This window comes from Promicromonospora sp. Marseille-Q5078 (assembly GCF_050315395.1).
Taxonomy (GTDB): Bacteria; Actinomycetota; Actinomycetes; order Actinomycetales; family Cellulomonadaceae; genus Isoptericola.
Genome location: NZ_JBNPQG010000001.1, coordinates 1,131,149 through 1,186,902, shown reverse-complemented (window position 1 = coordinate 1,186,902; position 55,754 = coordinate 1,131,149). Strand labels below are relative to the sequence as shown.

Here is a 55,754-nt window from a genome sequence, read left to right as displayed (position 1 = left end):
TGGCCATCGCCGTCGCGTTCTCGGTGCTGCTGGGGCTGTGGTTCGCCACCACGATGAACCGCTCGGAGGAGCGGGCACGCCTGCTGCACGAGCTGCGGGCCACGCAGGCGGAGCTCGCCGAGTCGCACCGCGCCGAGGGCGTGACGGCCGAGCGGGAGCGGATCGCCCGGGAGATCCACGACACGCTGGCGCAGGGGTTCACGAGCGTGGTGACGCAGGCGCAGGCCGCGACCGTCGCGCTCGACCGGGGCGAGCAGGACCGGGCCCGCGAGCGCCTGCTGCTCGTGGAGCAGACGGCGCGGGACAACCTCGCCGAGGCCCGCGCCCTCGTGGCCGCGTTCTCCCCCGTGCCCCTGCAGGGCTCGACGCTCGCTCAGGCGCTGCGCCGGCTGGCCGAGCGGTTCACGGCCGAGACGGGCACCCGCGTGCTGCTCGACGTCGCGGGCTCCACCGGGCCCGTGGAGGCCGCCGGGACCACGGGCCACGCGGCGGCGGACGTCGTGCTGCTCCGCGCCGCCCAGGAGGCGCTGGCCAACGTGCGGCGGCACGCCGAGGCGGGGTCGGTGACCGTGCGGCTGGACCGCGACGGCGCGGACGGCGAGCTCCGCCTGCAGGTGGTCGACGACGGGCGGGGCCTGCCGCCCGGGCACGCCGACGGGCTCGGCCTGGCCGGCATGCGCGAGCGCGTGTCCGCGGTGGGCGGCACGCTCGACGTGGTGCCGGGCGAGCACGGCGGCACGCGCGTCGAGGTGCACGTCCCGTCGGGGGGCACGGCATGAGCGCGACGGTGCGGGTGCTCGTCGCCGACGACCACCCGGTGGTGCGCTCGGGGATCATCGGGATGCTGGACGGCGAGGCGGACGTCGAGGTCGTGGGCGAGGCGCCCGACGGCGAGGCGGCCGTGGCGCTGGCCGGCGAGCTGGCGCCGGACGTGGTCCTCATGGACCTGCGGATGCCCCGCCTCGACGGGGTGGGCGCGACGGCCCGGATCGTCGGGGCGTCGTCGGGGCGCGGCCCGGCCGTCGTCGTGCTCACGACCTACGACACGGACGCCGACATCCTGCGCGCCGTCGAGGCGGGCGCCACCGGGTACCTGCTCAAGGACACCCCGCGCGACCAGCTCGTGGCCGGCGTGCGGGCCGCCGCCCGCGGGGAGACGGTGCTGGCACCGGGCGTCGCGACGCGGCTCGTGACCAGCGTGCGCACCGCGTCCGAGCGGCCGACCGCCCGCGAGGCCCAGGTGCTCGCGCTCGTGGCACGCGGGCTGTCCAACGCCGCCGTCGGGCGGGAGCTGTTCATCGCGGAGGCCACGGTCAAGACGCACCTGCTGCGCGCGTTCGCCAAGCTGGGCGTGGACGACCGCACGGCCGCCGTCACCGTCGCCCGCGAGCGCGGCTGGCTGCCCTGACCGGCGCGGTCCCGACCGGTTCGGGGCAGACTGGCGCCGTGCGCGATCTGGCCCAGCTCCCCAAGGCTCACCTGCACCTGCACTTCACGGGGTCGATGCGGGTGCCGACCCTGCGTGACCTGGCGACCCGGCACGGGGTGCGGCTGCCGAGCGCCCTGACCGACGGCGACCCGCTGCGCGTGCCGGCCGACGAGCGCGGCTGGTTCCGGTTCCAGCGCCTGTACGACGCGGCCCGCGCGTGCGTGCGGTCGGAGTCCGACATGCGCCGGCTCGTGGACGAGGCCGCGGCCGACGACGCCGCCGAGGGCTCGCGGCGGCTCGAGATCCAGGTGGACCCGACGTCGTACGCGCCGTTCGTCGGCGGCATCACGCCCGCGGTCGAGATCGTGCTGGACGCCGCGCGGGCCGCGAGCGCCGCGCACGGCGTCGAGGTGGCGGTGATCGTGGCCGCGTCCCGCACGCGGCACCCGCTCGACGCGCGGGTGCTCGCGCGCCTCGCCGCCCGGTACGCCGGCGACGGGGCGGGCGAGGTGGTGGGCTTCGGGCTCAGCAACGACGAGCGGCGCGGCGACACCGCCGAGTTCGCCGCCGCCTTCCGGATCGCCCGGCGCGCCGGGCTGGCGTCGGTGCCGCACGGCGGCGAGCTGCTCGGCCCGGCGCACGTGCGCGACGTCGTCGACGCCCTGCACCCCGACCGGCTGGGCCACGGCGTGCGCGCCGGGGAGGACCGGGCCCTGCTGCACGAGCTCGTGGAGCGCGAGGTAGCGCTCGAGGTGTGCCCGGCGTCGAACGTCGGCCTCGGCGTGTACGCCGACACGTCCCGGGTGCCGCTGCGGCCCCTGGTCGAGGCGGGGGCGCGCGTGGCGCTCGGCGCCGACGACCCGCTGCTGTTCTCGTCGCGCCTGCTCGACCAGTACGTCGCGGCGCGCGAGGTGCACGGGTTCACCGACGCGGAGCTGGCCGGCCTCGCGCGGTCGTCGGTGCTGGCCAGCCGCGCGTCGGAGGGCACGAGGCGCCGCCTCCTGGCCGACGTCGACGCCTGGCTCGCCGCGCCCGACCCGGCGGCGGGCGGGCCGCACGCCGCCGCCCCGCTCTCATCTGCGTCTCATCCGCCCGCGGGATGATCGCGGCATGGCAGAACGGTCGGGACGTCGGTGGCGCGCCGCGGTCCCCTGGGTGCTCGGGATCGCCCTCGTCGCGGTGATCGCGGGCATCGTCGCCACCGCCACCACCTCGGAGCCCGAGGACCGCGACGTCGGCGGCGTGGTGGTCGTCTCCCCCACCCCCGACCCGGCGTCGCCCACGCCGTCGTCGCCGTCGTCGCCGTCGTCGCCGTCGTCCGCACCGTCACCGACGTCGTCCGCCCCGCCGCCGAGCCCGACACCGAGCCCGACACCGACCCGCACGTCCGACGACGGCGGGGTGGCGCCCGTCCCGCCCACGGACGACGACGATGACGACGGGCCCGACGACGATGACGACGGCACCCCCGACACCGACGAGGACGACTGATGGCGCGAGCCCCGGGGCCCCGCGGCGGGCCCACCGTCCGCACGCGCATCCTCACGGCCCTGCTCGCGCTCACCGCCCTCGCGCTCGGGTTCGCCGGGGCCACCGCGTACCTGCTCACCCACGAGCAGGTGGACGACCGCATCGACGCCGACCTCGTGGAGAGCGCCGACGAGCTGCGCACCCTGGCCGCGTCGGGCGTCGATCCCGTCACGGGCGACCCGTTCTCCTCCGCCGAGGAGGTGGTCGTCACCGCCATCCAGCTCGACGTCCCCGCCCGGCACGAGGGCGTCGTCGGGCTGCGCGCCGGCCAGCGGCCGCTGGTGTCCCAGCAGGCCGTGGAGGTGCACCTCCAGGACGACCCGGAGTTCGTCGCCGCGGTGACCCCGCTGCTGCACTCCGACCAGGTGGTGCTGCGCACCGTCCGCACCGCGACCACCGACTACCGGGCGCTCGTCGCCCCCGTCGCCGCGCTGCCGGAGGCGGCCGGTGCCGCGTCCGCGTCCGGCGAGCCGGCGGCCCTCGTCCTCGCGTACGACCGCGCGGCGGAGCACGCCGAGACCCGCGCGGTCTTCCGCAGCTACGTGCTGGTGGCGCTCGCCGCGCTGGTCGTGACGGGCGTGGTCGGGTGGCTCCTCGCCGGGCGGCTGCTCCGCCCGATCCGGATGCTCGCCCGCACCGCGCAGCAGATCGGCGAGTCCGACCTGTCGGCCCGGATCCCCGAGTCGGGCAACGACGACCTCACGCACCTCTCCCGCGCCTTCAACGGCATGCTCGACCGCCTGGAGGGGTCGTTCGAGTCGCAGCGCCGCCTCCTCGACGACGTCGGGCACGAGCTGCGCACCCCGCTGACGATCGTGCGCGGCCACCTCGAGCTCATGGACAGCGCGGACCCGGCGGACGCCGCCGAGACGCGGAACCTCGCCCTCGACGAGCTCGACCGGATGAACCGGCTGGTCGACGACCTCGTGACCCTCGCGACCGTGGGCCAGCCGGACTTCGTGCGCCCCGTGCCCGTCGAGCTGGGCCGCCTCACCGACGACGTGCTCGACAAGGCCCGCACCCTGGGCGAGCGCACCTGGCTGGTCGACTCCCGCACCGACGCCCGCACCATGGCCGACGGCCAGCGCCTCACCCAGGCGTGGCTGCAGCTCGCGGCGAACGCCGTGAAGTTCTCCGACCCCGGCAGCGTCGTGGCGATCGGGTCGCGCACCAACCACGACGGCTCGCGCGTGCGCCTGTGGGTGCGCGACGAGGGCGTCGGCATCGCCCCCGACGACCTGGGGCGCATCTTCGAGCGGTTCGCGCGCGGCGAGCACGACGGCGGGCGGCGGGACGGCTCGGGCCTCGGCCTCGCCATCGTCGCGGCCATCGCCGAAGGCCACGGCGGGGAGGTCACCGTCGAGTCCGTCCCGGGCCGCGGCTCCACCTTCGCCGTCGTGGTCCCCGTGCTCCCCGTGCCCGACGCCGACCCCACGCCCGCCCCCGCCCCTGACGGAAGGACCGCCCCGTGAGCCAGATCCTCATCGCCGAGGACGAGACCCGCATCGCGTCGTTCGTCGCGAAGGGGCTGCGCGCCTCGGGCTACGCGAGCACCACGGTCGCCACCGCGCGCGAGGCGTTCGACCTCGCTTCCTCCGGCGACTTCGACCTGCTCGTCCTCGACCTGGGCCTGCCCGACCAGGACGGCTTCACCGTGCTGCGCCGGCTGCGCGAGGCGAAGGTGACGCTGCCCGTCATCATCCTCACCGCCCGCACGTCCGTGACGGACACCGTGGCCGGCCTCGAGGGCGGGGCGGACGACTACATGCCCAAGCCGTTCCGGTTCGAGGAGCTGCTGGCGCGCATCCGGCTGCGGCTGCGCGTCGAGCCGGCCGGCGAGGTGACGGTGCTCAGCCACGGCGACCTGAGCCTGGACCTGCGGACCCGGCGCGCCACCGCCGCCGGGGTGAAGGTGGACCTGTCCGCCCGCGAGTTCGCGCTCGCCGAGGCGTTCCTGCGCAACCCCGGGCAGGTGCTCAGCCGCGAGCAGCTGCTGTCCCGCGTGTGGGGGTACGACTTCGACCCCGGCTCCAACGTCGTGGACGTGTACGTGCGCTACCTGCGCAACAAGCTCGGCGCCGAGCGGTTCGTCACCGTGCGCGGCATGGGCTACCGGCTGGCCTGACCCGCGGACGCATCGAGCGTGCTGGCTGATCCTCGAACTGCCGGTGTGAGGATCAGCTCAGCACGCTCGATGCGGGCCGGGCGGGGGTCAGTCGGACGACGCCGCCGTGGGAGCGGTCTGCGCCGACCGCGGCGTCACCGGGCTCACCGCGGACGCCGCCGTCGCCGGGCTGGCGGACGTCGGGGCGGTCTGGGCCGACGGAGCCGTCCGGGCCGTCTGCGTCGTGGGCGCCGTCGACGGCGTCGCGACCGAGCCCGCCGTCACCGTGGTGATCGACGTGCCGTTCTGCACGTCCGTCGGCGAGGGCGTGGCCGGCGCCGGCGTGGCCGATGCCGTGGCGTCGCTCGCCGAACCGTCGTCGCCCACCTGCACGGCGGACGCGACGACCTCGTCGTCCGGCGTCCGGTCGAGCGTGCCCTGCGCGGCGGCGACGCCGGCCCCCAGGCCGACCGCGCCCAGCGCCCCCGTGACGATCCATGCGCTGCGTGACTTCATCGTTCTGCTCCTTCGTCGTGTCGGTCGTGCGTGCCGGTCGTGCTCCGGGGCGGTCTCCCGCCCGTCTGGTCCCAGCCTTCGCGGCGCGGGTGAGAGCGCCAGGAGCGGTGCGTGAGAGGTCTCTCAGACTTCGGCCGCCCCGGCGGCGAGCCGCTCGGCGACGGCGAGGAACGCGTCGACGACCGCGGCGTCGCCCGCCCCCGAGGCGAGGGAGACGACGACGGCCGCCGCGCGGGCGCGCAGGAGCGCGGGGTCGACCTCCGCGTCGAAGGCCGCGAGCCAGCGCTCCACGAGGCCCCCCGCCCCCGCGTACGCGCGGGGGTCGAGGACGGGCAGCACCGCCAGGTGCGCGACGGCGCACGCCAGGTCGTCCACGAGGTACCCCGGGCCCAGGGTGTCGACGTCGAGCACGGTGCCCACCCGCGCGGCGGACGCCGCCGGGTCGAGCAGCAGGTTCGCGGCGTGCAGGTCGCCGTGCGTCACGCCGGGCGGGCCGTGGTCCCCCGCCTCGACGGCGGCGCCGATCTCGCGCCCGAGCCGGTCGAGGCGGCCGGCGCCCACGCCGTGCACCTCGCGGAGGTCGGCGAGGTAGTGCCCCAGGCGGTCGGCCCACGCCGGCCGCCGCGGCAGCTCCCGGGCGGCGCGCGGCAGTCCCGTCGCGACCCGCAGGATCTCGGCCGGGTCGACGGACGTCGCCTGCCGCGCGGCGGGGGTCATCGCGACCCGGGCGGCGACGGAGACGCCGGGCGCCTCCGCGAGCAGGACGACGCCGTCCGCGGACCACGTGAGCACCCGCGGCGCGGCGACACCCCGACCCTCCGGCCGCTCCGCGAAGAGCGCGTGCCGCCGCACCAGGTCGCCCACCCGCGAGGGCCGGACCACCTTGACGTACACCGAGCCGGCCGCGGTGCGCGCCCGCAGCACGGCGCGCCGCAGCGGGCGGTAGGTGACCGTCTCGAGGGAGGCCACCGGCGCGTCGACGCCGGCCGCGCGCAGCCGGTCGGCGACCCGGGCGGGCGTGCTGCCGACCCCGAGCCCGGGCAGTGCCGGGTCGTGCGGGTGCCGCCACACGTGCACGGCGCGCTCGCCGTCGTCGAGCCGCACCAGGCCGGGACCCGGAGCGCGGTCGCCCCGGCCGCCGACGCCCCGACCTTCGATGCCCCGTGCGCCGATACCCCGTGCGCGGCGGAACGCGGACGCGGGGGCGCTCGTCGCGAACAGGTCCTCGTGCGCGCGGACAACGGCCCCACCGGACCCGCGCCGGGCGACGACGTCGTACGCCACCGTGACCTCGGCCCCCGGTCGTGCGTGCACCTGCCGCACGGACCAGGACTCGAGCGCCGCGCCGTCGGCGGCGAGCGCCGCCCCCAGCAGGTCGGCCGCGGTGTCGCCCGTCAGCAGGTCGAGCCAGGGGCGCGGCGGAACCGGGAGGGGCGCGGCCGGGGCGGCGGGTCGGCGGGCCCCGAGCCCGCCCGCGAGGGAGGTCATGACGGTCATCCGACCCGCACGGGGCGAGCGCGCGGTGAGAGCCCGATGAGAGCCCTCTCATCGGCGGCCGCGTGTCAGAGCGAGACGTCGGCCAGGCCGAGCCACCCCGCGAGCTCCTCGAGCTCGGCGCGCACCGCCCGCAACACCTCCGGGTCGAACGGCAGGTCCTCGTGGATCGCGTCCACGCGCAGCACGCCCGCCCGGCGGTCGGCCGTGGCGTCGACCTTGCCGACGAACCGGTCCCCGTGCAGCACCGGCAGCGCGAAGTACCCCCAGCGGCGGCTGGCGCGCGGCTTGTACATCTCGAGCACGTAGTCGAAGTCGAAGATCTCCAGCAGGCGGGCGCGGTCGTGCACGAGGGCGTCGAAGGGCGAGAGGACGGCGGTGCGGCCCTCGAACGGGTCGTCGACGGCGTCGAGCGCGGCCGGGTCGACGAGCCACGTCCGCTCCGTGCCCTCCACGGTGGCCGGCGTGCCGGCCAGGTCCACGTAGTCCGTGTCCCCCGGCAGGCCGGGCACCCGGGCCCGGGTGATGCCGCGGGCCCGCACCAGGCGCGCGACCCGCTCGCGCGCCGCCTCCTCGCGCGGCAGGGGCGCCACGTCCGGGTAGACGCGCCCGGCCAGGTCCCACAGCCGGTCGCGGCCGCGCCGCCCCGAGATCGCGACGTCGCCGTGCAGGGACGCGAGCTCCAGCATCTGCGTGACGTTGCGCTGCCCGGTCCACCCGGTGGACCGCCAGGGGCGCACGCTGGTGTCCGGGATGTCGCGCGCCGTCAGCGGGCCCGCCTGGTCCAGCAGGGCGAGCACGTCGGCGAGGAACGGCGCGTTGTCGTCGAACCAGCCCTGCCGCCACTCCCCGAACGGCCACCGGCTCATCTGCTCGAGGTAGAGGGGCAGGTCCTCCATGGAGCGCACCGTGCCGCCCAGCCGGAACAGCATCCGGTCGGCCAGCGCGTCCTCGACCGCGCCGGGCCACGTCGCGCGGCCGAGCCGGGACCACGGGACGAGGTCCACCGCCGGCGCCACCGCCGTGGTCGGGTCGACCGGCAGCACCAGCAGTCGCTCGACCGTGCCCACCAGGTCGCCCGGACGGTGCGCGTCGAGCAGCTGTGCCCGCACCGCGACGCGACGCGCCTGCGTGCGCGTGAGCCGGACGGGCTCGCCCGTCCCCGCACCCCTGTCGGTGACCACGGGACGACGGTAGCGCCGGGAGCCGACAGCCCGGACGACGCGGCCGCCGGGCGGGCTCGGACGGGTCAGCCGCCCGCCGCGGCGAGCAGGTGGTCGAGCACCGCGAGCGTCGCGGCGCCGGGAGCGCCGCCGGTCGTGCGGTGCCGGGCGACGATCTGCCGCGTCCCCAGCCCCAGGAGCGTGACGACCTGCACCGTGTCGGGCAGGAGGTCCGGCACGGCGAGGGCGGGGACGACCGCGACGCCGAGGTCCGCCGCCACGAGGGAGAGCGCCACGGTGTAGTCGTCGTACCGGTGCGTGAGGGGCGTCGTCGCGCCCGAGGCGGCATGGGCTCGCTGCACGACCTGGTCGGCCGCGTGGCCGGGCTCCGCGCCGAGCCAGGTGGCGTGCCGCAGGTCGGTCAGCCGCTCGGGGGCGGGGTGGTGCGCCGGGAGCACCACCAGCCACGGCTCGTCGAGCACGGGGACGTCACGGGCCCCGGCGGGGGTCGCCCGCCCGATGGCGCTCTCGGTCTCGGTGAGGACGAGGTCGAGCGTGCCGCGGCGCAGCTCCCGCTGCGCGGCCTCGACGACCAGCCGCCCGGCGGGCGTGAGGACGACCCAGGCGGGCTGCCGGTCCACGAGCTGCTGGCCCGGCTCGGCCGCCTGGGGCGTCGTCCTCGCGCTGCTCTCCCTGCTGGAGCCCGTCGGGGCGACCGCGCTCGCCGTCCTCGTGCTCGGCGAGGACGTCAGGCCGGCCGCGACGGTCGGCATCGTCCTCGTGCTCGGCGCGGTGCTGCTCGCCCGCGACCGGCCGGGCGACCGGGCGACCGGGCGCCGCGGCGTCGTCCCTGGGGACGACGCCGGACGGCACCACGGTCGGACGCACGGCCCGCGGCCCCGGCGTAGCGTTCCGGGCATGGACCGCGGCCCCCTCGACCGATGGCGCCCCCGGCTGTTCCTCGCGCTCGCGCTGGCGGTGGTCGTGACGTTCGGGACGCTCGGGGCCTCGCACTGGCAGCCGGGCGCGCGCGACGTCGACGCCCTGGGGCTGCTGCTCGCGCTGGTCGGCCCCGTCGTGCTGCTGGCCCTGCCTCGCCGCCCCGTGCTCGCCGTCCTGCTGGCCGTGGGTGCGGTCGGCGCCTACCTCGCGCTCGGCTACGCCTGGGGCCCGGCCCTGGGCGGCACCGTCGGCGTGCTGATCATGGTGCTCCTGACCGGCCCGCCCGCCCGGGCCCGCGCGATCGCGTGGTCGGGGGCCGTGCTGATGTGGGGCACCGTGGTGGGCGCCGCCGCCCTGCGCGACGACGTGCCACGCGCCGCCGGGATCCTGGGCGGGGCCGCCTGGACCGCCGTCGCCCTCCTGGTCGCCACCGGCGTCCGCGAGCGGGTCGCGCGGGCCACCGCCCTGCGCGCGGCGCGCGCGGAGCGGGAGCGCACGGCAGTCGCCACCGAGCGGCTGCGCATCGCGCGCGAGCTGCACGACGTCCTCGCGCACTCCCTGTCCGCCATCAACGTGCAGGCGGGGGTCGGCCTGCACCTGCTGGACCGCGACGTCGAGCAGGCGCGCTCCGCGCTCTCCTCCATCAAGACCACCAGCCGCGACGCGCTCGACGAGGTGCGCGCGGTGCTCGGCGTCGTGCGCGGCGAGGACGCGGACGGCGGCCCGCCCGGGGCAGACGGAGTCCCCGAGCCGCGCACCCCCACCTGGGACCTCGCCGCCCTGCCGCGCCTGGCCGAGCCGCTGCGCGCCCGCGGCGTGGCGGTGCGCTTCGACGTCGACCCCGCGCTGCTGCCCGCGGGCGTCGTGCCCGCACACCTCGCGGGCGTCGCGTACCGCGTGGTGCAGGAGGCACTGACCAACGTGGGCCGGCATGCTCCGGGCGCGCGGTCCGTCGTGGTGCACCTGGGCCGGGAGGGCCGGCGGCTGCGGGTCGCCGTGGCCGACGACGGCGGCCCGGGCGGCCCGCTCGACGAGAACCGCCCCGGCTACGGGCTGCGCGGCATGCGCGAGCGCGTGGAGGGCGCCGGCGGCACGCTGCGCACGGGCCACCAGGCGACGGGCGACGGCGTCGGCTTCGTCGTCGACGCCACGATCCCCCTGCCCGGCGAGGCCCCGCCGCCGCACGACGCCACCGCGACCGAGGAGGACCACGCATGATCCGCGCGCTGCTGGCCGACGACCAGGCGCTGGTGCGCGGCGGGTTCCGCGCGCTGCTGGACGCCGAGGACGACATGACCGTGGTGGGCGAGGCCGCGACCGGCGACGACGCGGTGCGCCTGGCCCTCGAGCTCCTGCCGGACGTCGTCCTCATGGACGTGCGGATGCCGGGCGCGGACGGGCTGGAGGCCACCCGCCGCATCGTCGGCGACCCGCGCGCGGGCGGCGTGCACGTGGTGGTCGTGACGACGTTCGAGCTGGACGAGTACGTGGCCGAGGCGATCCGCGGCGGGGCCACCGGCTTCCTGGTCAAGGACACCGAGCCCGCGGACCTCGTGCGCGCCGTGCGCGTGGCCGCCGCGGGCGACGCCCTCCTCTCCCCCGGCGTCACGCGCCGCCTGCTCGCCCGCGTGGCCGACGCGACCCGCGACGTGCCGCCCCCGCCCGGCCTCGACGACCTCACCGCCCGCGAGCGCGAGGTGCTCGTGGAGGTGGCGGGCGGCCTGTCGAACGACGACATCGCGCGCACGCTCTACCTCTCGGAGTCGACCGTCAAGACCCACGTCTCGCGCGTGATGGCGAAGCTGGGCGCCCGCGACCGCGCGCAGCTCGTGGTGGCGGCGTACGAGGGCGGCGTCGTGCGCCCCGGCTGGTCGGGCTGACCGTGCGGCTCGTGCGGCACGTGCGGCACGTGCGGCACGACGGGACGACGCAGGTCGGTACGGCGGGCTGACGACGCGGACCACCCCGCCGGGCGACGGTGGTGGTCGAGGGCCCGCACCGGGCGGACCCACCGTCACGAGGAGTCCACGATGCTCACCACTGCCACCGCGATCGCCGTCCCCGCGGCCGTCGCCGCGCACCCGTACGCCGGCGGCGGCGGGCCGGGCTGGTGGATCGTCTTCCCGATCCTGTGGTTCCTGCTCTTCGCCACCGTCGTCTTCCTCGTCGCCCGCCGCGCCCGCCGGTACGGCCCGCCGTGGGCCCGCGGCGGCGCCGGCGGGGTCGACGTCCTGGGCGAGCGGTACGCCCGCGGCGAGATCGACGAGGCCGAGTACCGGCAGCGGCTCGGCGTCCTCAAGGAGGACCGGCGCTGACCCGGCCGCCTTCCAGCACGCGATCCCTCGTGTCATCGGGTCCGATGACACGAGGGATCGCGTGCTGGAAGGCCCGTGGTGGCGGGTGCCGTCGATCGCCCCAACGATCCGGCGCCGTCGCGCGTCAGAGCAGGTGAACGGCACACGACAGGTCACGACACGGTGACGATCACGACACGACCGGAGTGCTGCGGTCGCGGTCCGGGGACGCGCGGGGCACGGTAGTACTTCCGCGGCGCCCCCGGCGCGCCGCCCACCGGCGCGGAAGGGGCACGATGCGTACGGTTCCCAGCCCACGGCGACGCCGAGCGGCGTCGCTCCTCGGCGTCCCGGTCGTGCTCGCGCTGGTGCTCACCGGCTGCGCCCCGCTGTCGGGCGACACCGAGCCGGAGCCCGGCGCCGCGCCGACCGCCACCTCGACGTCCCCCTCCGGCGACGACGGCGCGAGCCCGACGCCCGACGCCTCGGACGACGCGGCCGCGGAGCAGGAGCGCGCGGAGCAGGAGGCGCAGGAGAAGGCCGAGCAGGAGGCCGCGGACAAGAAGGCGGAGCAGGAAGCCGCCGACAAGAAGGCCGAGAAGAAGGCCGCGGAGAAGAAGGCGGAGGAGGAGGAGGAGGCCGAGAAACAGGCCGCCGAGGAGGCCGCGGCGAAGGAGGCGGCCGAGCAGGAGGCCGCCGAGAAGAAGGCCGCCGAGGAGCGCGACAAGATGCTCGAGTACGGCGACTCGGGCGACCGCGTGGTCGCGCTGCAGGAGCAGCTGCAGGACCTGGGCTACTTCCTCCAGGACGCCGACGGCAGCTTCGGCCCCGCCACGCAGCAGGCGGTGTGGGCGCTGCAGAAGGCGGCCGGCCAGTACCGCGACGGCGTCGTCGGGCCGAAGACGCAGGACGCGCTGGACGACGGCGTCCGCCCGTCCGCGCACTCGTCCTCGGGCAAGGCGGTCGAGATCGACCTCGACCGGCAGCTGCTGATGACCGTCGAGAACGGCGAGGTCACCCGGATCTTCAACGCGTCGTCGGGCAACGGGGAGACGTTCGAGGCCAAGGGCCGCAGCTATCACGCGTCGACGCCGCGCGGTTCCTACGCCGTGTACATGGAGCGCAACGGCATGCACGAGTCGACGCTCGAGCTCGGCTCGATGTACCGGCCGAAGTACTTCTCGGGCGGCTACGCCGTGCACGGCTCGCCGTCGATCCCGCCCTACCCCGCGTCGCACGGGTGCGTGCGCGTGTCCAACGCCGCGATCAGCTGGCTCTGGGACTCCTGGGGCATGCCGACGGGCACGCCCGTCATCCTTTACTGAGGGCTCCCCCGAGCGCCGCGGCCGGGCGCTACAGGGCGGTGCCCACCAGCACCGGCTCGGGCTCGAGCTCGACGCCGAAGGCGTCCCGGACGCCGTCGCGCACCGCGCGCGCGAGGGCGACCAGGTCGGCCGCCGTCGCGCCGCCACGGTTGGTCAGGGCGAGCGTGTGGCGCGTCGACAGGCGCGCCGGGCTGTGCTCGCCGGCGAGGCCGAACCCCTTGGTGAACCCGGCGTGCTCGATGAGCCACGCGGCGCTGGTCTTCACCAGGGTGGGGTCGACGACGCCGAGGCTGGGCCCGGTGGTCGTCTCCGGGGTCGCGGACCGCACCGGGAAGCGCGGGGCGTCCTCGGGCAGGTCCTCGGCCGCCTCGGCGGGCAGCACGGGGTTGGTGAAGAACGACCCGGCCGACCAGCGGTCGTGGTCGTGGTCGGGCGCGTGGTCGGGGGCCGCGACGCCCACGCCCTCGAGCAGCATGCCCTTGCCGCCGCGCAGCTCCAGCACGGCCTCGCGCACCGCGGCCGACGGGGCCCGCTCGCCCACCTCGACGTCGAGTCGGCGCGCCAGCTCGCCGTAGCCGACGGGCGCGGACAGGCTGCCGAGCCGCATCTGCAGGTTCACCTCGAGCACCACGTAGCGCGGCGTCGGGTACCAGGGGGCGCCCTCGCCGCCGCCGGCCCGCATGGTGCGCTTGAGCAGCGACGTCCGGTACCCGAAGCCGAGCTCGCTGAGCGTGAAGGTCTTCCGGCTGCCGGTGAGCCGGTCCCAGGTGCGGACCGACGCCACCACGCCGGACACCTCCTGGCCGTACGCGCCGATGTTCTGCACCGGGGCGGCGCCGACGGTGCCGGGGACGCCCGACAGCGCCTCGACGCCCACCCACTCGTTGGCCACGGCCTCGGCCACGAAGGCGTCCCAGTCCTGGCCGGCCGGCAGGGTGAGGCTCGCGCCGCCGCACGCGCCGTCCGTGCCGCAGGAGTCCGCGAGGTCGGCGTCGAGGCCCTGGCGCACGTCGCGCACGACGAGCCCCGCGAACCCCTCGTCGGCGACGAGCAGGTTGGACCCGCCGCCGATCACCAGCAGCGGCTGCCCGGCGTCGTCCGCGGCCCGCACGGCGTCGATCAGCTCCCTCTCCGACTCCGCCTCGACGTAGTCGTCCACCGGCCCGCCGACGCGCAGCGTCGTGAGCTCCGAGAGCACGGGGTTCGACGACCTGCGGTCGTCGGAAGAGGAGGTGCGGAGGGTCGACAGGCTCACGCGCCCAGCGTACGCGTCGCCTCCGGGGAGGCCGGCAGCGGCCGGGCGGCGCCCGCCACCAGGAGCCCCAGCGCGACGGGCACGGCCAGGACGAGCAGCGCGTCTCGGTAGCCGACGTGCTCGGCGAGGAAGCCGATGAGCGCGGGGCCCACGAAGAACGCCGAGTAGCCGATGGTCGAGACCACGGAGACGCGCAGGGCGGCCCGGCGCGGGTCGTCCGACGCGGCGGACATGCCGAGCGGGAAGCCGAGCGAGGCGCCCGCGCCCCAGATCGCGACGCCGACCAGCGCCACCCACAGCGACGGCACGAGGGCGAAGACGACCACGCCGACGAGGGCCGCGGCCCCGCACACGCGCAGCATGGTCACGCGGCCGTAGCGGTCGATGAGCGACGTGCCCGCCAGCCGGGCGAGCGTCATCGCGCAGAGGAAGACGGCGAGGGCGATCGCGCCGGTGGAGTCGGGGGTGCCGAACCCGTCGACGACGGCGAGGCTGACCCAGTCGTTCGCCGCGCCCTCGGTGAGCGCGGCGGCCAGCACGACGAGGCCCACGAGCAGCGTGCGCGACTCGCGCCAGGTCGCGAGGGTGTCGCGCAGCGAGTGACCGCCGCCCGCGTCGACGGCGGTGGACGGGTCCGCGTGGGCGTCGGTGTGCGCGCCGTCGACCGCGGCGCCCGCGCCGTGCGGCGTCGCCTCGAAGAAGCGCACGCAGGCCACGACCACCAGCAGGTCGAACACCACGACCGTGATGACGTGGGCCGGGAGGGACACCCCGGCGTGCGCCGCGAGCGCGCCGATGCCCGCGCCCGCGACGGTGCCGAGCGAGAACCCGGCGTGGAAGCGCGGCATGACCGACCGGCCCAGGCGCTGCTCGACGACGGCGCCCTCGAGGTTCATGGCGGCGTCCCAGATGCCCACGCCCATGCCGCCGAGGAACAGGCCGACCCGGACGAGGAGGGGGTGCTCGCCCTCGACGGCGAGGGTCGTGACGCTGAAGCCGACGGCCGCCAGCGCGGCGAACGACACGCAGGTGCGGGCGGCGCCGATGCGCGACGCGATCATCCCGGACAGCGGCAGCGCGACCAGCGAGCCGATCGCCCCCGTGAGCAGCAGCACGCCCATCTCGGACTCGGAGAAGCCGAGTCCGTCGCGCACCGCAGGGATGCGCGACGCCCACGTCGACATGCCGATCCCCGCGACGACGAAGACGACGAAGACGGCCCAGGCCGCGCGCACGGCGTGCCGCGGCGGCGCGGACGGGCGCTCGCGGGGAAGGTCGGTGTTCACGGTCCGACGCTTCCCGAATCCGCCACGCTGGTCAAATCGTTTCGAACGCTGCGGCCCCGCCGCGGGTAGGCTGACGCCCCGACACCGCCGGAAGGAGCTCCATGGGCCGCAGCCACGGCACCCGACCGACCCTCGCGCGGGTGGCCGATCTCGCGGGCGTCTCGGTCTCCACCGCGTCGCTGGCGTTCTCCGGCGCGGGCCCGATCACCGCCGAGACCCGCGACAAGGTGCTCGCCGCCGCCGCGGAGCTCGGCTACTCCGGCCCCAACCCGCTCGGCCGGCAGCTGCGGTCCGGCCGCTCCGGCATCGTGGGCGTCGTCCTCGGCGACCAGCCCGGCCGGGCGTTCCGCGACCCCGTCGCGGTCAAGGTGCTCGACGGCCTGGTCGACGTGCTCGGCGCCGAGGGCCTCGGGGTGCTGCTCATCCCCGGCGTGCGGAAGGCGGCCGCGCCGCCCGCCGCCGACGGCTCCCTCCCCGCGCCCGTGCCCGTCGTCGACCCTCTCCTCGAGTCCGCCGCCATGGACGTGGCCGTGCTCGTGTGGGGCGTGCTCACCGACGACGCGACGCTCGCCGCCCTGCAGCGCCGCGACGTGCCGGTCGTCGTGGGCGAGGGCGGGCGCGTGGACGGCGCGCCGCTGGTCGCGCTGGACGACCGGGCCGGCACCGCGCAGGCGGTCCGGCACCTCAAGGACCTGGGGCACACGCGGATCGCGGAGATCACGCTCCCCCTCGACGCCGACGAGCGCTCCGGCCCGATCGACGCGGCCCGGCTCGCGCGGGCCGACCGCACGTCGACGCGGCACCGCCTCGAGGGCGTGCGCGACGAGGTGGAGCCCGTCATCTCCTGGGAGACGCCCGCGTCCCTCGTCGAGCACGGGCGGGACGCCGCCACGGAGATCCTGGGCGCGTGGGTGCCGGAGACCGAGCGGCCGACGGCGATCGTCGCGCACTCCGACCTGCTCGCCGCGGGCGCCGTCATCGCCGCGCGCGAGCTCGGCCTGCGCGTGCCGGACGACGTGTCCATCGCCGGGTTCGACGGCATCGACCTGCCGTGGCTCTCCCCCGACGTGCTCACCAGCGTGCACCAGCCGCTGCAGGCCAAGGGCGCCGCGCTGGGCGGCGCCGTGCTCGGCGTGCTGGCCGGCGAGGAGCCCACCTGCACGACGCTCCCCGTCGACCTCGTGCCCGGCACCACCACCGGCCCCGTGCCGCCCGTCGTGCAGCCCGCCGACACGCAGGCCTGACCGCAGCCCGTTCTCTTCACTTCAGCACGAGACGCTCTTGTTGAAGTAAACTCTCCATCAGTTCAACGATCATCGGGTCGGTTGAAGGGAGACGGGGATGTCCACGACCGGACGGCAGGCTTGGCCTGCGCTCCGCCACGAGGACCGCGACTGGGTCTCGACCATCGAGCCGGGGCACCTGTCCGTCTTCGAACGCCGACGCATCGAGCGCCCCTACCGAGCGGCGATCGTCCCGGAGATCGCCGCTCTGGACGTCGACCTCCCTCCCGAGGTGCTCGAGACCGCCGAAGAAGCGACGCGCGACGTCGTGCGCTTCGACGAACAGATGTCGTCGCTCCCCGTGCCCATGCCCGCCATCCTTCTACGGAGCGAGTCGGCGTCGTCGTCCCAGATCGAGCACCTCACCACCAACGCACGCAACCTCGCCATGGCCAGCATCGGGATCGACGCGAAGCAGAACGCGGAGCTGGTCGCGGCGAACGTCCGCGCGATGTCCGTCGCCGCCGCGAGCGCCCACCAGGTCGACGCCGAGTCGATCCTCTCGGTCCATCGCGCACTGATGGCGGAGTCCGAGCCCGACGTCGCCGGGCGGTGGCGTACCGAGCAGGTGTGGATCGGTTCGCACGCCGCCTATCCCCACGGTGCGGACTTCATCCCGCCGCACCACGAACGGGTGGCCGCCGCCGTCGACGACCTCGTGCGGTTCGCGCGACGAACCGACGTTCCCGCTCTGGCGCAGGCGGCGCTGGTCCATGCGCAGTTCGAGACCATCCACCCGTTCACCGACGGCAACGGACGCACGGGCCGGGTGGTCCTCCAGGCGGTGCTCCGACAACGCGCCGTCGTCCGAGCCACGACCGTGCCCGTGTCAGCGGGGCTCCTGCGCGACCCGGATCGCTATTTTCGGGCGTTGACCACCTATCGCGAGGGTTCTCCGGAAGACATCGTCAGAGGTGTCGCCGAAGCCGCCTTCGCGGCCGCGGCGGACGGGCGCGAGCTGGCCGCGTCCGTCGTCGAGATCCGTACCCGGTGGCGCGACCGGATCACGGCACGCTCGAACTCCTCGGCATGGCCCCTGTCCGACGCGCTGTTCGCCCAACCGGTCGTCACCGCGGATCACGTGGCCAGGCTCCTCGGCCTGTCCGACCGCGGTGCACGCAACACGATCGACGTTCTCGTCCGCGACGGCGTCCTGACCCCGGCGACGACAGGTCGGCGCTATCAGTACTGGCAGGCGCCGGAGGTTCTCGCCGCGATGGACGATTTCTCCCGCCGCGCCGGCCGGCGGGCGTGACCCGTCCCGTCCGATCGCGCGCAGCGGCTCAGCCCGGGCTCGCGGCCTGGGCCCTCCCGGCGAGGATCGCCTCCGCGCGCTCCCGGGTGCAGAACGCCAGCACCGCCTCCTTCGGCCCCTGCGGCGACTCGAAGCGCACGGTGCCGGCGGGCTCGAACCCGAACGCCGCCATGCGGGCGATCGCCGCCCGGTTCCGGGCGTCCGGCTCCACCACCAGCCGTCGCGTGCCCGGCCCGGCCAGCGCGAGCCCGAGCACGGCGGGCCCGACGACGGTCCACGGCGCCACGCCGTACCGGGCCGCGGGGCCGTCCCCGCCCTTGAAGAAGTGCAGGCCGAGGTCGCCGGGCCGCACGTCGTAGGCGGTCGCGACCGGGTCGTCCTCCGGGTGGTACAGCTGCACGAGCACGACCGGCTCGCCGTCCCAGCGCACCAGGTAGGCGTGGTGCGTGGGCAGGGAGTCGACGAACGCGTAGGTGGCGCTCAGGTCGTCGCGGCTCAGGCCGGCCAGCCCCCAGAACCCGGCGTGCGGGCGGTTCACCCAGGCGTGCAGCACGTCGACGTCGGCGACGGGGTCCAGGAGGTGCGCCGTGACGGTGCCCGCGCCCGGCACGTCGACGCGCCACACCTCCTCGCCGCGGGCGCCGTCCAGGAGTCGGGTGTCGTCGGTCATCGGTCCTCCGTCGGTCATGGTCCAGTGCTGGGGGGACGCGGCGCAGGCGCGCCCAGTCGGTCTCGATCTCCACGGTGCGGGCGGCCGCCCACGTCGGGTGCTGGTCGGCGAAGTGCGGCGAGCGCGGGTCGCCGGCGGCGCCGAAGGGCACGCCCCACCGGCTGCGGCGCCGGTCGCCGAGGTCCCACACCCAGCGCGCGACCGACCCCCGGGAGCAGGCGAGCGAGACGCCGGGCACCCCGCCCGTGCAGCGCACGGTGTCGCCGGCGCCGGACAGCGGCTCCGGCGGCACGGCGGGCGCCGCCGCGCCGGGCACGAGGTCCAGGGCGTGCAGCGGCGCGAGGCGGTGCAGGTCGCCCCACGTGGCCTCGGTCGCCCCGTCGACCGCGTCGTCGAGGCCCGCGAGCGCCGTCGCGGCGAGCCGCGTCGCGTCGACGACGCCGGACGCGAGCACGACGGCGAGCGCGTCGCCCACGCGCGCGACGACGTCGAGCCACGGGGCGAACGCCTCGGGCAGGTCGTGCGGCGCGTGCAGCGGGGCGAGCGCGGGGTCGGCCGCGACGGCGCGCACGAGGGCGTGCCGCCAGCGGGCGAACAGCGCCGCGTCGGCGTCGTCCGCGTCCGCGCGGGCACCCGCCGCCGCCCACGCCCGCATCCGCTCGGCGCGCGGGTCGGCGCTCCCGTCCAGCCACGCCACGAGCGGCGACGCCCCGCCGTCCCTCGTGTCGCCGAGCACCCGGTCCTGCCCGGCGGCCGTCTCCCCGCCGGGCGGCGAGTCGGCGAGCAGGGCGCGCACGCGCGCGCCGCGGTGCGGGGCGTACGCGTGGCCGAGGTCGAGCTCCGGCCGGCCGGGCCGGTCGTTGGCGTCCACCGCGACGCCGGTGACGACGACGGGGTCGGGCAGCGCGCGCCAGGCCGGCGCCCCGGCCCCGGGTGTCGCGGGGACGACGCGCCCCGACGGCGCCACGACCGGCACGCGGCCGGCCGTGAGGCTGAGCACCTCGCCCGAGGAGTCGGCCACGAGCACGCGGTTGACGGGGTCGACCCAGCCCGCCAGGACGTCGGCCACGTCGCGCGCCGTCCGGGCGCGCTGCAGCGCCCGCCAGGCCGCGACCCCGGCGTCGGCCGTGACCCGCACCGGCCACCGCAGGCTGTGCCGGTCGGTGACGAGCGGGCCGCGCGCCGTCTCGGCCCACGGCACGTCGACAGGGTCGCCGCCGCGCACGGGCACCTCCTCGAGCCCCGACGCGACGACCCGCCCCGCCGCCCCGGCGGCGCCGTCCCCCTCGGCGTACAGCTCGACGTGGTGCGCCATCGCGTTCGTGATGCCCCACGCCACCCCGCCCGCCGGGGTCTCGGCGTGCCCGAGGTGCAGCACGCCCGGCACGCCGGGGAAGGCCAGCCCGAGGACGTCGTGCCCGGGACGGGCCAGCCGCACCTGCTGGTACACGCCGGGCAGCTCGAGGAGGCGGTGCGGGTCGCCGGCGAGCAGCGGCGCGCCCGACGCCGTGCGCGACCCGTGCAGCGCCCACGCGTTGGACCCCGACGACGGGCCGCCGTCGACCGCCCCCCACCAGCCGGCGGCGTCGGCGCCGAGCGTGCGGGTCACGTGCTCGCGCCACAGCAGGTGCGGGAACCCGCTGAACAGGACGTGGTGCACGAGGAACGTGCCGACCGGCGTCCACGGCCGCCACGGCTCGTCGTCGGGCAGCGGGGCGCCGCCGAGGGCGCGGGCCAGCTGCGCCCGCTCGGGCGTGTCCCGCCCGCCGGCGTCGAGGCCCGCCCGCACGCCGTCGGCGTACGCGGCGAGCCACTCGCGCTCGGGCGCGGCGAGCGCCGCCCACACCCGGCGAGTCGTGTCGGCGAGCCGCACGCGGGCGGCGAACCGGTCCCACTCCAGGCCCGTCGGCCCGACGCGCGCGGCGAGCCGACCCTCGCCGTACCAACGGTCCACCTCGAGCTGCCACCCCCGGTCCAGGGCGGTGACGTAGCCCTGGCCGAAGGCGAGGTCCTCCTCGGAGCCGGCGCGCACGTGCGGCACGCCCCACGCGTCGCGGAACAGCTCGAACCGGGGCGGGCGCCGGGTGCCCGGACAGCCCGAGGCGCCGCTCACCGCGCCGCCGGGTTCGCCATCGTGCCCGCGTACAGCAGCGAGGCGGACTGGTCGGTGAGGTCGACCATCTGCAGCGTGTTGCGCAGCTGCAGCCGGTTGAGGCACGAGTGCGCGAACCGCTGCGCCCGCAGGTCCACCCGGCCGGCCAAGTCCGGGTGCTCGTCGCCGTGCCGGTCGACGACGTCGGCCACGACCGCCCAGAACCGGTCCTCGCCGAGCACGCCGTCGACGGCGAGGATGCCCGCGAGGTGGCGCAGCACGCCGTCGAACACGTCGGTGAAGACCGACAGCGCCTTCTGGTCGGCGTCGACGACGGCGCGCGCCCGCTCCACGCCGGGCGGCAGGTCGCGGTGCCCGAGGACCGCGATCTCCTCCCCGACGTCCTTCATGAACACCCGCCGCACGACGCCGTCGCGCAGCACGAGCACGAGGTTCTCCCCGTGCGGCATGAACGCCAGGTCGTGGGCGCGCAGGCAGTGCACCAGCGGGTACAGGTAGGCGTCGAGATAGGCGCGCAGCCAGGCCGCGGGCGCGATGCCGGACGCGCGGACCAGCGCGGTCACGAGCGACCGCCCGGAGACGTCGCGGTGCAGCAGGCCGGCCATGGTGGTCAGCCGCTCCCCCGGCGCGGTGCGCGGCACCGGCGACTCCCGCCAGAGCGCCGCGAGCATCTTGCGGTGGGCGCTCGGGCGGGCCGTGCGGTGGTAGACGTCGCCCGTGTACCCGACCGACGCGCGCTCGCGCAGCACCTGGAAGCCCGCCGCCCGCAGGGCCGGGTCCCCCTCGACGACGCCGGCCACCCAGTCGTTGATGAGCGGGGTGTCGCGCATGTACGTCGGGGAGAGCCCGCGCAGGAAGCCCATGTTCTGGATGGCGAGCGCCACCTTGACGTAGTGCCGCTCGGGCCGCGTGCGGTTGAACATGGTGCGGATGGACTGCTGCGGCTGGTACTCGTCGGCGCCCGGCCCCAGCGGCACGAGGTCGCCGCGCGCGACGTCCGCCGCGAACGTGATCGGCACGCGGTGCTGCCACTGCCACGGGTGCACCGGCAGGTACAGGTACTCGGCCGGGTCCAGGCCGCGCGCGGTCAGGCGGTCGGCGAAGGCCGCACGCTCGGCGCCGGAGAGCTCGCCGCCGTACAGGCCGTCCTCGGTGAGCCCCTCGCCCACGGCCAGGTGGGCGTGCTCGCGCCGCGCGGCCAGCCAGACCAGGCGCAGCCGCTCGCCCCGCTCGGGGGCGTACGCGCGGTAGTCGTCGAGCGAGAACCCGATGCGGCCGTTGTTCGCCAGGAACCCCGGGTGCCCCTCGGTCATCGCCGCCTCCGCCGCCTGGAACGCGTCGGCGCGGGGACGGTCGTCGTCGCCGGGATCGATCTCGCCGGCGGCCGGAGCGAGCCCCGCCAGCAAGGCCGGGACCTGCGGCGACGCCCCGCTCAGCTCGCGCGCGCGCTTGGCGCAGGCCGCGGCCAGCGTCGAGGACAGCTCCTCCAGGTACGTGGCCACGAGGTCGTCCGGGATCTCCAGCAGCGGCTGCAGCTCGGCCACCAGCTCCAGCGCGTCCACGGTCAGCTCGACGTCGTCCGCCCCGGACGCCGCGCGGCGGGTGATCGACGCGGGGTCCACCACCCAGTGCTCCAGCGCGAACGTGCGCGCCGCGAACCGGTAGGTCACGCCGTCGAGGGCGAGCACGTACCGCCCGTCGCCGTCGGGCTCCGGGCGGAACAGTCGCTCGTGCGCGAGCTCCGCGAGCGCCTTGGCGGCCAGGTGCCGGTGGGCGTGCTCGGCGACGTCCGGCCGCAGGTGCGGCGCGAGGTCGAGGGCGGTGTCCAGGGCGGTGTCGAGGGCGTCGTCCGGGCCGTCGCCGAGCGCCGAGGCCGCGAAGTCGGCGCGGGTGCAGACGCTCAGCGCCGCGCGCTTGGTGTGGCCGCCGTCGCTGACGTCGACCTCGCGCAGCACCCGGAAGCCCGCGGCGGCGTTCTTCGCCGCGACGGCGCGGTGGCGCACGTCCGGCTCGACGACGACCCGCGCCGCCCCGCGACCGTCCGGCGCCAGGCAGAAGCGCACGACGGCGGCCATCACCGCGTCGGTGAGGCCGGGCGTGCGGTCCGCCGGGTCGGCGGGCGGCGGCGCGACGAGCAGGTGCATGCCGAGGTCGCCGGGCGCGGCGTCGTGGACGTCGGCGAGCAGCACGCGCGCCGGGTCGTAGGTCTCGGCGTAGAACGCGGGGCGGCCGTCCACGCGGCCGAGCCAGCCGTCCTGGTGGGGGTCGCCCGCGACGTCGGCGAGGTAGTCCCGCACGTCCTGCGCGCTCAGGTGGCCCATCCGCCAGAACGCCGACGCGGGGTGCGTCAGCCAGGCGCGCAGGGTCGCGGCGTCGCGGCCGGGGTCCACCGGCTCGATGGTGACCCGGTCGCGGGCGAACCGGTCGCGGGCGACCCGTGCGCCGGGGGCCGCCGGGCGGGTGCCGGCGACCGGGAGGGGCCGGGTCTCGGGGGCCGTCGTCGTCATCTCGCCGCCTCCCGTGTGTGTGCCTGTGCCTGTGCCGGCCGGCCGGCCGACGGGTCCGTCGGCGCGCCCCCGGGCAGGCCGAACGTCTGGAACGCGGTGCTGCGCTCGATCGGATAGGGCTCGCGGCCGGTGACCTGCGCGAGGATGACGGAGTTGCGCCAGGGCGCGAACCCCAGGTCGGGCGCCGTGACGCCGTGCGTGTGCGCCTCGGTGCCGCCCACGTGCAGGCGCCCGCCCGCGCCGGCGGTGTAGTCGCGGGCCACGTCCACGCGGCCGAGCTCGTCGAGGTCGACCAGCCCCGGGGCCACGAAGCCGGGCACGCCCGAGCCGTAGCCTGTGGCGGCGACGACCGCGCGCGTGCGGTGCTCCGCCGTCGTGCCGAGCTGGCCGTGCCGCAGGGTGAGCACGTACTCGCCTGTACCGTCCGGGTCGTCCGCGACGGGCTCGAACCGGGCGGCGACCACCTCCGTGTCCGACAGCAGGGTGGTGGGCACCTCCCGCCCGAGGGCGGACTTGCGGTAGAGGGTGTCGTAGATGTCGTCGACGAGATCGCCGCTGATCCCCTTGTACAGGCCGCGCTGCTCGCGGCCGAGGATCTCGCGCAGCTCGGTGGGCAGCGACCGGTAGTGGTCGGTGTACTCCGGCGAGGTCATCTCGAGCGTGAGCTTCGTGTACTCCATCGGGAAGAACCGCGGCGAGCGCGTCACCCAGTCCACGCGGTGGGTCCCGGGCGCCGCGTCCTCGAGCAGGTCGCGGTACACCTCGGCGGCCGACTGCCCCGACCCCACGACGGTCACCGCGCCCGACGCCGCCAGCGCGTCGCGGTGCGACAGGTAGTCGGCGCTGTGCACGACGGGCCCGGCGGCCGGGTTCCCGGCGGCCTCGGCCGCCAGGGCGGCGAGCGGGCCCGGCAGCTGCGGCGTCGTGCCGACGCCGAGGACCACGTGCCGCGCCCGGTACGTCTCGCCCCTGCCGTCGGCCAGGCGGGCGGTGACCACGAGGTCCCCGGTCGCGTCGTCGCGGTCCACCGCCGTGACCTCGCGGCCCCAGCGCAGGGTGGTGAGCCGGTCGGCCACCCACCGGCAGTACTGGTCGTACTCGGCGCGCAGCGGGTAGAACGACTCGCGGACGTAGAACGGGTACAGCCGGCCCGTGGCCTTGAGGAACGCGAGGAACGAGTACGGCGACGTGGGGTCGGCCATCGTCACCAGGTCGGCCAGGAACGGCACCTGGATCGTGGCGCCCTCGAGCATCATGCCGGGGTGCCAGCTGAACCCGTCGCGGCGGTCGAGGAACACGGCGTCGACGTCGTCCAGCGGGTCGGCGAGCGCGGCGAGGCCCAGGTTGAACGGCCCGACGCCGATGCCGAGCAGGTCGTGGGTGTGCGTGTCGCGGGTCATCGGAGGGCCTCCTCGAGGGTCGCGTCGCGGGGGACCTCGGTGCGCTCGAGCCGCGGGTGGGCACCGCGGCACGGCGGCGCGTCGTCCGTGAGCAGCTCCTCCCCGGCGAGCAGCCCGTGCGCCGTGGAGCGCACCAGGTCGAGCACGCCGCGGACGTCGTCGAGCGTCGTGTCCGGGTTGAGCAGGGTGAGCTTGAGGCATGGGCGGCCGTCGATCACGGTCTTGGCGACGAGCGCACGGCCGGAGTCGAACAGCACCCGCCGCACGCGCGGCACGAGGGCGTCGGCGCGGGCGTCGTCGACGCCGTCCGGCTGGAATCGGAAGAGCACGGTGGACAGGTCGGTGGGCGCGAGGAGCCGCAGCTCGGCGTCGCCGGCGAGGTCGGCGTGCACGGCGGCCGCGAGATCGCAGATGCCGTCCACCATCGCGCCGACGCCGTCGGCGCCGAGCGCGCGCAGCGTGGCCCAGAGCTTGAGCGCGTCGAAGCGCCGCGTGGTCTGCAGCGACTTGTCGACCAGGTTGAGGTCCGGGTTGCGCTCGCCCGACTCCTCGGCGGGGTTGAGGTAGTCCGCGTGCCAGGTCACGCGGGCCAGGTCCGCGGCCTCGCGCACGAGCAGCGCGCTGGACGACACGGGCTGGAAGAACGTCTTGTGGAAGTCCACCGTGACGCTGCGGGCGCGCTCGACGCCGTCCAGCAGGTGGCGGCGGCGCCTCGAGACCAGCAGCCCACCGCCGTACGCGGCGTCCACGTGCAGCCAGGCGCCGACGGCGTCGCACAGGTCCGCCACGGGCCCGATCGGGTCGACGCAGCCGCGGTCGGTGGTGCCCGCCGTCACGACGACCGCCATCACCACGTCCCCCGCGCGCTCGACGTCGACCAGCGCCCGGGCAAGGGCGCCGGGGTCCATCCGTCCCGCGCCGTCCGTCGGGACCGCGACGACCGCGTCGTCGTCCAGGCCGAGCAGCAGGGCGGAGCGCGCCACGCTGAAGTGCCCCGACGCCGTCGCGAGCACCCGCAGCCGGCCGAGCCGGTCGCGGCGCGCCGCCCCGCCGAGCCGGGCGCCGTCGGGCGCGGTGAGCGCGCGCTCGCGGGCCAGGTGCAGGGCCTGCAGGTTCGACTGCGTGCCGCCCGAGGTGAACACGCCGTCGCCGTCAGGGAACCCGATGCGCGCCGCGGTCCACTCGACGAGGCGCTGCTCCATGAGCGTCGCGACCGTCGACTGGTCGTACGTGTCGACCGACGTGTTGATCGCGGCGAGCATCGCCTCGGCCCCGACGGCCGGGAGCGCCACCGGGCAGTTGAGGTGCGCGGCGTAGGCGGGGTGGTGGAACCAGACGGCGTGCGAGGCGTACAGCTCCGCGGTCTCGCACAGCGCGTCCGGGGTCCCGACCGGCGGGCCGTCGAGGTCGACGCCGTCGACGAGCGCCTGCAGCTCGCGACGGCTCGCGCCGCAGAACGGCTGCCGGGCGCCGGCGACCCGGTCGGCCAGGTCGTCCACCACGGCGTGCAGCGCGACGGCGTAGTCGGCCGCCGTGTCGCCCCGCAGCAGCGCGCCGGGCGACGTCCCGTGGACGGGCAGGGGTGTGGGCATCGTCGGGTCGCTCCTCGGAGGTAGGCAGGGCCGACCCGTTCCACTTAGGTCAGCCTGGCCTAACTTAGGTATCCCTAAAACCCAGCGCAATCGCAAGGTCCGGCATGTGGGCGGGACGCGGCGAGAGTCATCTCACACACGTCCCGCCCACGGCCGGCCGGGTCAGCGCACCGTCGGCGTCGGGAGATAGACCTCTCCCCCGGCGGCCCGGAACTCGGCCGACTTCGCCGCCATGCCGGCCGCGGCCGCCTCCGGTCCCACGCGCTCCGCCTGGGCGGCCGCGCCGCCGAACTCGTCGCGGATGTCCTGCGAGATGCGCATCGAGCAGAACTTGGGCCCGCACATCGAGCAGAAGTGGGCCGTCTTCGCCGCCTCCGCCGGCAGCGTCTCGTCGTGGTACTCCTCGGCCAGGTCCGGGTCGAGGGACAGCGCGAACTGGTCGCGCCACCGGAACTCGAACCGGGCCTTGCTCAGCGCGTCGTCACGGTCGCGCGCGCCCGGGTGCCCCTTGGCGACGTCCGCCGCGTGCGCCGCGATCTTGTACGTCACCACGCCCGTGCGCACGTCGTCGCGGTCCGGCAGGCCGAGGTGCTCCTTGGGCGTGACGTAGCAGAGCATCGCCGTGCCGTACCGCGCGATCTCCGTCGCGCCGATGGCCGAGGTGATGTGGTCGTAGCCGGGAGCGATGTCCGTGACGAGCGGCCCGAGCGTGTAGAACGGCGCCCCGTCGCACAGCTCCTGCTGGCGCTCCACGTTCTCGCGCACCAGGTGCAGCGGCACGTGCCCGGGGCCCTCGACCATCACCTGGACGTCGTGCGCCCACGCGCGCCGGGTCAGCTCCGCCAGGGTGTCGAGCTCGGCGAACTGGGCGGCATCGTTGGCGTCCGCGAGCGACCCGGGCCGCAGGCCGTCGCCGAGCGAGAACGCGACGTCGTACCGCGCGAAGATCTCGCACAGCTCGTCGAAGTGCGTGTACAGGAAGTTCTCCTCGTGGTGCGCCAGGCACCACCCGGCCAGGATCGACCCGCCCCGGCTGACGATGCCGGTGACGCGGTCGGCCGTGAGCGGCACGTAGCGCAGCAGCACGCCCGCGTGCACCGTCATGTAGTCCACGCCCTGCTCGCACTGCTCGATCACCGTGTCCCGGTACACCTCCCAGCTCAGCCGGGACGCGTCGCCGTCCACCTTCTCCAGCGCCTGGTAGATCGGCACCGTGCCGATGGGGACCGGGGAGTTGCGCAGCAGCCATTCCCGCGTGGTGTGGATGTCGTCGCCGGTGGACAGGTCCATCACCGTGTCCGCGCCCCAGCGGGTGGCCCATTCCAGCTTCTCCACCTCCTCCGCGATCGAGGAGTGCACGGCGGAGTTGCCGATGTTCGCGTTGACCTTCACCGCGAACGCCCGGCCGATGATCATCGGCTCCGACTCCGGATGGTTGACGTTGACCGGGATGATCGCGCGGCCCGCGGCGACCTCGCTGCGGACCAGCTCGACGTCGACGCCCTCGCGGAGCGCGACGAAGCGCATCTCGGCGGTGACCTCGCCCCGCCGGGCGTACGCCATCTGCGTGACGACGGCGCCCTCGCGGCCCCGGCGCGGCGGGCGCGCCTCGCCCCGCCACTCCGCCGACGCCGCACCCCGGCGCCGGGCGCCCCGGCCGTCGTCGGCGAGGTCGCGCGCCCGGCCGGCGTACGTCCCGGTGTCCCCGCGGGCCTCGATCCACGGCTCCCGCAGGGGCGCGATGCCGCGGGTGGGGTCGCCGCCCGGGCCCTGCGTCCGGTAGACGCGGACCGGCGGGTTGGGGGTGCCGTCGGGTGAGGGCGCCAGCCGGATCTCGGTGACCGGGACGCGGATCCCGTCCCGGTCGAGGTGGGCGAGCGCGCGCGACGGTGCAGTGTGCATCTGTTTCTCCAACTTCCTACGCCGGCATGACCCGGTCAGGTTCGACGGTCCGGGCCGCATCAGCCCGATCTCAGCCCTTGCGAGGGCACCCGTGGGATCGCCGGTCACGCTAGCACCGGGCCGAGGCCCGCGCACGCAAAGTCGTGACACGGGCCACAGGATCTGGGAAAGTCTTCGCCATCAGGGCGGTGGGGACCGTCCACCGCCCCCGTCCCGGGGAGGGACCCATGACAGGCATGGCGCGAAGGAGCTTGATGCGAGCGACGACGGCAGCCCTGGCAGCGGGAGCGGTGATCGCGCCGACGGCGGGCGCGGCCGGCGCGTCGCCGTCGCAGGACCAGGAGCCGACCGGCAACAAGATCACCACCACGCACTGGGACGGCGTCGCCGATCTGCGCCGCGGCACCTGGGAGAACCTGCGCCCCGGTGCCGGCGGCACGCTCGTCGTGCGCGGCTCCGGCGGGCCGACCACCGACTACACCGACCCGTTCGGCGACGGGTCCGCCGTGGCGTACGAGACGGGCACCTGGACCTCGCCGGTCGTCGAGACCGGGTACGCGCTGGACGAGTCCGTGACCTCGTGGAACGCCACCACCCCCACCGGCACGTGGGTCGAGACCGAGTTCCGGGGCCGCAAGGCCGACGGCGCGTGGACCACGTGGTTCGTCATGGGGCGCTGGGCGTCCGGGGACGACTTCGCGCCCGCCGACGGCTCCGTGGGCGACATCCACCGCACCTCCGTCGACGGGCAGAGCGACGACGACGCCGCCCTGTCCACCGACACGTTCGTCGCCCGCACAGGGCGCGAGCCCGAGGCGTTCCAGACGCGCGTCACCCTGTACCGGCCGGCCGGGTCGACGGCGACCCCGCGGCTGGCCGGCGTGACGACGATGACCAACGAGTACCTGCCCACGTCCGCCTACACGGGCACCAGCGACTTCACGCTCGGGCGCGCCGTGGAGCTCGACGTGCCCGGCTACTCGCAGCTCGTCCACATCGGCGAGTACCCGGAGTTCGGCGGCGGCGGCCAGGTGTGGTGCTCGCCGACGTCGACCACGATGATCCAGTACTCCTACGGCCGCAAGCACCAGGTGCCCGCCGCGGAGCTCGCGGACATCGTGGCGCCGAACGGCGACCCGCAGGTGGACCACGCCGCGATCGGCGCGTGGGACTACACGTACGAGGGCGCGGGCAACTGGCCGTTCAACACGGCGTACGCGCACCGGTACGGGCTCGAGTCGTTCGTCACGCGGCTGCGGTCGCTGGCCGAGGCGGAGCGGTTCGTCGCGGCGGGCATCCCGCTGGTCGTGTCGATCAGGTTCGCCGAGGAGGAGATGCCCGAGGCCGGGTACGGCACCAACGGCCACCTCGTGACCATCGTGGGCTTCACCGCCGACGGCGACCCGGTCATCAACGACCCCAACAAGGCCACTGACGCCGACGTGCGGAACGTCTACACGCGCGAGAACTTCGAGCGCGTCTGGCAGACCTCCACCGACGGCCTGACGTACGTCATCCACCCGCACCAGGTGACGCTGCCCCGGAACGTCCCGGGCGCCACGCCCAACTGGTGACCCCTCGCCGGTCGGGCCCGTCGAGACCGAGCTGCCGAGGTAGTTCACAGCCTGCCGAGGTAGTCCAGATCCCCGCGAGGTAGTCCAGATCTCGCCGAGGTAGTGGTCCAGTCCACTACCTCGGCGAGATCCGGACTACCTCGCGGGTCTCGACAGGCTCGACCGACGGCTCGGCGTCAGTGCGAACGCACCGGACCGACGGGGTCGGAGACGAACGTCGCCGACGTGTACCCGCGGGCGGAGACGGTCACCTCGGCCGAGATGTCGGCGCCCCGGTCGCGGCCGGTGAGGTGGTAGCGCCTGCCGTCCGCGCCGCGCACGGGCTCGCCGTCGCGCAGCCACTGCACCTCGACGCGGAGGTGCCGCGAGTCCGGCAGGTACTCCCCCGGGTCGACGGTGAGCGTGCGGCCGATCTTCGCCTTCCCCTCGATGCTCGGCCCCTCGACGTCGGTGACCACCGGGTCGTGCAGGACGACGTCGGCGGCGCGGGTGAACACCTGCCGGTGCGCGTACCAGAGCTGGTAGTACGCGTCGTCGCCCCGGACGTCCGTCCGGTCGTCGGGTGCCGACCCGTCGAACGAGACCGCCCGGTAGTAGTCGGTCGACACGTCATCGTCGGACACCACGTAGCTCTGGTCGGTGCCGATCGTGTACTCGATGGGCGTGACGGCCTGCGGGGCGATGCCCGGGTAGGGCTGGTACGCCGCGGCCTCCGGGTACGCGCGGCCGTAGATCGCGGCCGCCTCGTCCCCGCTCACCGTGACGGTCTGCCCGGTGCTGGGCACGACGACGGGCCGGTCGGCCGGGTTGTGGATCCAGGCCAGCGAACCGGCCCACCACACGCCGAGCCACTCGCCCTGCACCTGCGCCACGACGAGCTTGTGGCCCGAGGTCACGCGCGCGCTGACGTCGCTGGCGTGCGTGGTGCCGTCCGCGCCGTCGGGCTTCCAGCCCGGGTCGCGGGCGTAGGGCGCGTCCAGCGACGGCTGCTGGTAGGCGAGCGCGAAGTTGGTGCCGGCGCCCGCGACGCAGTCGCCCGAGCCGGGTGACGCCTGCTCGCAGCCCGTCACGGGGTTGGCGTTGTCGTCGTATCCCGCGACGACCTCGACGACGTCGCCGGGCGCGACGTCCGTCGTCGGGTCCAGACCGTTGCCGATCGGCGCGCCCAGGAGCTCGAAGTAGTGCTCCCAGTCCCAGTACGGGCCCGGGTCCCAGTGCACGCTCTTCGTGTACCCGGGCAGGATGCCGGGGACCTGGTCGTGCCCGATGACGTGGGCGCGGTCGAGCGGCACGTCGTACGTCGCCGCGAGGTAGCGCACCAGCTCGGCCGACGACTGGTACATCGACTCGGTGAACCAGCCCGACGTCCCGGCCCAGCCCTCGTGCTCCAGCCCGATCGAGTGCATGTTCATGTACCAGTTGCCGGCGTGCCAGCCGACGTCGGCGGGCTCGAGGTGGTTGGCCACGTGCCCGTCCGACGAGCGCAGCGTGTAGTTCCACGCCAGGTACGTGGGGTCGGTGACCAGGCGCACGCTCGGCTCGTAGGCCGTCTCGGTGTCGTGGATGACGATGTAGTCGATCGACGGGCCGCCCTCGCCGGTGCGGTCGGCCTGGTCGTGGTTGCCGTAGCTGCCGGTGTCGTCCGGCAGGTCGGGGCTCTCCTTCGCGTAGGGCGCGGGCAGCCACTCGCAGCCGAGGCCGGGCGGGCAGTCTGCCGCCGGGTCGCCCGCGGCCTTCGTGGTCGCCCTGGGCAGGGCGGCGTCCGGCCGCGCCGCCAGGGTGACGCCGCCGTCGTCGGTGGTGCGCGCCTCGCCCGTGCGCAGGGTGGCGAACACTCGGTCGGCGAACGTCGGCGCGTCGCTCATCCGGGCGACGGCGGTGCCCCAGGTCGCGAGGCCCCCGCCGGCCGGCTGACCCGCCGCCTCCTGGTAGGAGGCGAGGAGCGCGGCGGCGCCGCAGGTGTTGGCCGCCGCGTCGGACCGCAGCTCCGCGGCCGGCAGCCCAGTCAGCGCGGCGGCGCGGTCGAGCTCGCTCACGGCCGCGCGGGTCGCGGCGTCCTTGCCGGCCCCGTCGGGCGCCTCGGCGGCGTGGTCGAGCAGGTTGAACAGGCCGTAGCCGCCGTCCGCGCTCGGCTCGCCGGCGTGCTGGTCCCAGCGGGACTCCATGTAGGAGACGGCCTTGAGGAGGTCGGCGGGGACCCCGGTGGCGTCGCTCGCGGCGGCGAACGCGGACTCCTGGTCCGGCGCCGCGACGACGGCGTCGCAGCTCACGTCGGAGGCGGGGGGCGCCGACGGCCCCGCCCCCGCGGTGACCGCCGGGATCGTGACCAGGGGGATGAGGAGGCCGGCGGCTGCCAGCCCGGTGGTGCGTCGTCGTACGGATCTCACGGGGAGTGCTCCTCTCGAGGACGGTGTGCGCTCGGGGCGCACCACGTCATCGAACCGTGAAATCCCGTTTCATGGGAAGTGCTAGACGTAAAAAATCCCGCCGCACGTGGCGGCGGGATCACCGCGCGACGACGGGCAGGTCGCGCGGGCGGGTCAGGAGAGGCGGACGGTCGCCTGCGAGCGACCCAGCACCTTGGCGCCCTCGTGGGTCACCGTGAGGTCGACGCGGACCGTGCCCGCGTCGGTGTCGATCGCGCCGACGGTCGCGGTGACCTCGACGGCCGCGGTGCCGCGCTGCGGCACGGGGACCGGCTTCGTGAAGCGGGTCTGGTACGCCACGACGGCGCCCGGGTCCCCCGCCCAGTCGGCGACGACGCCGACGACGGAGCCCATGGTGAGCATCCCGTGCGCGATGACGCCCGGGAGCCCGACCTCGGTGGCGAAGGACTCGTCCCAGTGGATCGGGTTGAAGTCGCCGCTGGCGCCCGCGTACCGCACCAGGCCGGCGCGGTCGAGCTCCACCGTCCCGGTCGCGACGACGTCGCCGACGGACAGCTCCGCGAGGGCAGGCCGGGTCATCAGGAGTCCTCCCCGCGGATCACGAGGCTCGAGGTCACGGTGGAGACCGGCTCGAGCTCGCCGTCCGCCACCAGCGCGGCGACCTCGCAGCGCGTCGTGACCATCGCGATGCCGGCCCGCTGCGTCACCGAGTCCACGTGCAGCACCGTCACGAGCTCGTCGCCGGCGACGATCGGGCGGTGGTGCACGAACTTCTCGTCGGCGTGCACGACGCGGGAGAAATCGATGCCGGCGGCCGGGTCCTGGACGTACTGCGCCTCGGCGCGCTGCGCCACCACGACGGCGAACGTCGGGGGCGCGACCAGGTCCGGATGACCGAGACCCCGCGCGGCCACGATGTCGTGGTGCGCGGGGTCCAGTGCACCGACGGCGGAGGCGAACTCACGGATCTTCTCGCGCCCCACGCTGTAGGGAGCAGTGGCCGGGTACTCGCGGCCAGCGAAGTCGGGGTTCGCCACGTCGGTGCGGGGTCGTGCCGACCGCGTCAGCGGGTCTCGCGGTGCGACGTGTGCTTGCCGCAGCGCGGGCAGAACTTCGCCAGCTCGAGACGGTCGGGGTCGTTACGACGGTTCTTCTTCGTGATGTAGTTCCGCTCCTTGCAGTCCACGCAGGCGAGCGTGATCTTCGGGCGGACGTCCGCGCTCTTGGAAGCCATGGTGTGTCACCTCTCGCGCCGCCGGAAGGCGCAACGTGCGTCAAGGAACAGGTCGGTCCGACGCCGGCCGTCGAACCGTGATGATGTCGGTAGCGAGGGCGGGGCTCGAACCCGCGACCTCACGATTATGAGTCGTGCGCTCTGACCAGCTGAGCTACCCCGCCGCGCGTGACTTAACGCGAGACCGCCGCCCGTTTCCGGAGGGCGGCCCCGCGCATTGTCACAGAGCCCCGAAAGGGAATCGAACCCTTGACCTTCTCCTTACCATGGAGACGCTCTGCCGACTGAGCTATCGGGGCAGCGGAGAAGACTCTACACGGCTCCCGGCACCTGGTGAAATCTGCGGGGATGCCCACTCGATCACACCGTGCACCGGGTCGTCAGACCCTCTCCAGACGTCGGACGAGGCGTCACCCGAGGGTGGCGCCCCGTCCGTCGCGGTGGCAGGTGAGGGATTCGAACCCCCGAAGTCGATGACGGCTGATTTACAGTCAGCTCCCTTTGGCCGCTCGGGCAACCTGCCGTGCAAGACCGCGCACGATCTCGCGGGTAGAACCATAGCGCCCCGGACGTCCGACCGAGAAATCGTCGCCCGGTGGCCCGCGTCACGCGCCCGGCGCCCGGCTACGGTGAGCCCGTGACGACCCCCTCCTCCCCCGACCGCTGGGGCCTGCCGCTCGGGCTCTCGGCGTTCGTCCTGTGGGGCGCCATGCCCCTGTTCTTCCCCCTGCTGGAGCCCGCCGGGCCGGTCGAGATCATCGCCCACCGCGTGGTGTGGAGCCTCGTCTTCTGCGTGCTGCTGCTCGTCGTCACACGGACGTTCGGGTCGTTCGTCGCCGTGCTGCGCAACGGCCGCACGATGGGGATCCTCGCCGTCGCGTCCGTGCTGATCATCGTGAACTGGACCACGTACGTGTACGCGGTGCTCTCCGACCACGTGCTCGACGCCGCGCTCGGGTACTTCATCAACCCGCTGCTCACGGTGCTGCTCGGCGTCGTCGTCCTGCGCGAGCGGCTGCGCGTCGCGCAGTGGGTGGCGCTGGGCTTCGGCGCCGCCGCGGTCGTCGTGATCTCCACCGGGGTGGGCGGCTTGCCCTGGATCGCCCTCGTGCTCGCGGGCGCGTTCGGGCTCTACTCGCTGGTGAAGAACCGGGTGGGCCGCAACGTGGGCGCGCTGCCCGGCCTCGCCGCCGAGACGGTGGTCGCCGCCCCGTTCGCGCTGGCGTACCTCGTCTGGCTCGGCGCCACCGGCGCCGGCACCTTCACCACCGAGGGCCCGGGGCACGCCCTGCTGCTCGCCGCCTGCGGCGTCATCACCGGGCTGCCGCTGCTGCTGTTCTCGGGCGCCGCCCGCCGGCTTCCGCTGTCGGTGCTGGGGATGCTGCAGTACCTGACGCCCGTCCTGCAGTTCCTGCTCGGCCTGCTCGTCTTCGGGGAGCACATGCCGCCCACCCGGTGGGCGGGGTTCGCGCTGGTGTGGGTGGCCCTCGTGATCCTCAGCGTCGACGGCACCCGGCAGGCCCGCGCCGCCCGTCTCGCGAGGGCCGCACGCACTACGGTGGTCCCCGAACCCTGACCCGACCGAGCCGAAGGAGCTCCTCATGGCCGACTCGTCGTTCGACATCGTGAGCAAGGTGGACCGCCAGGAGGTGGACAACGCCCTCAACCAGTCCGTGAAGGAGATCTCCCAGCGGTACGACTTCAAGGGCGTCGGCGCGTCCATCGCCTGGAGCGGCCAGGACTCCATCGTCATCGAGGCGAACTCCTCCGAGCGCGTCCTCGCCGCGCTGGACGTCTTCCAGACCAAGCTCATCAAGCGCGGCGTCTCCCTCAAGGCCTTCGACACCGACGACAAGGAGCCGCAGTCGTCCGGCAAGGCCTACCGCCTCGCGGGCGCGCTCAAGGAGGGCCTCGCGGGCGAGAACGCCAAGAAGATCACCAAGGTGATCCGCGAGGAGGGCCCGAAGGGCGTCAAGACGCAGATCACCGGCGACGAGGTGCGCGTGACCAGCAAGTCGCGCGACGACCTGCAGGCCGTGATCACCCTCCTCAAGGGCGCGGACCTCGACGTCGCGCTGCAGTTCGTCAACTACCGGTGACGCAGGCGGGCACGGCCGTGGCGTCGACGGGTGCGCGGGCGACGCTGCCGCGCGTCGTCGCGACCGACCTCGACGGCACGCTGCTGCGCTCGGACGGCGCGGTCTCCCCGCGCACCCGCCGCGCCCTGGCCGCCGCCGAGGCGGCCGGCACCGAGGTCGTGTTCGTCACCGCCCGCCCGCCACGCTGGCTCGACGCCCTCGCCGACCTCGTCGGCGGCCACGGGCGGGTGATCTGCCTGGGCGGCGCCGCCGTCTGGGACCTCGCGAGCGGGCGCGCGCTGGACGCCTGCGGGTTCGACGACGGCGTGGTGCAGGCACTCGTCGCGGAGCTCCGCGAGTCCGTGCCGGGCGTGGGCCTGGCCGTCGAGACCGTGCGCGGGCCCGCCTTCGACCCGTGGTTCCCCGACGGCGAGCCCGGCCTGGACCGCGCCCTGCGCGGCGCCCCCGTGGAGGACTCCCTGCGCCGCGGGGACGACGCCGTCGCCAAGCTCCTCGCCGTCCGGCCCGGCACCACCGCCCAGGGCTTCGGCGTGGTCCAGCGGGGCGACGTCCGCGACGCCGTGCAGGAGGAGTTCTTCGACCGGGTCCGGTCCGTCGCCGGCGGCCGCGCCGAGCTGCACTACTCCGGCGCCGCCGGGCTCGCCGAGCTCCTGCCGCCCGGCGTCACGAAGGACGTCGCGCTCGCGCGCTGGTGCGCCCGGCTGGGCGTCGAGGCGCGCGACGTGTGGGCCTTCGGCGACATGCCGAACGACCTGCCGATGCTGCGCTGGGCCGGCCGCGGCCACGCCGTCGCCAACGCGCACCCGGACGTGCTCGCCTGCGCGGACGTCGTCGTCCCCGGGAACGACGACGACGGCGTGGCGGCCGCGCTGGAGGCCGTGCTCGACGGGCCGGGCGGGCCCGCTCAGGACTCCGGGCCGTCGGGGGCCACGCCCCGCTGACGCCCCTCCTCCTGCTCGTCGCGGCGCTGCCCCGCCAGGATCTCGGTGCGCAGTGCCTGCACCTCGGCGACCAGCAGGGCGACCTGAGCCGGGGAGACCATGCCGATCGGCGCCTCGGCGGGCGCCGCACCGGACGAGTCGTCGGCCGGGACGGCGGTGACCCGCTCGACCAGCCACGAGGAGAGCGTCGCCGTCACCACGCCGAGCAGGGCGATTCCTCCGACCATGAGGCAGACGGCGATGACGCGGCCCGTCGGGGACACGGGCACCATGTCGCCGTAGCCGACGGTCGTGACCGTGACCATCGCCCACCAGAACCCGTCGCCGAGGTTGACGATGCTGGCCCCGGGCTCGCCGCGCTCGGCCTGCGTCACGGTCAGCGCGCCGACGAGCACCAGGAGCGCGGTGCCGGCCGCCGCGAACCGCACCACCTTGCCCCGCAGGCGCACCGCGTTGGCCCGGTTGAGCCGCATCACCACCGAGATGAGCAGCAGCGGGCGCAGCACCGGGAGCACCACGACCGCCAGCTCGAGCGGGTGCCCGCGTACGTACACCCAGGCGCGGGGCGCCAGGCGCACGCGGACCACGTAGTCGACGACGAACAGGATCCAGGTCAGCGCGAGGACCGCGGTGCACGCCGCGCGGACGTCCGCCGGCGCGGCGGGCCAGGCGATCGGCACCCCGTAGGCCACGAGGAAGAGGAGCCCCAGCACCGTCAGCGGCCGCTCCGTGCGGGCCTGCCAGCGCCGCAGGCGCGCCTTGCCGCCAGCCGGGGCCGGCGGGTCGGCCGGCGGACGGTCGGAGGTGGACGCGGCGTCCGGCACCGGGTCGGGCATCGACGGGGACATCGCTGGTCAGCCTCGCAGAAGCGCCGGTGACCCGCCGCCCGAACCGGCCCCGAGGAGGTCAGTAGCGGGTGATTCCCCCGGGGCCGAAGCCGCTGCCGCCGGCCATCTTCTCGAGGCGGGCGATGCGGTCCGCCATCGGCGGGTGGGTGGAGAACATCTTCGCCATGCCGGCGCCGCGGAACGGGTTGGCCAGCATGAGGTGGGAGACGTTCTGCAGCTCGCGCGTCTGCGGCAGCGGCGCCTTGGCCGTGCCCGACTCGAGCTTGTGCAGTGCGGACGCGAGGGCCATCGGGTCGCCGGTGAGCTTGGCGCCGTCCTCGTCCGCGTCGTACTCGCGGGTCCGGGAGATCGCCATCTGGATCATCATCGCGGCGAACGGCGCCAGGATCGCCATCGCGAGGGCCGCGAGCGGGTTGCCGCCCTCGCGGCGGTCCCCGCCCCCGAAGATCAGCAGGAACTGCGCCAGCGACGTGATGACGCCCGCCATCGCGGACGCCACCGACGACGTGAGGATGTCGCGGTTGTAGACGTGCATGAGCTCGTGGCCGAGCACCCCGCGCAGCTCCCGCTCGTCGAGCAGCCGCAGGATGCCCTCCGTGCAGCAGACGGCGGCGTTCTTGGGGTTGCGCCCCGTCGCGAACGCGTTCGGCGCCTGGGTGGGCGAGATGAAGAGCCGCGGCATGGGCTGGCGGGCCTCCGTGGAGAGCTCCCGCACGATGCGGTACATCTCCGGCGCCTCGAGCTCCGTCACCGGGTAGGCGTGCATCGCCCGGATCGCGATCTTGTCCGAGTTCCAGTACCCGACGAACGTCGTGACGAGGCCGATCCCCACGAAGATCACGAGCATGCCCGCGCTGCCGCGGAAGAAGATCGCCCACAGCCCGAGGACCACGGCCCACATGACGCCGAAGAGCGCCGCCGTCTTGAGACCGTTGAAGTGCTGATGGCCCATGTGTCCTGCCGTCTCCTTCCGTGCGCCCTGCCGGTGCCGGCGCACCGGCAGGATCCCACGGGTGGAACGCACCGACGGCCCGGGCGGTTCCCGCCCGGGCCGTCGAGGTGTCGGTCGACGCGTCAGGAGGAGGCGCGGCCCTTGGCGATGTCGAGCATCTCGTCGCGCGGTACGACCTTGATGCGCTGGCGGCCGTGCGGCTCGCCCAGCGCCTTCTCGTGCTCGTCGAGGAGCTCGAAGTCGGCCCACTCCACGACGTCCACGCCGCGGTCGGCGAGGAAGTCGAGCACGGCCTGCGGGTCGGCCTGCGTCGCGGCACGACCGCCGGCGAGGTCGCCGGTCGCGACGTCGCCGCCGTCGCCGACGCCCGTGACGTCCTCCACGAGGTGGCGGATCGTCTCGGACGCGTCGGACTTGGTGTGCCCGATGAGGCCCACGGGCCCGCGCTTGATCCAGCCCGTGGCGTAGACGCCCGGGATGTGCTCGCCGTCGAGGTCGACGACGCGGCCCTCGCGGTTGGAGATGACGCCCTTGAGCTCGTCGAACGGGATCTCCGGCAGCGGCGAGCCGAAGTAGCCGACCGCGCGGTAGACGGCCTGGACCGGCCAGTCGTGGTGCTCGCCGGTGCCCTTGACGGTGCCGTCGCCCTGCAGGGCGGTGCGCTCGGTGCGCAGCCCGACGACCTTGCCGTCCTCGCCCACGACCTCGGCCGGGGCGTGCAGGAAGTGCAGGTGCAGCCGGCGCGACGCCTTCTGCGTGGCCGGGTCGACGAGCGTCCAGTCCGTGAGCGTCTTGACGACCTGCTTGGTCTGGTTGGACGACTCCACGGCGGCCATCGAGCCCTCGTCGAAGTCGTAGTCCTCGGGGTAGACGACGATGTCGACGTCCGGCACGTGGCCGAGCTCGCGCAGCTCGAGCGGCGAGAACTTCACCTGCGCCGGGCCGCGGCGGGCGAAGACGTGCACGTCGGTGACCGGCGAGGCCTGGAGGGTGTCGTAGACGTTGGCCGGGATCTCCGTGGGCAGCAGGTCGTCCGCGTGCTTGGCGAGGATCCGGGCGACGTCGAGGGCGACGTTGCCGGCGCCCAGCACGGCGACCTCCTTGGCCTCGAGCGGCCAGGTGCGCGGCACGTCGGGGTGGCCGTCGTACCAGGAGACGAAGTCGGCGGCGCCGTACGAGCCCTCCAGGTCGATGCCGGGCACCGGCAGCGCGGCGTCCTTGATCGCGCCCGTCGAGAAGATCACGGCGTCGTAGAACTGGCGCAGGTCGTCGAGCTTGAGGTCGACGCCGTAGTCCACGTTGCCCAGCAGGCGCACGTCGCCGCGGCTCAGCACGCGGTGCAGCGCGGTGATGATCTGCTTGATGCGCGGGTGGTCCGGGGCGACGCCGTAGCGGACGAGGCCGAACGGCGCGGGCAGGCGCTCGAAGAGGTCGATGCTCACGTCGAGGTCGGTCTTCGACAGGATGTCCGCGGCGTAGATGCCGGCGGGGCCTGCGCCGACGATCGCGACGCGCAGAGGTCGGATGCTGCTCACTGCGGGGTACGCCTTCCGGATCGGGGATGCGTGGCGTTCGATTCTAGGAGGATTCTCCTGCGAACTGGTGAGGGTTGCCTCACTGCTCAGGGTCCAGCCTTACCCAGGGTGCCACAACAGTCTCATCCGGTGAACACGACGTCTCGCTCATCGGGCACGGATGCCGCGGGCATCCGGCGCCGGACGGGCGGTTCAGGCCCCGGACATCTCCCGCACCGCGCGCGCCACGTCGCCGCCGGCCAGGCCGCCCGTCGCGCGCAGCGGCCGGTACGCCGGCACCACCGTGACGGCCGCGCCGCCGTCGGCCACCCGCACGCCGGCCGTCTCGCGCGTGCCGTAGACGGCGCCGACCGGCGCGACCCCGCCGGGCACGCGACGCACGGTCCAGCGCGGCCCCGGCTCGCGGCGCACCCAGACCTCGACCCGGTCCCCCACGACGGCGAGGGCCGCCGGGCTGCCCCCGACCCCGGCGATCCCCCGGGTGTCGGCGCCCGCCGCCCGCGCCTCGTCGAGGGTCTCGGAGGTCGTGAACCCCGGGACGACGACGGCGCCCGGCCGCAACCGCGCCACGTGCGCCGCGACGGCCCCGGCGCGGCGCACCACCACCGCGAGCGTCACCACCACGACGAGCGCGACCACGAGGAGCGCGATCCACAGCGTGGCTCCCTCGACGCCGTCGCGCCGGACCGTGGTCACCAGGCGCGTGGCCGAGATCCCGAAGAAGAGCACGAGCACCGCGAGAAAGACCCAGCGGCGCGAGCGGGCGTCCATGTCAACCTCCGGTGCGGACGACGGGCGGGGCGGGGTACGACGGTGTCGAACGGTGTCGAACGGGGCGGCCCGGAGTCCGGACCGCCCCTCGGGCTCACCGGCACGACGCCGGTGACGGTGGCTGGGATCAGCCGCGGATGCCCTGCGCCAGCTGCGAGTCCGCGTCGGACAGCGTCTGCGCCGCCTGCTCCAGGAACGACGCCATGCCCTCGAGACCCTCGATGGCCTGCGTGGTACCCGTCGTGAACTCCTCGTACGAGGTCTGGAACGCACCCGACGCCTGGTCGGTCACGAAGCCCGACGACACCAGGTTGTTCACCTGCGACTGCAGGTTGTGCAGGATGTCCGTCATCTGCTGCTGACCGTTGCGCAGCTGACCCGCCTGCGACCGCAGCTCGTCGTACGTGACGTTCATGTTCGACATCGGAAGCTCCTCAGCTCATGGGTGGTCCGGCCGGCCCCCTCGGCCGATCCGTCGTCCGCGACGAGGTTAGCCGCCGCCCCGAGCACACGGCGATGGAGAGACCTCCCCATCCCGCTGCCCGAGGCACCGACCGACGTCGTCCTTCGAAGAGAGCGACCGACGTCCGGTTTCGTACACGACGGCGCCCACGGGCTACGCCCCCGCCTCGTGACGGGCCTCGGGCGTGGACTGCCACAGCGTGTACAGGCGCGCGGCGGCGGTCCGTGACTCGCGGGTCGCCTCGGTGTGCGTCGTGGACGACGCCGTCCACAGCAGGTCGTGCACCTCCCCCACCCGCGTCGGCTGGTCGGCCACGACCCCTGCCGCCCACCGACCGGTGTCGTCCGGGGTGACACGGACGACGTCGAGCACTGCGCGCTGCGTCGCCTCGTACTGCGCACGCACCGCGCGGAAGCGCGACCCACCACGCGCCGCGCGCGTCAGCAGGGGCAGGGTGATGACACCCAGGACGAGCCCGGCGAGCGCCGCGGAGATCAGCACGTTGACGATGACCGGATCGTCCTGGACCAGGAGCATCACCACGAGGACGACGGCGCCCCACGCCACGTAGACCAGCCAGGGCGCGCGGTGGACCTGGCGATACCACCCCGGCACCGCGGGCTTCAGCGACGTCGCCGCCGATGACAGCGCGTCGACCGCCTCGGCGACGGCCTCGGAGTCCCCCTCCCCCGGACGGACGACGAGGGCCGGCCCTCCGGTCTCCTGCTCGATGATCCACGCCACTCGATCCGCCCCTTCGCACGACCCGCCACGCACGCGTCGAGGGGCGGCCCGGAACCCGGACCGCCCCTCCACAGCACCGACCCCGTGGGCCGGCCACAGCCAGAATCAGCCGCGGATGCCCTGCGCCAGCTGCGAGTCCGCGTCCGACAGCGTCTGCGCCGCCTGCTCCAGGAACGACGCCATACCCTCCAGGCCCTCGATGGCCTGCGTGGTACCCGTCGTGAACTCCTCGTACGAGGTCTGGAACGCACCCGACGCCTGGTCGGTCACGAAGCCCGACGACACCAGGTTGTTCACCTGCGACTGCAGGTTGTGCAGGATGTCCGTCATCTGCTGCTGACCGTTGCGCAGCTGACCCGCCTGCGACCGCAGCTCGTCGTACGTGACGTTCATGTTCGCCATGAGAAGCTCCTCAGCTCATCGGTGGTCCGGCCGGCCCCCTCGGCCGATCCGTCGTCCGCGACGAGGTTAGCCGCCGCCCCGAGCACACGTCGATGGGGAGACCTCCCCATCCCAGGAGACGGACGGCGGTACGAACGGGTGGACGGCGGCGATCAGGCCGCGCCGGCGGGGCGCACGACGCCGCTGAGCTCCGCGACGGCGCGCTCGACGTCGGCGCCGACGGCGCCACCCGTGGCGCGCAGCGGGCGGTAGGCGGGCACGAAGACGGCGGTGGCCCGGGAGTCGCGGAGCCACACCGCGGCGGCCTCCCGGATTCCGTAGACCGCGCGCCCGGCGGCGGCGACGTCCGCCCCCCGACGCACAGACCAGCGCGGCCGCGTGTCCTTGCGGCCCCACACCTCGAACGCCTCGGGCGTCGCAACCACCGCGACCGGGCTGCCGCCCATCGGCATCCATCCCTGGCGCGACGCGCCGAGGCTCGCGGCGATCTCCGGCATCTCCGCCGTCGTGAAGCCCGGCACCACGAGCATGCCGGGCCGGCGCCGGCCCGCGTTCGCCGCGCAGCCGGCCGCGCGCCGCGAGACGAGGGCGAGGGTGACGACCACGATCGCCAGCACGACGAGCAGCGCGATCCAGATCGCGGCGGCGTCGGAGTCGCCGTCCCCCAGGGTGCGCACCAGGCGCAGCACGGACACGACGAGGACGAGGACGAGGACGAGGACCGCGGTGTACGCGACGCGCTTGGTCCTGGTGCTCACTGCTGGACCCGCTTCTCGGACGACGACGTCGGACGATGCGCGACACTACCCGCCGTGCCGTGCGCGCGGACGCTCACCCGCGACCCACGCCACCGTAGGGTGGTGCGTCGACACCACCGTGATCGGCGAACAGGGGATGCCATGGCACAGCTGAGCTGGATGGTCACCGGTGTGCGGTCCGAGCGGCCGATCGTCGTGGCGCCCGGGACCGACGACGCGCACGACGCGGTCACCCAGGTCGACAACGCGCTGGACAAGTTCTCCGGCCCGGTACCCGGATGGTTCCGCGCTCTCGAGCGCCTCGGCTACTGGTGGTACGGCGTCTGCACCGTCGTGGGCATCGCTCTCAGCTTCCTCCTCGTCCCGGCCGAACCCGCCTGGAAGTTCTCCTGGGGGTTCGCGCTCGGCTTCCTCGCGGCACCCGTCAGCGGCCCCGTCCTCTACTACCTCGCGCGCCTCCAGGCGCGACTCACCGGCTACCCCGACACGGCCCAGGCTCTCGCCGACGTCGCGGATGCTGCCCGCCCCAGCACTCCCGACAGCGCCCGCCACGTGAGCGCTGTGCTCGCCGCGCGCCCGGCGCTTGAGCGTCGGGTCCACGATCTCGCTTGGCGCGCCGCCGCACCGGACGCCGCCGCCCGCAAGGAGCTCGAAGGTCTGTGGGAGACGGCAGATCCCGACGCCGCGGCCCTGCAGAAGCGCCAGGTCGCCGCGCTCGAGGCCGAGTTCAGGGCCGACAAGAGTGCTTGACCGCTGAGACCAGTCGAGGACGTATCTGAGCCGGTGATGGCGCTAGTGAGCCGGCGTGGTCACCGTCTTGGGCCTGGCGCGCGCCGAAACGGGACCGCCACGCCCGAACCCCGAGGACCACGGACGTCAGCACTAGCCCGGCGGTCAGCACGAGGAACGCGACGTGCACCGGCGTCGGCAGGCCCGGGAACAACCCGACGACCGTCGTCGACCACGCGAGACCGACCGGGAGCATCGCGACGAACATCCGTCCGTCGAGGCTCCACCCCGCGATGTAGAACCGCATCACCGCGTCTGTGAAGCGCGACCGCCGGACAGGCTGCAACGACATCGCCACGTCGCCCCCCGTCGGCGGCCCGAAGGTCGACCCGCGCGGCGCCGTCGACGTGCACGACAGCTTCTCGCGCGCAAACGACGGGCGCAGCGACCGCACCACGTAGACGAACGACAGCACCGCCAGCGGCCACGACGCCGTGGGCAGGTGCCACACCGCCCCCGGTCCCATGACCACGTCATCACCGGCACCACGACGACCAGCATCGCGACGGTGTCCCCCGGGTTCGAGAAGCGCTCCCGCAGCCCTGCGACCAGGTCCGGTTCCATGACGAAGTACGCGATCGACCCCGCCAGGATCGCCACCGCGATCAGCCAGATGACGAACCACACCAGCCCGATCAGCGTGTAGCCGATCGGCCGCAACGCGACCGCCGTCGGCGTCGGCGGCGGGCGCCGCCTCGCCGAGCCCCGAGGATCCTCCGTCACCGTCCCGGCCATGAGGCCTCCGCTGGCTTCCTGCGTCGGCCGCCCCGCCACAGGGACCGCACCGCCGCGACGCCCGACAGCAAGGACGGGCGGAGCGACCGCACCACGTCCAGGAACGACAGCGCCGCCAGCGGCCACGTCGAGCAGGGCATCCGCCCTCCCACCACGGGTCCCCAGAGCACGATCGCGATCGGGATCATGAAGATGCCCACCACGAACCACGACGCCGTCGACTGGTTGCCCGCGACGGACTCGAACGACGTCGTCCCGTCGATGAGCAGCGCAATTCCGCCGGGAGCCGACCCTTGCGTCGCCGGTCTCGGGTCCCCCATCACGCCGTCCTCCTCCGCTTCCTGACACTGCTGCACGTGCGAACCGACCGCGACCCTCACGGCCCCGGACCACCCGGCACGTCGGTGGCAAGCCTGGTTCGCCAGCGATCGACTCGGCGTCGGCTGCGTCGATCAACGAATTCCCGTAGTGTGCGGCCGTCATCGCCCACGAAGCCTGCTGACGGGCCGAACGAGGAGAATCACCGATGCCCCAGCCCCCGGTCGCGTCCAACCCGGCTCGACGGAAGAAGATCGAGACGCCGATCCTGGTGGCGACGGCGATCTGCGTCGTCCTCGCCGCCGTGGGGGCGTTCGCCGGGTTCGAGGTGCTCGGCGGTTTCGGGCCGGTGCCGGTCCTCGTCGTCCTGATCGTGCTCGTCTTCGTCGTGGGCGCTGTCTGGACCGCCCGACGGATCGCCGGGCTCCGGGCTGCGTCCGCCGGGAACGAGCAGTAGACAACGAGCAGCCGGCGTCGCGCCTGATCGACGCACGCGTCACCGCCGGGACGTGCGTCGGATTCTCACCTCGCGTCGTGACCTCAGTTCGGCCAGCCGTGCCTTGCGCTCCTTCGGGCTGAGGTCCGCGACGGCCCCGCGCTCCTTCGTCGCCTGCTCACCGTCGAACCGGCGCCGCCACGCCCGTCGCGCGAGCACCACGCTCCAGACCACCAGCGCCAGCGCCGCGACCAGCAGCACGACCCGCGCACCGGACGGGACGTCGCGCGCCAGGCCCACCAGCGCGAGCAGCCAGCCCGCCCCCGCCGGCAGCATCGCCAGGAACATGTGCCCGTCGGGCAGCCAGCCCGACACGTAGAACCGCATGAGGAACCGCGTCACCGCGGACTCCCGCACCGGCTGCAGCGACAACGCGACGCCGCCGACGGTCGGCAGGCCGATCGTGCGCCCACGGCCCACCCGCGTCGTCCGTGACAACCGTTCCCCCGCGAACCGCGGGTTCAGCGACCGCCCCAGGTACACGAACGACAGCGCCGCCAGCGGCCAGCTCGCCGACGGCAGGTACCACAGGACCCCCGGGCCCCAGAGCACCACCAGGATCGGGATCACCAGGAGGAACGCCACCATCTCCGACGGTTGCGCGACGAGATCTGCCCAGATGCCACCCAGCTCCATCGTCCCGTCGACCGCGACGAACACGAGGATGCCCGGCCCCAGCCCGAAGATCACCAGCGCCAGCGCTGTCCACACCAGGCCGATCAGGAGATACCCGAACGGCCGAAGCACCCGCGCACCCGCGCCCGGCGGAGGCGGCGTGGTGTGGTCCTTCCCGGGAGCGGTGGTCACGTCGCCGCCTGCTCCTGCTGCATCGCGTCGTCCTGCTCCATGAAGGTGACCGAGTCGAGAATCTCGTCGAAGAGGGTGGCGAACGGCTCCGCCGACGGGATGCCGGGGACGTTCACCCTCGCCATGAGGAGCTTCGAACCGTCCGGGTACGGGATGTGGTACTCGAGACGCATGGTCAGGACGACGTCGCCCTCGCCGGTGGTCCCCCGGGTCATCTCCACCACCCGCGCGACGGGTCCGTTGCGCTGGGGCTCGACCTCACCGTTCGGGAAGCCGGCCCGCAGCGCCTCCGCGATGTCGCCGGCGGCACGGGCCTCGGCCGACGCGGCCGGCCACTCCTCGTCCAGCGCGAGGATCACGGCGGGGAACGGGACCCCGGGGAGCAGCTCGAGCGACATCAGGTACGTGTGGACGCCCGCCGCCATCGCGGCGCGGACGTTCCCGACAACCTCCTGGGTGGCCTCCCGGCGCGCCCGGGCGAGCCGGTCGGCCTTGCCGACCTGGCGCCGGACGAGGCGCCGCACATGCTCGACGGCGGTCTCCTCGTCGTCCAGCGGGATGTTCGACCAGGTCCCCGGGAGGACGATCCGCATCCGACCCTCGCGGAACCTCACGCTGCGCGTCATGCCGCCTCCAGCTCCACCGTCAGGCCCCCGAGGAGGTCGACGACCTCTTGCGGCATGTCGTCGAACACGGACACACCGTTGGCGATGACCGTCACTTCGAGCATGTCGGGGCTGTCGGGCGGGAACACCCCCAGCGCGACGCGCTCCTCCAGGTGGGCGACGCCCTCGCCGAGATCGGGGTCGAGGTGGCCGATCATCAGGTGGGCGCCTCGGACGCCGCCTGCAGGCACAGTCGCGTCGATGGTCTGGGCGTACACGTACGGCGGGTCGTCAGACTCAGCAACGACGCGCTCGAGGTCTGCGGCGAAGGCGTCCGCCGAGATCCCCGCCTGCGCGACGACCGTCAGCATCGCGTCGACGTCCCCGGACGACGGCTGTCGCACGAGGAACGCGACCGCGAGCGCACCGATCCCGCTGGACGATGCCGAGTGCGCCACGTCCGCGATCCGGGCCTCGAGGGACTCCACCGGGTCGACCTCCGGCAGGCGCCCGGCGCCCGGCGCCGGCACGGAGCTGGCAGTCTCGGCGGTGACCTCCGTCGCGGCCGTGCGCACCAGCCCGGCTGCGACCTCGTGGGCCCAGGCATCGACGTTGCCGAGTCCGTCCGGCACGAGGATCCACCCCCGGTCCAGGCCGAGCTCGTACCCAGCCACCCTGCGTGTCACCTGTCGGTCTCCTTGTTCGATGCTGCGCGACGGCGACCATCCTAGGTGCGGCCTCATCCGAGCCGGCCGCGGACCTGGCCGTCAGCTGGGGTTCGGGACCCCGCCGGCCAGGCTCAGGCCGTTCCCGATGATTCCGCCGTACGGCCCGCCCATCCCGGACGTGCCGAGGCTGACACCCGGCGAGACCGCGTCGCCGAAGTCCCCGACACCCATCTCGTTGGCGAACGAGACGCCGTTCCGGAGGCCGTTGAACACCGTGATGCCGTGCCCGCCAACGGCGGCGATCGCCGACGTCCCCGCGGTGACGCCGTCGATGACCATCGTCCCGTTGATGGCGGGGAGCCGGTTGTTGGCCATGTTCATGAACTTGTACATGTCGGTCACATCCTCGTTGCCGAAGATCGTGCGCATGCCGGTGCCCGTGAACGGGTTCGGGAACATGGTCTTGAGCCCCTGCCCCACGTTCCCGCCGCGGAACAGGCCCGCGACCTGCTTGTCGGCCGCCGAACGGATGAACGGCGACTTGAGGACCTCGGTGACCCGTTGGCCGTTCGTCTGCGCGAAGACCTTGCGCGTGCTCTTGAGGGTGGCTGTCCCGAAGACGTTCTTCGCATCCTTGGGCGACATGCGCGAGGCCGTCTGCACGACCGTCCGCGACTTGCTGTACTTCGCGAGCACGCTGATCGCCTTGCCGCCGAAGAGGGTCAGGGCGGCCATACCGGCGGCCCCCAGCACTCCCCACCAGGAGCCCTGCCCTCTGGCGGCCTTGAAGACCGCGTCGACGACCGCGAGGATCGCGCCGACAGCCGCGAGCACGAGCAGGACCTGCCCGAGGATCGGGACCCAGGAGAGGAAGATCGCCAGGATGCCGGCGATGTCGCAGATGACTTTGACGACCTTGTAGATGCTGTCCCAGACCTCACCGGCCTTGTCCCAGAAGCCGTCCTCGAGGTCGTTCACCTTCGCCCCGGTGACGACCTCGTCGATCTTGTTCTTCGCAGTGGTCGCGGCGGAGTCCTTGTCGCCCTTGGCGTCGTTCCACCGACCCTGCCAGTGGGCGAGATCGCCCTCCAGGCCGGTCACCCGCGCGGCGGCCGAGGTCGCCGCGGACGTCGCGCCGTCGACGTCGCCCTGGGGCGCGTCCTTCGGCAGGTCGTCGGCCTCCTGCTGCGCGTTGTTCGCCGTCGTCCGGGCCGAGGCGAGGTCCTCCTCGAGCGCGGCGATCTGCGTCGCTGCCGTCTCCGAATCGGAGATCGCCGAGTCGAGGCTCGTCGAGTACGCGACCAGGGCGTCGCCGGTGTACCGGTACCGCTCTGTCGCCTTGGAGATGTCCTCCTTGACATCGGAGGCCAGCTTCTTCGTCTCGTCCATCGACTTGGCGGTGGTGCTCGCGTCGTCGACGATGGCGTCCAGGGTCGAGGTCGCACGCTCGATGGCGTCGGCGATCTCCTGGTACTTCTTGCCCTTGCTGCGCACGAGCTCGGCGTTCCCGTCGAGCTTCTGCCACTGAGTGTCGGCCATTACCAGCTTCCTCCCCCGCCACCGACATGTCCTCCGCCGTTGCTTGCCGGCTCGGGCTTCTTCTTGTCCGGGGCCTTCTCGGCCGCGTCCTCGAGGGCCTTCGCGAGCGACGTGTCGACCTCCGTGAACGTGTCGACGATCTGCTGGACGACGCCCTGGAGCTTGACGACGTTCCCCGTCATCTCCTCGCGCTTGATGCGCCACTTGTCCGCGAAGTCGTTGACCTTGCCGGCGAGCTCGTCGTGGCCGGTCGCGTCCGCGGCGTCCTCCGCGCGGTCGTCAGCACCCTCGAACTCGTCCTTGATCGTCTTCAGGTCCTCGGCAAGAGTGCGCAACTCTTCCATGTCGATGGACAGGTCGTACCCGGCCACAGCTCCCCCTCGTCACGCAGCTCGTCGTCTCGTCGCCGGGCAGCACCGTAGCCGAGGGCGACGGTGCCGGTCGATGGGGAGGACTCCCCATCGGCCCGGCGGCGCCCTCAGTCCTCCAGCACCAGCGGCAGCTGCACCCGCGTCTGCTTGCCGCGCGCGATCCACGCGCCGCGGCCGACGGGGAACTCGCCCTTGGCGGAGCGCGGCAGCGACGTCTTGAGGATCGTGTCGCCGTCGAGGTTCTCCGGCTGCAGGATGAGCCCGCGGCGGCCGTTCTTCACCTCGCCGAGCAGCGGCCAGGTCGCGGACCAGCCCGCCGTCTCGGCCTCCGCGACGAGCAGGTGGTCGCTGCCGCGGATCGCCTTCGTGAGGTCCTGGATCGGCTTGTCGGCCGGCGACTGCAGGTACTCGTTGAGCCCCTCGATCACCACGACGATGCCCGGATCGACGTCCTCGTCCTGCACGGCGGCGAGCAGGTCCGTGGCGAGCGCCTTGACCTTCTCGACGCCGGTCGCGACGTCCGCCCAGGGCAGCTTGTCGGCGATGGCGGACCGGCCCTGCGCGAACAGGTACAGGCGTGCCCCGGGGTCGGCCCGCCGCACCGCGCGGGCGATCGCGACGAGCGCGTTGCTGCGCCCCGACCCGGGCGGGCCCGCGACGACCATCGTGCCCGACGGGTCGAACGGCACCGGCCCGAGGGTGATGCCGTCCAGGCCGAGCACCGGCTGACCGTCCACCCGCTCGGGCAGCTCGCCCTGGCCGTACTCGGTGGGCAGCACCCGCACCTCGGGCGCCGGGCGCACGCCGGCCTGCAGCATCGACTGGCCGAGCTTCTCCGTCGCCGCCGCCTGCGCGGACACCGACGTGGTGCCCCCGATGACGGCGACCTGCACCTCGAGCCCGTCCAGCAGCGCGCGGCCGTTGGGCGAGTCCGAGGTGATGACGTCGCGCGGCGCGTTGAACGCCAGGTACCCGTCGTCGGTCATCCGCAGCAGCAGGTTGCGCTGCACCATCGAGCGCACGTATGTCGGCACGGCGCCGGAGCGGTCGGCGGTGAACACGACGTGCATGCCGAGCGCGCGCCCGTCGTTGAGGATGTCGCGGAAGACGTCGAACCACTCCGCGCGGCCCGCGCCCACCTCGAAGTCGTCCCGGAAGCCGGGGAACCCGTCGACCAGCAGCAGGATGCGCGGCACGTCCGGGCGCCCGGCGAGCTGCCGGTACTCGGTGACGCTCGACGCCGACACCGCGGCGAAGGCCTCGCCGCGGCGCTGCAGCTCGTCGCGCAGCATCCGCATGAGCCCGACGACGCGCTCGACGTCGTCCCCGCGGGCGATCGTCCCGACGTGCGGCAGTGCGGACAGCATCCGCAGCGCCCCCGCCGCGAAGTCCAGGCCGTACACGTGCACCGGGCCGCCGCGCGGCGTGATGCCGGCGGCCGCCGCGAGCGTGCGCAGGGCCGTGCTCTTGCCGGCGCCGCCCGTGCCGTAGACGCCGAGGTGGCCGTCGGCGTCCGGCACGAAGTACACGGGCCGCTGCGCCTGCTGCTCCGGGATGTCGGCGACGCCGAGCAGCAGCTCGGTGTCGGTGCGCTGGTGCAGGCGCGTGAGGTCGTACGCGTCGGCCATCGAGTCGAGCCACGGGCGGCGGGGCGGGGTCAGGCGCCCGGCCTCGAAGGCCTCGCCGACCCGCGCGACCAGCCGCTGCTGGTCGTTGGGGCCGAGGTCCATGTCGTCGTCGACGACGGCGGCCGGGTCGACCGGCTCCTCCCACTTCTCCTCGCGGCCGAAGTGCAGTCCGGCCACCTCGATCGCCGCGCGCTCGGGGTCCCGGGTGCTCCACGCGCCCGCGTACCCGGACTGGAACGCCTGCAGGCGGCCCGGCCCGGTCTTCACCACGCCGCGGCCGGGGATGGCCGGGTCGATGTGCGCGGCGTCCTTGATGTCGACGACGTCGCTGGAGTCGGACTCGTCGGCCATGCGCAGCGCCACGCGCAGGTTGGTGTTGGCGCGCAGGTTGTCCTTGATGACGCCCGCCGGGCGCTGCGTGGCCATGATGAGGTGGATGCCGAGGGAGCGGCCGCGCTGGGCGACGTCCACGACGCCGTCGACGAACTCCGGCACGTCGCCCACCAGGGCCGCGAACTCGTCGATGACGATGACGAGTGCCGGCGGGGTCTCGGGGTCGCCGCGCTTCTCCAGCTCGAGCAGGTCCTTGACCTTCTTGCGGTTGAACAGGTGCTCGCGGTGGTGCAGCTCGGCGCGCAGCGAGGTGAGCGCGCGCAGCACCAGGTGCTGGCTGAGGTCGGTCACGAGGCCGACGCAGTGCGGCAGCTGGACGCAGTCCGCGAACGCCGACCCGCCCTTGTAGTCCACGAACAGGAACGTCACGCGGTCGGGGCTGTACTCCGCCGCCATCGCGAGCACCCACGCCTGCAGGAACTCCGACTTGCCGGCGCCCGTCGTGCCGCCGACCAGGGCGTGCGGGCCCTGGGAGCGCAGGTCGAGGTGCTGGGCGTCCAGGCCCGCGGAGCCGACGATGGCGCGCAGCGACCCGGCGCGCTTGCGCGGCACCGCCTGGGTGCGGTCGTAGACCGACAGGTTCTGGCGCCAGCGCTCCAGCACGGCGTGCGGGTCCTCGAACAGCTCGTGCCCGAGCAGCGCCGGCATCGTCACCGAGCGCGGCAGGTCGGACGAGTCGGCGACGATCGCGCCGGCGTCGAAGACGGGGGCCAGGCGGCGCCCGTAGTCGAGGGCCGTCGACGCGTCGATCTCCTCGAGCTCGACGTCGTCGACCCAGCGGCCCAGCCGCACCATGCCGACGCGCGGCCCGTGCTCGCCCAGGTCGACGAACGTGCGGCACGCCGCCGGGAGGTAGGCGGTGTCGGCGGAGATCCACAGCGGGTACACGCCCGCGTCGGGGCCGTTCTCGGCGAGCTGCACCAGGCGCGCCCGCTCGACGTCGATGTCGTCGGAGATGACCACGACCACCGCGGGCACCGGCGACTTGGTGCCGGCCTCCGCCTTCTTGCCGCCGACCTCCGCGCCCCGCTCGAGCGCCGCGTCGTCCTCGTCGATCGCGCCGCGACGCTGGGACCCGCCGCGCGCGGCGCGCAGGCGCGTGGTGACGAGCTCCTCGAGCTCGGCGACGAGGCGCGCGGCACCGCTCGCCGAGTCGGCGAGGTGGTGCCCCTCGACCGGGCTCTGCGGCGACGACGTGTGCGGGATCCAGGTGAGCCACTGCAGGTGCTTGGTCCACACCGGGCTGACCATGCCCGTGACGACCAGCTCCGACGGCGAGTGCAGGCCGGTGAGCTGCAGCAGCGTCGCGTTGAGGCTGCCCGCCACCTTCCCGGGCGGGCCGGCGAAGCCGAGCGCCCCGGCGTCGTACAGGTTCTCCACGACGGGCACGCCCGACACGTTCGCGTGCCGCTCGACCACGGCGTCGAGGCGCTCCTGGTACTCCTTGATCATCGCGCCGCGGGCCGTGTCCTTCACGCTGTTGCGCGACGGCATCGTGCCGATGCCGAACCGGACGTTGAGGAAGCTCCAGTGCTCCGGGCGGCGCGTCCACAGCATCGGCCCGTGCCGCATGGCCTCCGCGAACACGTGCGGCGTCGCCGGGGCCTCGCGCAGGCGCACCGAGCGCTCGGTCTCCTCCTCGCCCCCGAGGGCCTCGCGCAGCGCGTCGAGCCGCTCCTCGAAGCGCGCGACGTCGCGATCCTTGCGCCGCTTGGTCTGCTTGTTCCGGGTGAGGTAGTTGCCCATCAGCATGATGGGCGACAGCGCGATGAACACGAGCGCCATCGGTCCGCGGCCCATGGCGAGCATGAACCCGCCCATGAGCACCGGCGCGAGCATCGCCAGCAGCGGGAACGGCTGCGGCTCGGTCTCGGCGGGCACGTCGGGCGCGTCGAACTCCTCGCCCTTGTACCGGGCCTCGACGCGCGGCGAGCGCGTGAACGGTACCGGACCCGCCTTGGGCGCGACGCCCGTGAGGGTCTGCGGCTTGCGGCGCTCGATCGTCATCACCGTGTCGCCGACCGTGACGCGCTGGCTGCCCTCCACGCGCAGGCGCTGCACGTGGTCGCCGTCCACCAGCAGGCCGTTGGCGGAGCCCAGGTCGACGACGTCGACGACGTCCGAGACGTCGAGCCGCAGGTGCTGCTTGGACACGAGCGCGTCGCTCAGCACGACGTCGCAGCCCGGCGCGCGCCCGAGCGTCCAGCTGCCCTCGGGCAGGTCGATCACGCTGCCGTCCCCGAACCGGAGCGTGGCGCGCACGTCCCGGGAGGGCTGGTAGTCGAAGCCCGGCCGGTCGAGCTCGACGAGCGCCACCTCCGCGCCCGAGCCGATCCACGCCTCGCCGAGCGCGGCGTCGGCGGGCAGGCGGGTGGGCCGGTCCTGGCCGGGCAGCCGCGCCTCGATCGTCCGCCGGCCGGTGCCGACCGCGCCCGACCCGCCCGGGTCCACGCGGGCCAGGGTGGACGCCACCTCGCCGATGGTCGCCCCCGCGTCCGCGGTGATGACGACGTCGTCCTGCGTGGTGTCGGGGCGCCGGAGCGTCACCTTGACGCGCATCGCTCTCCTCGGGTCGTTCCGTCTGGTTCAGGGTCTCGGGTCGCGGCGGCGGGGATTCAGGCGCGCGACGGCGTGCGGGTCACGACCGCCGGACGAGCCGCGCCACACCGCCGACGACGGCGGTGACGGCCGCGCCCGCCAGGGCGCTGAGGCCGATCACGCGCCAGTTGTCGGCGTCGGTGAGCTCGCGGCCGATCGCCCGCCAGTAGTCCAGCGGGTCGCCGGTGCCGACGCCGTCGCGCAGCACGCCCACGGCCACGAGGATCACGAAGGCGATCGCGGCGGCGCCGACGGCGACCACCACGACCATCTGCCACAGCTCGGGGCGGGTCCGGCGGCTCATTCCGCGTCCCTGCCCTCGTCGTCCGTGATGTCGAGCAGGGGCAGGTCGTCGGCGGTGACGAGCCGCGACGCGACGGCGTACTCCACGAGTCGCGCGCGACGGTTGGTCGCGAGCCCGCCCGAGCCGCCGCGCAAGCCCTTCACGCCCACGCGGTCGAGCTTCTCGCACACGTTGTCGAGCTTGCGGTTGAAGCGGGTCGTCGTCCACCCGAGGCGTGCCGCCGCCTCCGCGGACGACGGGATCTCCGACAGGCCGGTGCCGTCGCGGCGCAGCATCGCCTCGCACAGCGCGACGACGAGCTGCCGCTGGCTCACGGTGAACGGGATCATGCCGATCGTGGTGGCCCCGCCCTCCGGCTCCTCGGAGCGGATCTCGGCGTAGGGCGACGGGCTGAGCCGGGCCAGCAGCTCGTACGTCGTGGGCCCGGCGGTGAAGACGATCGACGTCGACGGGAAGACGATCGGCAGCGAGGTGCCGGGCGAGAGCCACGACTGCACCCCGCCCGCGGCGTCGCACACCGTGGCGGACATCCGCGCGCCGACGTTCCCCAGCCACCACAGCCCCGAGGCGTGCGTGAGCTGGAGGAAGCGCCGGTGCAGGTAGGGGTTGTCGTCGAGCGCCAGGTCGCCCTCGCGCCCGATCTCGAAGACCGCCTCCGGCTCCGGCCGGAACCACTCCCCCGCGAACTCCACCGCCAGGTCGCTCATCCCACGCACACTCCCTGCGGCTCGATCGAGAACGCGCCCTGCCGGACGATGACGACCTCGACGCACGTCTCGCCGGACTCCGCCTTGTCCACGGTGACGGTGGGCTCCGTCACCTGCTGGTAGTGCGCCTCCTCCAGCGCCTGCGGCTCGCGCCAGCCGTAGGTGTCGCCGTCGACCGGGTCCGGGTTGGTCCAGGTGAACACGACCTTGCCGCCCGAGGCCTTCCCCCGCAGCTCGGTCACGGACGGCACCAGGCCGCCCAGGTTGTCCGCCGGCGGGGCAGGGTCGTCGCCCGCACCGGTCGCGACCGGGGTCGGGTCGCCGCCCGGCGACGGCGCGGCGTCGGGCCACAGCACCACCGCGAGCGTCACCACGAGGGCGGCGACCACGGCGACGAGCCCGACGACGAGGCCGGTCGTCACCCTGCTCCGGCCGGGCGCGGGCGCCTCGGTCTCCGCCGGGGCCGCCGTCGTCCCGGTCTGCTCCGCCGGGGCGGAGGGGGCCATCGACCGGTGGACCGTGTCCCCGAGGTCGTCCGCCAGCACCCCCGTGGCCGCGCCCGTGGTCGTGGGCGCGGTCCAGGAGGGCCGCGACGCGGCGGCCGGCGCCGACGTGACGAGCCCGCCCGCGGCCGCCGCCGGACCGCGCGGGTCCACGGAGACGACCTCGCGCAGGCGCGTGCCGACCTCGTCCTCGTCGGCCGGCTCCGGCGCCCCGCCGTCGTCGTCCTGGACCTGCCCGCGGTCGTCGAGGAGGTCGATCGGGGTGACGGCGAACGACAGGTCGGTCTGCACGGACTGCAGCGCCCGCGCGAAGGCGAGCGCGGTCGGGTACCGCGCCTCCGGGTTCTTCGCCATCGCCGTGCCGAGCACCCGCTCGAGCGACGCGGGCACGTCGTGCCGGCCGGTCTGCTGCAGCGGCGCCGACTCGATGCGGGACACCAGGTCGGCGCTCGAGTTGGACCCGCCCGGCACCTCGAACGGGGTGCGCGACGCGAGCAGCGAGTACGTGGTCGCGGCGAGGCCCCA

52 protein-coding genes, 3 tRNA genes, 2 pseudogenes and 1 riboswitch (2 of these 58 running past the window's edge) are annotated in these 55,754 nt (G+C 74.6%); of the genes and pseudogenes, 19 read left to right on the top strand and 38 right to left on the bottom strand.

All coding sequences use genetic code 11. The features are described from left to right. The 6 genes in view from ACQFYA_RS05400 to ACQFYA_RS05375 are tightly spaced (at most 38 nt apart) and all read left to right on the top strand, a layout consistent with a single transcriptional unit that may run on beyond the window. Positions 1–779: the 3' portion of a sensor histidine kinase gene (locus ACQFYA_RS05400; RefSeq protein ID WP_499122069.1), read on the top strand. It extends 472 nt beyond the left edge of the window; 779 of the gene's 1,251 nt are visible here — the last part of the coding sequence; its start codon lies off the left edge, out of view; the stop codon is at positions 777–779. Then, complete coding sequence (locus ACQFYA_RS05395) at positions 776–1,408, top strand: response regulator (protein ID WP_499122068.1); 633 nt, start codon at positions 776–778, stop codon at positions 1,406–1,408. The genes ACQFYA_RS05400 and ACQFYA_RS05395 overlap by 4 nt, the downstream gene beginning before the upstream one ends. A gap of 38 nt (positions 1,409–1,446) precedes the next feature. After that, complete coding sequence (locus tag ACQFYA_RS05390; protein ID WP_499122066.1) at positions 1,447–2,532, top strand: adenosine deaminase; 1,086 nt, start codon at positions 1,447–1,449, stop codon at positions 2,530–2,532. A gap of 7 nt (positions 2,533–2,539) precedes the next feature. After that, on the top strand, positions 2,540–2,920 hold the full coding sequence (locus ACQFYA_RS05385) for a hypothetical protein (RefSeq protein WP_499122065.1): 381 nt from the start codon (positions 2,540–2,542) through the stop codon (positions 2,918–2,920). Beyond that, positions 2,920–4,431, top strand: coding sequence for a sensor histidine kinase (locus tag ACQFYA_RS05380; protein ID WP_499122064.1), 1,512 nt, complete (start codon positions 2,920–2,922; stop codon positions 4,429–4,431). Before ACQFYA_RS05385 ends, ACQFYA_RS05380 begins: the two co-directional genes overlap by 1 nt. Beyond that, entirely contained in the window at positions 4,428–5,084 is a 657-nt protein-coding gene (locus tag ACQFYA_RS05375; protein ID WP_499122062.1) for a response regulator transcription factor, read from the top strand. Before ACQFYA_RS05380 ends, ACQFYA_RS05375 begins: the two co-directional genes overlap by 4 nt. Before the next feature lie 87 nt (positions 5,085–5,171). On the opposite strand, the gene ACQFYA_RS05370 is transcribed toward ACQFYA_RS05375, so the two are convergent. From ACQFYA_RS05370 to ACQFYA_RS05355, 4 genes are all read right to left on the bottom strand, one after another. Continuing rightward, positions 5,172–5,579 carry a hypothetical protein gene (locus tag ACQFYA_RS05370; protein WP_499122060.1) on the bottom strand — a complete coding sequence of 136 codons (408 nt, stop codon included), beginning with the start codon at positions 5,577–5,579 and terminating at the stop codon, positions 5,172–5,174. A 123-nt stretch (positions 5,580–5,702) separates the two neighbouring features. After that, a complete protein-coding gene (locus tag ACQFYA_RS05365; protein ID WP_499122059.1) occupies positions 5,703–7,067 on the bottom strand; it encodes a phosphotransferase in 1,365 nt (454 codons plus the stop codon). Positions 7,068–7,141: 74 nt separating this feature from the next. Next, on the bottom strand, positions 7,142–8,257 hold the full coding sequence (locus ACQFYA_RS05360; RefSeq protein ID WP_499122058.1) for a DNA glycosylase AlkZ-like family protein: 1,116 nt from the start codon (positions 8,255–8,257) through the stop codon (positions 7,142–7,144). 65 nt (positions 8,258–8,322) lie between these two features. Next, positions 8,323–8,877 (bottom strand): LysR substrate-binding domain-containing protein, encoded by a 555-nt coding sequence (locus ACQFYA_RS05355; protein WP_499122056.1) that lies wholly within the window; start codon positions 8,875–8,877, stop codon positions 8,323–8,325. Between ACQFYA_RS05355 and ACQFYA_RS05350 the strand changes: the two genes are divergently transcribed. The 4 genes from ACQFYA_RS05350 (at position 8,846) to ACQFYA_RS05335 (ending at position 12,797) form a co-directional block, all read left to right on the top strand. Beyond that, a complete protein-coding gene (locus ACQFYA_RS05350) occupies positions 8,846–10,396 on the top strand; it encodes a sensor histidine kinase (protein ID WP_499122055.1) in 1,551 nt (516 codons plus the stop codon). The genes ACQFYA_RS05355 and ACQFYA_RS05350 overlap by 32 nt on opposite strands. Beyond that, positions 10,393–11,058 (top strand): response regulator, encoded by a 666-nt coding sequence (locus tag ACQFYA_RS05345; RefSeq protein ID WP_499122054.1) that lies wholly within the window; start codon positions 10,393–10,395, stop codon positions 11,056–11,058. Before ACQFYA_RS05350 ends, ACQFYA_RS05345 begins: the two co-directional genes overlap by 4 nt. A gap of 150 nt (positions 11,059–11,208) precedes the next feature. Further along, positions 11,209–11,493: an SHOCT domain-containing protein gene (locus ACQFYA_RS05340; protein ID WP_499122053.1), complete on the top strand. Its 285-nt coding sequence runs from the start codon at positions 11,209–11,211 to the stop codon at positions 11,491–11,493. A 275-nt stretch (positions 11,494–11,768) separates the two neighbouring features. After that, on the top strand, positions 11,769–12,797 hold the full coding sequence (locus tag ACQFYA_RS05335) for a L,D-transpeptidase family protein (protein ID WP_499122052.1): 1,029 nt from the start codon (positions 11,769–11,771) through the stop codon (positions 12,795–12,797). A gap of 28 nt (positions 12,798–12,825) precedes the next feature. On the opposite strand, the gene ACQFYA_RS05330 is transcribed toward ACQFYA_RS05335, so the two are convergent. After that, positions 12,826–14,052: a UDP-N-acetylmuramate dehydrogenase gene (locus ACQFYA_RS05330; RefSeq protein WP_499122051.1), complete on the bottom strand. Its 1,227-nt coding sequence runs from the start codon at positions 14,050–14,052 to the stop codon at positions 12,826–12,828. Next, a pseudogene (locus ACQFYA_RS05325) lies at positions 14,049–15,362 on the bottom strand (MFS transporter); the annotation flags it as partial. The gene ACQFYA_RS05330 and the pseudogene ACQFYA_RS05325, both read right to left, overlap by 4 nt. Positions 15,363–15,439: 77 nt before the next feature. On the opposite strand from ACQFYA_RS05325, the gene ACQFYA_RS05320 reads away from it, so the two are divergent. Then, the gene (locus tag ACQFYA_RS05320) at positions 15,440–16,582 is read left to right on the top strand and encodes a LacI family DNA-binding transcriptional regulator (protein ID WP_499122049.1); all 1,143 of its coding nucleotides are present in this window, start codon (positions 15,440–15,442) and stop codon (positions 16,580–16,582) included. 271 nt (positions 16,583–16,853) lie between these two features. Then, entirely contained in the window at positions 16,854–17,876 is a 1,023-nt protein-coding gene (locus tag ACQFYA_RS05315; protein WP_499122048.1) for a Fic family protein, read from the top strand. Between the two features lie 28 nt (positions 17,877–17,904). Here the strand turns inward: ACQFYA_RS05315 and ACQFYA_RS05310 are convergent, their stop codons facing one another. The 6 genes and pseudogenes from ACQFYA_RS05310 to thiC form a co-directional block, all read right to left on the bottom strand. After that, complete coding sequence (locus ACQFYA_RS05310; protein WP_499127443.1) at positions 17,905–18,546, bottom strand: GNAT family N-acetyltransferase; 642 nt, start codon at positions 18,544–18,546, stop codon at positions 17,905–17,907. A gap of 55 nt (positions 18,547–18,601) precedes the next feature. Then, positions 18,602–20,659, bottom strand: a pseudogene (locus ACQFYA_RS05305) (penicillin acylase family protein); the annotation flags it as partial. Next, complete coding sequence (locus ACQFYA_RS05300) at positions 20,656–23,166, bottom strand: GNAT family N-acetyltransferase (RefSeq protein ID WP_499122046.1); 2,511 nt, start codon at positions 23,164–23,166, stop codon at positions 20,656–20,658. The gene ACQFYA_RS05300 and the pseudogene ACQFYA_RS05305, both read right to left, overlap by 4 nt. Then, the gene (locus ACQFYA_RS05295) at positions 23,163–24,566 is read right to left on the bottom strand and encodes a lysine N(6)-hydroxylase/L-ornithine N(5)-oxygenase family protein (RefSeq protein WP_499122044.1); all 1,404 of its coding nucleotides are present in this window, start codon (positions 24,564–24,566) and stop codon (positions 23,163–23,165) included. Before ACQFYA_RS05295 ends, ACQFYA_RS05300 begins: the two co-directional genes overlap by 4 nt. Continuing rightward, positions 24,563–26,158, bottom strand: coding sequence for a pyridoxal phosphate-dependent decarboxylase family protein (locus tag ACQFYA_RS05290; protein WP_499122042.1), 1,596 nt, complete (start codon positions 26,156–26,158; stop codon positions 24,563–24,565). The genes ACQFYA_RS05295 and ACQFYA_RS05290 overlap by 4 nt, the downstream gene beginning before the upstream one ends. 162 nt (positions 26,159–26,320) lie before the next feature. Then, the gene (gene thiC / locus ACQFYA_RS05285) at positions 26,321–28,060 is read right to left on the bottom strand and encodes a phosphomethylpyrimidine synthase ThiC (RefSeq protein WP_499122041.1); all 1,740 of its coding nucleotides are present in this window, start codon (positions 28,058–28,060) and stop codon (positions 26,321–26,323) included. After that, a riboswitch (TPP riboswitch) is annotated at positions 28,057–28,161 on the bottom strand. (Overlaps the previous gene by 4 nt.) 153 nt (positions 28,162–28,314) lie before the next feature. Here thiC and ACQFYA_RS05280 point away from each other — a divergent pair. Beyond that, complete coding sequence (locus ACQFYA_RS05280; protein ID WP_499122040.1) at positions 28,315–29,634, top strand: C39 family peptidase; 1,320 nt, start codon at positions 28,315–28,317, stop codon at positions 29,632–29,634. A gap of 176 nt (positions 29,635–29,810) precedes the next feature. Here ACQFYA_RS05280 and ACQFYA_RS05275 read toward each other — a convergent pair whose 3' ends face one another. The 7 genes from ACQFYA_RS05275 to ACQFYA_RS05245 all read right to left on the bottom strand — a co-directional run bounded on the left by ACQFYA_RS05275 (position 29,811) and on the right by ACQFYA_RS05245 (position 33,778). Further along, positions 29,811–32,021, bottom strand: coding sequence for an N-acetylmuramoyl-L-alanine amidase (locus tag ACQFYA_RS05275; protein ID WP_499122039.1), 2,211 nt, complete (start codon positions 32,019–32,021; stop codon positions 29,811–29,813). A 153-nt stretch (positions 32,022–32,174) separates the two neighbouring features. Continuing rightward, positions 32,175–32,600: a MaoC family dehydratase gene (locus ACQFYA_RS05270; protein WP_499122038.1), complete on the bottom strand. Its 426-nt coding sequence runs from the start codon at positions 32,598–32,600 to the stop codon at positions 32,175–32,177. Beyond that, entirely contained in the window at positions 32,600–33,058 is a 459-nt protein-coding gene (locus ACQFYA_RS05265; RefSeq protein WP_499122036.1) for an FAS1-like dehydratase domain-containing protein, read from the bottom strand. The genes ACQFYA_RS05270 and ACQFYA_RS05265 overlap by 1 nt, the downstream gene beginning before the upstream one ends. 26 nt (positions 33,059–33,084) lie before the next feature. Continuing rightward, complete coding sequence (gene rpmG / locus ACQFYA_RS05260; RefSeq protein WP_013837798.1) at positions 33,085–33,255, bottom strand: 50S ribosomal protein L33; 171 nt, start codon at positions 33,253–33,255, stop codon at positions 33,085–33,087. A gap of 90 nt (positions 33,256–33,345) precedes the next feature. Then, a tRNA-Met gene (locus ACQFYA_RS05255) sits at positions 33,346–33,419 on the bottom strand. A gap of 62 nt (positions 33,420–33,481) precedes the next feature. Further along, positions 33,482–33,554, bottom strand: a tRNA-Thr gene (locus tag ACQFYA_RS05250). Between the two features lie 142 nt (positions 33,555–33,696). Then, positions 33,697–33,778, bottom strand: a tRNA-Tyr gene (locus ACQFYA_RS05245). Positions 33,779–33,892: 114 nt separating this feature from the next. Between ACQFYA_RS05245 and rarD the strand changes: the two genes are divergently transcribed. Genes rarD through ACQFYA_RS05230 form a run of 3 tightly spaced genes read left to right on the top strand, consistent with a single transcriptional unit; the run spans position 33,893 to position 36,295 of the window. After that, a complete protein-coding gene (gene rarD, locus ACQFYA_RS05240) occupies positions 33,893–34,831 on the top strand; it encodes an EamA family transporter RarD (protein WP_499122034.1) in 939 nt (312 codons plus the stop codon). A gap of 25 nt (positions 34,832–34,856) precedes the next feature. Next, positions 34,857–35,354, top strand: coding sequence for a YajQ family cyclic di-GMP-binding protein (locus ACQFYA_RS05235; protein WP_499122033.1), 498 nt, complete (start codon positions 34,857–34,859; stop codon positions 35,352–35,354). After that, positions 35,351–36,295, top strand: coding sequence for an HAD family hydrolase (locus tag ACQFYA_RS05230; protein ID WP_499122032.1), 945 nt, complete (start codon positions 35,351–35,353; stop codon positions 36,293–36,295). The genes ACQFYA_RS05235 and ACQFYA_RS05230 overlap by 4 nt, the downstream gene beginning before the upstream one ends. Here the strand turns inward: ACQFYA_RS05230 and ACQFYA_RS05225 are convergent. The 8 genes from ACQFYA_RS05225 to ACQFYA_RS05190 form a co-directional block, all read right to left on the bottom strand. Further along, positions 36,259–37,143 carry a potassium channel family protein gene (locus ACQFYA_RS05225; protein WP_499122030.1) on the bottom strand — a complete coding sequence of 295 codons (885 nt, stop codon included), beginning with the start codon at positions 37,141–37,143 and terminating at the stop codon, positions 36,259–36,261. The two genes, ACQFYA_RS05230 and ACQFYA_RS05225, sit on opposite strands and share 37 nt — an antisense overlap. A 58-nt stretch (positions 37,144–37,201) precedes the next feature. Beyond that, positions 37,202–38,095, bottom strand: coding sequence for a zinc metalloprotease HtpX (gene htpX, locus ACQFYA_RS05220; protein WP_499122029.1), 894 nt, complete (start codon positions 38,093–38,095; stop codon positions 37,202–37,204). Positions 38,096–38,217: 122 nt separating this feature from the next. Further along, a complete protein-coding gene (locus ACQFYA_RS05215; protein ID WP_499122027.1) occupies positions 38,218–39,630 on the bottom strand; it encodes an FAD-dependent oxidoreductase in 1,413 nt (470 codons plus the stop codon). Positions 39,631–39,822: 192 nt separating this feature from the next. Continuing rightward, positions 39,823–40,401 (bottom strand): hypothetical protein, encoded by a 579-nt coding sequence (locus ACQFYA_RS05210; protein WP_499122025.1) that lies wholly within the window; start codon positions 40,399–40,401, stop codon positions 39,823–39,825. 127 nt (positions 40,402–40,528) lie between these two features. After that, positions 40,529–40,825, bottom strand: a complete 297-nt coding sequence (locus ACQFYA_RS05205) for a WXG100 family type VII secretion target (protein ID WP_499122024.1) — start codon at positions 40,823–40,825, stop codon at positions 40,529–40,531. Positions 40,826–41,017: 192 nt separating this feature from the next. After that, the gene (locus ACQFYA_RS05200) at positions 41,018–41,608 is read right to left on the bottom strand and encodes a hypothetical protein (protein ID WP_499122022.1); all 591 of its coding nucleotides are present in this window, start codon (positions 41,606–41,608) and stop codon (positions 41,018–41,020) included. A gap of 105 nt (positions 41,609–41,713) precedes the next feature. Then, complete coding sequence (locus ACQFYA_RS05195) at positions 41,714–42,010, bottom strand: WXG100 family type VII secretion target (RefSeq protein WP_430574541.1); 297 nt, start codon at positions 42,008–42,010, stop codon at positions 41,714–41,716. A 152-nt stretch (positions 42,011–42,162) separates the two neighbouring features. Continuing rightward, the gene (locus tag ACQFYA_RS05190) at positions 42,163–42,768 is read right to left on the bottom strand and encodes a hypothetical protein (RefSeq protein WP_499122021.1); all 606 of its coding nucleotides are present in this window, start codon (positions 42,766–42,768) and stop codon (positions 42,163–42,165) included. Between the two features lie 141 nt (positions 42,769–42,909). Here ACQFYA_RS05190 and ACQFYA_RS05185 point away from each other — a divergent pair, with 141 nt between their 5' ends. Further along, positions 42,910–43,518: a hypothetical protein gene (locus ACQFYA_RS05185; RefSeq protein WP_499122020.1), complete on the top strand. Its 609-nt coding sequence runs from the start codon at positions 42,910–42,912 to the stop codon at positions 43,516–43,518. On the opposite strand, the gene ACQFYA_RS05180 is transcribed toward ACQFYA_RS05185, so the two are convergent. Beyond that, positions 43,496–44,008, bottom strand: coding sequence for a hypothetical protein (locus tag ACQFYA_RS05180; protein ID WP_499122019.1), 513 nt, complete (start codon positions 44,006–44,008; stop codon positions 43,496–43,498). The genes ACQFYA_RS05185 and ACQFYA_RS05180 overlap by 23 nt on opposite strands. Between ACQFYA_RS05180 and ACQFYA_RS05175 the strand changes: the two genes are divergently transcribed. Further along, positions 44,000–44,203, top strand: coding sequence for a hypothetical protein (locus tag ACQFYA_RS05175; protein ID WP_499122017.1), 204 nt, complete (start codon positions 44,000–44,002; stop codon positions 44,201–44,203). The genes ACQFYA_RS05180 and ACQFYA_RS05175 overlap by 9 nt on opposite strands. A gap of 73 nt (positions 44,204–44,276) precedes the next feature. On the opposite strand, the gene ACQFYA_RS05170 is transcribed toward ACQFYA_RS05175, so the two are convergent. Beyond that, a complete protein-coding gene (locus tag ACQFYA_RS05170; protein WP_499122016.1) occupies positions 44,277–44,612 on the bottom strand; it encodes a hypothetical protein in 336 nt (111 codons plus the stop codon). 206 nt (positions 44,613–44,818) lie between these two features. On the opposite strand from ACQFYA_RS05170, the gene ACQFYA_RS05165 reads away from it, so the two are divergent. Beyond that, the gene (locus tag ACQFYA_RS05165; RefSeq protein ID WP_499122014.1) at positions 44,819–45,067 is read left to right on the top strand and encodes a hypothetical protein; all 249 of its coding nucleotides are present in this window, start codon (positions 44,819–44,821) and stop codon (positions 45,065–45,067) included. A 39-nt stretch (positions 45,068–45,106) separates the two neighbouring features. Here the strand turns inward: ACQFYA_RS05165 and ACQFYA_RS05160 are convergent, their stop codons facing one another. The 9 genes from ACQFYA_RS05160 to ACQFYA_RS05120 all read right to left on the bottom strand — a co-directional run. Beyond that, positions 45,107–45,913 carry a hypothetical protein gene (locus ACQFYA_RS05160; protein WP_499122013.1) on the bottom strand — a complete coding sequence of 269 codons (807 nt, stop codon included), beginning with the start codon at positions 45,911–45,913 and terminating at the stop codon, positions 45,107–45,109. Then, entirely contained in the window at positions 45,910–46,539 is a 630-nt protein-coding gene (locus ACQFYA_RS05155) for a hypothetical protein (protein WP_499122012.1), read from the bottom strand. The genes ACQFYA_RS05160 and ACQFYA_RS05155 overlap by 4 nt, the downstream gene beginning before the upstream one ends. Next, a complete protein-coding gene (locus ACQFYA_RS05150; RefSeq protein ID WP_499122010.1) occupies positions 46,536–47,204 on the bottom strand; it encodes a hypothetical protein in 669 nt (222 codons plus the stop codon). The genes ACQFYA_RS05155 and ACQFYA_RS05150 overlap by 4 nt, the downstream gene beginning before the upstream one ends. Before the next feature lie 81 nt (positions 47,205–47,285). Next, positions 47,286–48,725: a hypothetical protein gene (locus ACQFYA_RS05145; RefSeq protein ID WP_499122009.1), complete on the bottom strand. Its 1,440-nt coding sequence runs from the start codon at positions 48,723–48,725 to the stop codon at positions 47,286–47,288. Continuing rightward, positions 48,725–49,096, bottom strand: a complete 372-nt coding sequence (locus ACQFYA_RS05140) for a hypothetical protein (protein ID WP_499122007.1) — start codon at positions 49,094–49,096, stop codon at positions 48,725–48,727. Before ACQFYA_RS05140 ends, ACQFYA_RS05145 begins: the two co-directional genes overlap by 1 nt. Before the next feature lie 107 nt (positions 49,097–49,203). Further along, positions 49,204–53,676, bottom strand: a complete 4,473-nt coding sequence (locus tag ACQFYA_RS05135; protein WP_499122005.1) for a type VII secretion EssC family protein — start codon at positions 53,674–53,676, stop codon at positions 49,204–49,206. Positions 53,677–53,755: 79 nt separating this feature from the next. Then, positions 53,756–54,019 (bottom strand): hypothetical protein, encoded by a 264-nt coding sequence (locus tag ACQFYA_RS05130; RefSeq protein ID WP_499122004.1) that lies wholly within the window; start codon positions 54,017–54,019, stop codon positions 53,756–53,758. Next, positions 54,016–54,726 (bottom strand): hypothetical protein, encoded by a 711-nt coding sequence (locus ACQFYA_RS05125; RefSeq protein ID WP_499122003.1) that lies wholly within the window; start codon positions 54,724–54,726, stop codon positions 54,016–54,018. The genes ACQFYA_RS05130 and ACQFYA_RS05125 overlap by 4 nt, the downstream gene beginning before the upstream one ends. Beyond that, positions 54,723–55,754 carry the 3' portion of a serine/threonine-protein kinase gene (locus tag ACQFYA_RS05120; protein WP_499122001.1) on the bottom strand. 585 nt of this gene lie beyond the right edge of the window, so 1,032 of the gene's 1,617 nt are visible here — the last part of the coding sequence; its start codon lies off the right edge, out of view; its stop codon occupies positions 54,723–54,725. The genes ACQFYA_RS05125 and ACQFYA_RS05120 overlap by 4 nt, the downstream gene beginning before the upstream one ends.

What these genes read in the sequence shown, in the direction of transcription:
- ACQFYA_RS05370 (WP_499122060.1), bottom strand. Translation starts at nt 5,579, where the DNA reads ATGAAGTCACGCAGCGCATGGATCGTCACGGGGGCGCTGGGCGCGGTC.
- ACQFYA_RS05205 (WP_499122024.1), bottom strand. Translation starts at nt 40,825, where the DNA reads ATGTCGAACATGAACGTCACGTACGACGAGCTGCGGTCGCAGGCGGGT.
- rpmG (WP_013837798.1), bottom strand. Translation starts at nt 33,255, where the DNA reads ATGGCTTCCAAGAGCGCGGACGTCCGCCCGAAGATCACGCTCGCCTGC.
- ACQFYA_RS05340 (WP_499122053.1), top strand. Translation starts at nt 11,209, where the DNA reads ATGCTCACCACTGCCACCGCGATCGCCGTCCCCGCGGCCGTCGCCGCG.
- ACQFYA_RS05210 (WP_499122025.1), bottom strand. Translation starts at nt 40,401, where the DNA reads ATGGACGCCCGCTCGCGCCGCTGGGTCTTTCTCGCGGTGCTCGTGCTC.
- ACQFYA_RS05300 (WP_499122046.1), bottom strand. Translation starts at nt 23,166, where the DNA reads ATGACGACGACGGCCCCCGAGACCCGGCCCCTCCCGGTCGCCGGCACC.
- ACQFYA_RS05365 (WP_499122059.1), bottom strand. Translation starts at nt 7,067, where the DNA reads ATGACCTCCCTCGCGGGCGGGCTCGGGGCCCGCCGACCCGCCGCCCCG.
- ACQFYA_RS05135 (WP_499122005.1), bottom strand. Translation starts at nt 53,676, where the DNA reads ATGCGCGTCAAGGTGACGCTCCGGCGCCCCGACACCACGCAGGACGAC.
- ACQFYA_RS05335 (WP_499122052.1), top strand. Translation starts at nt 11,769, where the DNA reads ATGCGTACGGTTCCCAGCCCACGGCGACGCCGAGCGGCGTCGCTCCTC.
- ACQFYA_RS05170 (WP_499122016.1), bottom strand. Translation starts at nt 44,612, where the DNA reads ATGGGGGACCCGAGACCGGCGACGCAAGGGTCGGCTCCCGGCGGAATT.
- ACQFYA_RS05235 (WP_499122033.1), top strand. Translation starts at nt 34,857, where the DNA reads ATGGCCGACTCGTCGTTCGACATCGTGAGCAAGGTGGACCGCCAGGAG.
- ACQFYA_RS05185 (WP_499122020.1), top strand. Translation starts at nt 42,910, where the DNA reads ATGGCACAGCTGAGCTGGATGGTCACCGGTGTGCGGTCCGAGCGGCCG.
- ACQFYA_RS05270 (WP_499122038.1), bottom strand. Translation starts at nt 32,600, where the DNA reads ATGACCCGGCCTGCCCTCGCGGAGCTGTCCGTCGGCGACGTCGTCGCG.
- ACQFYA_RS05280 (WP_499122040.1), top strand. Translation starts at nt 28,315, where the DNA reads ATGCGAGCGACGACGGCAGCCCTGGCAGCGGGAGCGGTGATCGCGCCG.
- ACQFYA_RS05145 (WP_499122009.1), bottom strand. Translation starts at nt 48,725, where the DNA reads ATGGCCGACACTCAGTGGCAGAAGCTCGACGGGAACGCCGAGCTCGTG.
- htpX (WP_499122029.1), bottom strand. Translation starts at nt 38,095, where the DNA reads ATGGGCCATCAGCACTTCAACGGTCTCAAGACGGCGGCGCTCTTCGGC.
- ACQFYA_RS05165 (WP_499122014.1), top strand. Translation starts at nt 44,819, where the DNA reads ATGCCCCAGCCCCCGGTCGCGTCCAACCCGGCTCGACGGAAGAAGATC.
- ACQFYA_RS05195 (WP_430574541.1), bottom strand. Translation starts at nt 42,010, where the DNA reads ATGGCGAACATGAACGTCACGTACGACGAGCTGCGGTCGCAGGCGGGT.
- ACQFYA_RS05395 (WP_499122068.1), top strand. Translation starts at nt 776, where the DNA reads ATGAGCGCGACGGTGCGGGTGCTCGTCGCCGACGACCACCCGGTGGTG.
- ACQFYA_RS05155 (WP_499122012.1), bottom strand. Translation starts at nt 46,539, where the DNA reads ATGACGCGCAGCGTGAGGTTCCGCGAGGGTCGGATGCGGATCGTCCTC.
- ACQFYA_RS05320 (WP_499122049.1), top strand. Translation starts at nt 15,440, where the DNA reads ATGGGCCGCAGCCACGGCACCCGACCGACCCTCGCGCGGGTGGCCGAT.
- ACQFYA_RS05310 (WP_499127443.1), bottom strand. Translation starts at nt 18,546, where the DNA reads ATGACCGACGACACCCGACTCCTGGACGGCGCCCGCGGCGAGGAGGTG.
- ACQFYA_RS05380 (WP_499122064.1), top strand. Translation starts at nt 2,920, where the DNA reads ATGGCGCGAGCCCCGGGGCCCCGCGGCGGGCCCACCGTCCGCACGCGC.
- ACQFYA_RS05290 (WP_499122042.1), bottom strand. Translation starts at nt 26,158, where the DNA reads ATGCCCACACCCCTGCCCGTCCACGGGACGTCGCCCGGCGCGCTGCTG.
- ACQFYA_RS05130 (WP_499122004.1), bottom strand. Translation starts at nt 54,019, where the DNA reads ATGAGCCGCCGGACCCGCCCCGAGCTGTGGCAGATGGTCGTGGTGGTC.
- ACQFYA_RS05125 (WP_499122003.1), bottom strand. Translation starts at nt 54,726, where the DNA reads ATGAGCGACCTGGCGGTGGAGTTCGCGGGGGAGTGGTTCCGGCCGGAG.
- ACQFYA_RS05295 (WP_499122044.1), bottom strand. Translation starts at nt 24,566, where the DNA reads ATGACCCGCGACACGCACACCCACGACCTGCTCGGCATCGGCGTCGGG.
- ACQFYA_RS05225 (WP_499122030.1), bottom strand. Translation starts at nt 37,143, where the DNA reads ATGTCCCCGTCGATGCCCGACCCGGTGCCGGACGCCGCGTCCACCTCC.
- ACQFYA_RS05385 (WP_499122065.1), top strand. Translation starts at nt 2,540, where the DNA reads ATGGCAGAACGGTCGGGACGTCGGTGGCGCGCCGCGGTCCCCTGGGTG.
- thiC (WP_499122041.1), bottom strand. Translation starts at nt 28,060, where the DNA reads ATGCACACTGCACCGTCGCGCGCGCTCGCCCACCTCGACCGGGACGGG.
- ACQFYA_RS05345 (WP_499122054.1), top strand. Translation starts at nt 10,393, where the DNA reads ATGATCCGCGCGCTGCTGGCCGACGACCAGGCGCTGGTGCGCGGCGGG.